Consider the following 48,665-nt stretch of genomic DNA (forward strand, 5'->3'; position numbering starts at 1 on the left):
AGCGCGAACAATGCAGCGAGCGCGTTTTGCGCCAGCAGTTTCGTAGCCAGACCGGGATGACCATCAACCAGTATCTCCGCCAGGTGCGGGTCTGCCATGCTCAATATCTGCTCAAGCATAGCCGGTTAATGATTAGTGAGATTTCCATGCGCTGTGGCTTTGAGGATAGTAACTACTTTTCGGTAGTGTTTACGCGGGAAACCGGGATGACGCCGAGCCAGTGGCGTCATCTCAGTACCCAGCATGCTTAGCTGGCCATTCCCAGACCAACAATGTTTGCCGCGACGATAATCACCACGCAGCCGAGGCTCAGTACGCTGACCGGACGGCGACCCGCATTTTTCCATTCTTTCAATACCAGACCAACAATTCCGCCGCACAGGACATAAAAACTCATGTGCAGCATCCAGCTTACATAGTCATACTGTGCCGGAATACGTGCGTGGCCCCAGGCGTAGAAGAAAAATTGCAGATACCACATCAAGCCACCGAGCGCGGAGAGCAGCACGTTGCTGATGATCAGCGGTTTAGCTAGCGAGAAGTCGGCTTTTATCGACAAGTTCTTCACTTTTGCCAGACGAATGAAGCAAAAACCCAGGTTGACGAGTGCACCACCGCCCATGATAACCACATAGCTGGGCAGGGCGACATACAGCGGATCCACACCCAATGCGGCGGCGGCATCGTGCATCGGTTTCGCGGCGTTCATCGCAAATGACATCCCTGCGGAGAAAATGCCGCACATGACCGCCAGAACTAACCCTTTTTTCAGATTAAACTCTTCGGCTTTGATGCCCATTTTGCGTTCTTTTAATTGACCCGCACGGGTAACAATGCCCACGCCAATCAGTGCGACCAGTACGCCAAGCAGCGTCATGCGTCCGCCGGAGGTGTTGATCAGCACATCAAAGTTGCCGTTGATAATCGGGGTCATCAGTGTGCCGACAATCAGCGTAATACCTATCGCAATGCCGATACCCATCGACATACCGAGATAACGCATAGTCAGGCCATAGTTAATGTTGCCAATCCCCCACATCGCCCCGAAAAGAAATACCGGGGCCAGTGTGGAAAGGCTGAAGGAGCTGAAATAGGCCCAGAAATTGGGAAGTAACATAGCGCTGATAGTCCACGGAAGGATAAGCCAGGAGACGATCCCGCCCACCGACCACATCGTTTCCCATGACCAATGTTTGACCTGCTTGAACGGGGCATAGAAACAGGCGGCACTGGCTGCGCCTATCAAATGCCAAAAGATACCCATCGTAATCGCGTTACTCATGACTTAATCCTCGTTATTTTTTATCGTCGGTAATGACCCCTCCGACCTAACGAGTTTAAAAATTACGCAAGGTGTTAACCTTTTAACGCTTGCCGCCATTTTGCGCATGTTGGCAATCATCACGTTAAGTGGGTGATTCGGTTCACAACTTTTGCAATAGACTGAACGATTAAAACCTTGTAAAAAGTACGGCATTGATAATCATTTTCAATATCATTTAATTAACTATAATGACCCAACTGCTTACGCGGCGTTAACACTGGCCGCCCGACAACACTGGAGATGATTATGAGTTATACACTGCCATCCCTGCCGTACGCTTATGATGCCCTTGAACCGCACTTCGATAAGCAGACGATGGAAATTCACCATACCAAACACCACCAGACTTACGTAAACAACGCCAACGCTGCGCTGGAAAGTCTGCCTGAATTCGCCAGCCTGTCGGCTGAAGAGCTGATCACCAAACTGGATCAACTGCCAGCGGACAAGAAAACCGTACTGCGCAACAACGCAGGCGGCCACGCTAACCACAGCCTGTTCTGGAAAGGCCTGAAAACCGGCACTACGCTGCAGGGCGATCTGAAAGCGGCTATCGAACGCGACTTCGGCTCTGTTGACAACTTCAAAGCTGAATTCGAAAAAGCAGCGGCCACCCGCTTCGGCTCCGGCTGGGCGTGGCTGGTACTGCAAGGTGACAAACTGGCTGTCGTTTCCACCGCTAACCAGGATTCCCCGCTGATGGGTGAAGCAATTTCTGGCGCTTCCGGCTTCCCGATCGTCGGTCTGGACGTGTGGGAACACGCTTACTACCTGAAATTCCAGAACCGCCGTCCGGACTACATTAAAGAGTTCTGGAACGTGGTGAACTGGGACGAAGCTGCAGCGCGTTTCGCCGCTAAAAAATAAGTTCTACGCTTAAATAATGCCCCTGCAAGCGCTGCTTGTGGGGGCTTTTTTGTGATCAAAATCAACATAGGAACATTGATCCATTTAAATTGAAACAATGTTTTATTGTGCGGGTGAGATCACTTTTATAATTCCTCTGAATGTCTATCTTCTGTTCATCAAGACGGGCGCATCTCAAAAGCAAGATGCAATCGCCCATAAAAATTGCCCCATTTTTATGTCTACAGGTGATGGAAATGCAGATCAAACGTACGATAGAGAGAATCCCTGGCGGGATGATGCTGGTGCCGCTTTTCCTCGGCGCGTTATGTCACACCTTTTCACCCGGCGCCGGGAAATATTTCGGCTCATTTACCAACGGTATGATCACCGGTACGGTGCCTATTCTGGCGGTCTGGTTCTTTTGTATGGGCGCATCGATTAAGCTAAGTGCAACCGGCACTGTGCTGCGTAAATCAGGCACGTTAGTCATCACCAAAATTCTGGTGGCGTGGGTGGTGGCGGCAATTGCCTCACGCATCCTGCCGGAACACGGTGTGGAAGTCGGGTTCTTCGCCGGGTTGTCCACGTTGGCGCTGGTGGCCGCCATGGATATGACCAACGGTGGGCTGTACGCCTCGATTATGCAGCAGTATGGCACCAAAGAAGAGGCCGGGGCATTTGTCCTGATGTCTCTGGAATCAGGCCCGCTGATGACCATGGTGATTCTGGGTACCGCGGGGATTGCTTCGTTTGAACCACACGTGTTTGTGGGGGCCGTATTACCCTTCCTGATTGGTTTTGCGCTGGGTAATCTGGACCCTGAACTGCGGGAGTTCTTCAGCAAAGCTGTGCAGACTCTGATCCCGTTCTTCGCCTTCGCGCTGGGTAACACCATTGATTTGAGCGTGATTGCGCAGACCGGCGTGCTGGGGATTCTGTTGGGCGTGGCGGTGATTATCATCACCGGGATCCCATTGATTATCGCCGATAAACTGATTGGCGGCGGCGATGGAACAGCGGGGATTGCCGCTTCCAGCTCAGCGGGTGCGGCGGTTGCCACGCCGGTACTGATTGCTGAAATGGTTCCGGCATTTAAACCGATGGCGCCAGCGGCAACCTCTCTGGTGGCGACCTCGGTGATTGTGACCTCCATTCTGGTACCGATTATCACGTCCATCTGGTCGAAAAAGGTCAAAGCCAGGGCGGAGGAAATTGATCTTCGTGGTACCGTGAAGTAAGCCTCTTTTGCCGGATGGTCTGCGCCATCCGGCTTAGTCAGTTAACCTTTGACGACGAACACCTCATCAATAGTCCGACATTCCCCCTCATTCAACTCTCCGCCAGCATTACGTGACACACCGGTGCAGTAGCCAAACTTACGCGATACCACGGTTTTGATGGTGGTGACAAAATCTTCGCCAATGGCGTAGATGGACATATAGGTGCCAATCTGGTCCTGAATATCGCGAAGCGTCGCCAGATCGCCCTGCTTAAACGCCTCCCGCGCACTGACAAACAGTTCCGGCATAACGTTGTTCAACCCTGAAATAATCCCCGCCCCGCCTGCCAGCAGGTTAGGAATGTAGTATTCGTCATAACCGGACAGTACGGCAAAATCTTCCCGCACGGCGCGCGTTGTCTGAATCATGCTGCGGGTATGTGACTGACAGTCGACGGTATCTTTGATGCCGGCGAAATTTGGGAACTCGGCAGCGAGAGTGGCAACCAGCTCCGGCGTTAAATCACAGCCGGTACGCGCCGGGAAATTATAGGCAAACCATTTACCGCTGAGTTTCTGTCCCAACTGGCGGAAGTAGCTCAGCAACTGTTTCGCCGTTTGTCCGTAGTAGTAAGGCGGCAGGATCATCACGGCATCATAACCTGCGCGATATGCTTCCTGCGCCATCAACAGAACATCCTTCTGGCAGGTGGATGAGACGTTGGCGACCATCTTCAGCGAGCTCATGGCCCGGGCTTCACGGATCAGCAGCAGACGTTCTTCGAGCGTAAAGGAAGCAAACTCCCCGATGCTGCCCATCAGCAAAATCACGTCGATTTTGGCCTCGGTTAAACGTTTGAGATGCTGGCTCAGACCGTTGAGATCGATCTTGCCGTCATTATCCATTGGCGTAATGGAAGGGCACCAGACGCCAGCAAATTGCGATTGACCAGTCACGTAGTCGACTCCTTATTTGAAATGATGTTTCAAAACCAGCTTACATTGATAGCATGTGTCCCTAAGCTTCATGTGAACCGTGCTCTCATTTTGAGCGACTGGGATAAAATAAATATGGTGTAATGGGGGAAATTTATCGGGAGAGGGAACAGATGCGATATCCGGTCGATGTTTTTACAGGCAAGATTCGGGACTACACGGGAAGCCGTCCCAGCGCGATTGCTAAAGTTCAGGTCGATGGTGAGCTGATGCTGACCGAACTGGGCCTGACGGGGGATGAACAGGCGGAAACGAAAATTCACGGCGGGCCGGATCGCGCGCTGTGCCACTATCCGCGTGAACACTATCAGCACTGGAGACAAGAGTTTCCGGAGCAGGCGGAGTTATTTGTTGCCCCCGCTTTTGGCGAAAACCTCTCCACTGAGGGGCTGACAGAAGAGAATGTGTATATTGGCGACATTTTCCAGTGGGGAGACGCGCTGATTCAGGTCACACAGCCGCGCTCGCCGTGCTTTAAGCTGAATTTCCATTTTGGCATCAGCGATATGGCCAGCCAGATGCAGGATGCGGGCAAGACGGGCTGGCTGTGTAGCGTCATCGCTCCCGGTCAGGTGTCGGCAGACGCGCCGTTGATCCTGGCGTCACGCGTGAGCGATGTCAGCGTGCGCGAGGCGATTGCCATTGCCTGGCATATGCCGTTTGATGACTCGCAGTATCACCGTTTACTGTCGGCTGCCGGGTTATCGAAGAGCTGGACCAGAACGATGCAAAAGCGCCGTTTAAGCGGCAAGATCGAAGATAATTCCCGCCGTTTGTGGGGGAAATAACTCTCACCTTTAGCTTGCCATTAAATCAGGTGGCGACACCTGATTTATCTTCCTCATGGTTCATCTCCTCACGTACTAAAACCTGCCTGTCGCGCCATGTGTCCAGGCCATTCTTGATACCTGGCCCACAAAAAGAAACGCTGCGTTGAAAAAAAACTTGAGTATTTCGTGCACTCAAATATCTTAGCTTCAAATTGGTTTAAACCAGATTGAGTGAGATGAAAAAGAAAAACAATGTTGATGTGCTCAGAGAGCGCTTTGAAAGCTGGTTAAACGAGAATAATTTGCCAGCGGGCTCCAAATTGCCTTCGGAGAGAGAGCTATGTGAGCTGCTGGATGCAAAGCGCATGACCTTACGTCAGGTTCTGATCGAGCTGGAGATTGATGCACGTATTTTCCGCAAGAACCGTAGCGGGTGGTTTATTTCATCGAAGCGATTCATTTATAACCCGAAATCACTTTCCAGCTTCAATGCCGAGGCCTGTGCCCAAGGGCGTAAACCTTTTTGGGATTATTTGACCAAGGAAACGATTGAGACGGTTCCGCACCATGTTGATGATGTTTTTCTCTCCTCCGGCGATCGTTATTTAGTTACCGGCTGGTGTGGTCTTGATTCACATAAAGTGTTTTACCATGAATCCTATATTGATGCCGATGTTGCACCGGGATTTATAAATAAACTTGGCAATCAGTCTTTTGCCAGCGTCTGGGAAGATGCGTTCGGTCATGTTTTAAATATCAAAGAGATGATTTTTAAACCGGTCAATATGCCGGAAGTGGCCTGCAAAGAACTGGGCGTTGCGCCAAATACTTATGGAATTTTAGTAGAAAAACATCGGGCAACCCGAGACAAAAAAGTGGTTCAGGTTGATTTTGAATACTGGCGACTTGAATCAGTGGAACTTGTTATTCGTGATGAATGAGAAAACTATGGGAAAATATAACCAGGAACTTCTCGCTGAACGCGCGAGAAATATACCGCTGTACCTACATGCTTATGCCTTTCATCTGAATATGCGCTATGAGAGAGTCCTCCCTGGCGATCTTCTGGATATTGCATATCAGCAAAAATTAAAAGGTGTAAAAATACATGTTGAGGATGGCGAGTCCCAGTCACTGCAGAAACTAAACGATCGGCAGTTACACGATTTTAAAGAAAAGGCCAAAAAATATAATTTGGATGTGCATATTGAAACCAGCGCATCGGACCAGGCGACATTGACGGATGCGATCCGTATTGCCATGGCAACTGGCGCAACGTCAGTTCGTTTCTACCCGCGCTATGAAGGGCATCTCAACGATGTTATGGCGAAGATCGCTAATGATATTGCGTGGTTGTCTCAGCATGATGACTGCGGCCTAAGCTTTACCATCGAACAGCATGAAGATCTGCAAGGTCATGAACTGGTGACGCTGGTTAAGAATAGTGGGATGAAGAATCTCTCTATTCTGTTTGATTTTGGCAACATGATTAACGCTAATGAGCAGCCGCTTTCTGCGTTAGAGGTCATGTCTCCTTGGATCACTCAGGTACATATTAAAGACGCTAAAATTATTAAAGAAGGTAAAGGCTGGGGGCATGAGGCTTGTCGTTCAGGATACGGCGACTTACCCATGGAGGAGATGCTCAAGGCATTATTACTCTTAGGTGAAGATAAACCACAAGTACATGCTTTTGGTCTGGAAGAAGAAGTTGAATATTATGCTCCGGCATTTCGTTTCGATGATGAAGGTGATAATCCCTGGATCCCATGGCGCGATGCAAGTTATACGCCGCTACCCGACGCTGACATGATTGATGCGCGACTGGCGCAGGAAAAAGAACATGCTCTGGCTCAAATAAAATATATTCGTGACTTGTGTAATAAATTTATAGGTAATCAATAACTTTTTAAAATCTTACTAAATGCGAACAGGGTTATGAAAATAACTCTACAATTTTATTAATTATATAAATTAATCTAAATATTTCTCTCAACAAGCAATGAGGGTTTACTCATGTTCATGAATAAATGGGCAAGGCTTTGTTTTTTGATTTTAGGCGGCGGCACAATATTCAAACTTTCAAGTATGAAAGATGTTTTCTATGTGCCAATGCAAAATGACTGGGGTTTAACCAATACGCAGATTGGCTTGAGTTTTACGGTTTATACGATTGTTCAGACAACCGGCCTGTTTCTTTCGCTCTATATTGCAGACCGTTATTCTAAGAAAATATTATTACCCTTTGGTCTGATCGGCGTTGGGCTTTGCGGTTTATATCTGGCAACGCTACCGTCATTTACCGGTTATCTCATTTGCTTTGCCGCAATGGCGTTTTTTGCCGATGTGGTGTATTGGCCGGTATTGCTGAAAGCCGTACGTCTGCTGGGTACGAAAGAAGAACAAGGCCGCATGTTTGGCTTTTTAGAAGCCGGACGTGGCGTGGTGGATGTCATCGTCGCTTCTGGCGCTCTGTTTGTCTTCGTTCAGTTTGGTGAAGGCAAAGCGGGAATGCAGGCGGGTCTGTTGTTTTATACGGTCATTACGCTTGCGGCAGGTATTGTGACGTACTTTATTGTCGATGACGACAAAGTGAAAGGCGGCGAGAATACCAGTGCCAATATGGAAGTGTTAAAGGGGATTAAACATGTTTTGTCCTGTCCTAACGTCTGGTTGGCTTCTTTAGGGATTTTCTTCGTTTACGCCGCATATTGTGGGCTGACTTACTTTATCCCCTTCTTAAAAGACATCTACATGTTGCCGGTAGCACTGGTCGGCGCGTACGGCATCATTAACCAATATGCGTTAAAAATGGTAGGAGGGCCGATTGGTGGGCTGCTGGCGGATAAGGTTGCTAAATCGCCTACGGTGTACCTGAAATGGACCTTTCTGATCTCTGCCGTTGCGATGCTGGTTTTCATGCAGTTGCCGCATCAAACAATGAACGTGTATATCGGTATGGCCGCGACATTAGGATTTGGGGCGATTATCTTCTCACAGCGTGCGATTTTCTTCGCGCCGATGGATGAGATTGGTACGCCACGTGAGTATGCCGGTTCGGCAATGGCGTTTGGTTGCATCATCGGTTATATGCCCGCCATGTTTGCGTACACGTTATACGGATATTTGCTGGACACCAATAGCGGCATCACAGGCTACAACTATGTTTTTAGCGTGATGATTGCGTTCAGCTTAATGGGCTTTATCTGTTCGACAATTCTGGTGAAGCGGATCAAAAAGCAAAAGCTAGCGGCTGCGACCGCAACTGCATGATGTGAGTGCTTCCCCGGCGATACGTGACCGGGGAAGCCTGTTAAGCGCGTTTATACAGCGGTAACCAAATCACCAGCCGTAAACCACCCAGCGGGCTGTCTTCGGCCTTCACCCAGCCACGATGCTGCTGGATCGCGGTTTCCACAATCGCCAGACCCAGACCCGTTCCGCCAGACTCGCGATCGCGCGCCTCATCGGTACGATAGAACGGACGGAAAATCTGCTCCCGGTCCTCAGGGCTGACGCCCGGACCATCGTCGTCAACGGTGATGGTGATCCCGTCTTTATCCACCGCGAAGCCCACTTCAATCTGCGTGTGTGAATAGCGTAGGGCGTTGCGCACAATGTTTTCCAGCGCGCTTTCCAGCGCATTTGGGTTGCCGTACAGCGGCCACGGACCCGGCGGGAAATTCACCGTGAGCGATTTACCCATCTGCTCGGCTTCAAAGGCGGCGTTATCCAGTACTTCGCCCCATAGCTGATTGGCTTTCACCGTTTCACTGACCAGCGCGTTTTTCTGCTGATTACGTGACATCACCAGCAGGTCGTTGATCATGCTGTCCAGCCGATGCGCTTCTGTTTCAATGCGCTCCAGCTCTTTGCTCTCACCGCTACGACGGCGCAGCAGAGCGGTACCCAGTTGCAGACGTGTCAACGGCGTTCTCAACTCGTGAGAGATGTCCGACAGCAGGCGCTGCTGCGTGGTCATCATCCGCTCCAGCGCCGTCACCATCTGGTTAAAGCTGGCGCCCGCCGCCAGAAACTCCTGCGGACCGGCTTCCAGTTCCGGATGCTGACGCAGGTTGCCCTGGGCCACTTCATCCGCTGCATTTTTCAACTTACGCGCCGGTTTCGCCAGGCTCCAGGCAAGCCAGAGCAATAACGGAGAGCTGACTAACATGGTGACGATCAGCAACAACAGCGGTCGGTCGAACAGCAGGTTGATAAAGTCAGATTGCGAGCTGCTGGCAGGTCGAATGAGATACAGCTGGTAGTTATCTTCACCGTCTCTGACGGAAAAAGGCCCGACCATCTCCACGCGACCGTATTTTTTCTTTTGCGGATGGTCGGCGTTATCGGCCTGACCAATAAAGTTACGAATGATCTGCATTTCATTGCGTTCTGCGCCGATCACGCGTCCTTCCGTGGTAACAAGCAATAACCGCTGTCCTGGCGGCGCCCACTTGTCTATCGCCCGAAACAAGCGACGCCACCACATTAAATCGTTGGGTGGATCGTTCGCCAGTTCAGCTTCAACGTGTTGCTCAATCATCAACCCCTGGCGCTGCTCGCTGTCCAGTAGCTCGGTCATCTGACGTGAGTCGAGCTTGGGTAGCATCAGTACCAACATCAACACCAGTGCCAGCGTCAACCAGAAGATGGCAAAGATGCGTGCGGTTAAACTCCCTATCATGAAGCGGAGACCATCAGGTAGCCGCGACCACGTAGCGTTTTAAACCACGGATGCCCATCTTTACGCTCTGGCAGCTTACGACGCAGGTTTGAGATATGCATGTCGATCGCGCGATCGAAAGGCGTCAGGCGTTTGCCCAGCACTTCCTGGCTCAGATGTTCACGCGAAACCACCTGGCCGAGATGCTGCGCCAGCAAATAGAGCAGGGTGAATTCGGTGCCGGTTAGCTCCAGCGTTTGCCCGTCGAAGCTGGCTTCCTGGCGACCCGGGTTGAGGCTTAACGCATCCACTTCCAGAGTCGGTGAGCCGTTGTCGCTGCTCTGCTGCTGTTCGCTCCAGTGCGAGCGACGCAGAATAGCGCGGATGCGCGCGACCAGTTCGCGGTCGTTAAACGGTTTAGGTAAATAGTCGTCCGCGCCCAGTTCAAGGCCGAGAACGCGATCCAATTCGCTGCCGCGAGCGGTCAGCATGATTACGGGGGTCTGGTGTGTCTGGCGAAGCGCTTTCAGTGTATCGATGCCGTTTTTCTTTGGCATCATGACGTCGAGCAAAAGTAAATCGATGCTGTCATCCAGAAGCTCGAGCGCCTGTTCCCCATCATGGGCAACCAGCACATCGAAACCTTCCATTTCGAGCAACTCCTTTAACAGGGAAGTCAGCTCTCGGTCATCATCAACTAACAGGATTTTATTCATTGTTTACGTACCTCCGAGGCAGAAATTACGTCATCAGGCGTCGCTAATCTATGACTTTACGTTGTTTTACACCCCCTGACGCATGTTTGCAGCCCGAATCGTAAACTGTCTCTCGTTGAATCGCGACAGAAAAGATTTTGGGAGCAAGTGATGGGCAAAGTAACCGCTGCCGTCATGGCCTCAACGCTGGCACTCAGTACTTTAAGCCATGCAGCTGAAGTCGTCACAGGCGATCACTGGCACCTGGGTGAAGTCTCCTCGCAACGCAGCGTACAGAGCCACATGTTTGACGGTATCAGTTTAACCGAACATCAACGTCAACAGATGCGAGATTTAATGCAGCAGGCAAGACACGAACAGCCTCCTGTTAATGTTAGCGAAATGGAGACAATGCATCGCCTTGTCACCGCAGAGAAATTTGATGAAAGCGCTGTGCGCGCTCAGGCAGAAAGAATGGCGCAGGAACAGGTTGCCCGCCAGGTTGAAATAGCCAAGGTTCGCAACCAGATGTATCGCCTGTTAACGCCCGAGCAGCAAGCGGTTTTAAATGAGAAACATGAACAACGAATGGAGCAACTGCGCGACGTCGCGCACTGGCAAAAAAGCTCATCGTTGAATTTATTGAGTAGTAGCAACTCACGTTCCCAGTAGTAACCCTGTTTTCCTTGCCATAGACACCATCCCTGTCTTCCCCCACATGATGTGGGGGTTTTTTTTGCCCAAAATTTGTCACTCGGTAATTGCCTGACTGTTTTACTTCATCCGTTATACTAGCGGCATATCCTGGCAGGAGTGTTTATGAATCAAACCTATGGGCGGCTGGTTAGCCGGGCGGCAATCGCGGCGACCGTGATGGCATCGCTGTTACTTTTGATCAAAATTTTTGCGTGGTGGTACACCGGATCGGTCAGTATTCTGGCTGCACTGGTGGATTCTTTGGTGGATATCGCGGCGTCGTTAACCAACCTGTTGGTGGTGCGTTATTCATTGCAACCGGCCGATGATGAACACACGTTTGGACACGGTAAAGCGGAATCATTGGCGGCGTTGGCGCAAAGTATGTTTATTTCCGGCTCAGCGCTGTTTTTATTCCTGACCGGGATTCAGCATCTTATCCAACCCACGCCGATGAAAGATCCCGGCGTCGGGGTGATTGTCACCATCATTGCGTTAGTGTGCACCATCATACTGGTCTCGTTTCAGCGCTGGGTGGTGAAGCGTACGCAAAGTCAGGCCGTTAGGGCGGATATGCTTCATTATCAGTCTGATGTTATGATGAACGGTGCGATTCTCATTGCGCTTGGGCTGGCATGGTATGGCTGGCATCGCGCAGATGCCTTGTTTGCACTCGGAATTGGCATCTATATTTTATATAGCGCATTACGCATGGGGTATGAGGCGGTGCAGTCATTGCTGGATCGCGCTTTACCCGATGAAGAACGTCAGGAAATTATTGATATCGTGACGTCATGGCCGGGAGTCAGCGGCGCTCACGATCTTCGCACGCGGCAGTCAGGGCCGACCCGCTTTATTCAGATTCATTTGGAAATGGAAGATAATCTGCCGCTCGTTCAGGCGCATGTAGTGGCTGAGCAGGTCGAGCAGGCAATTTTGCGACGTTTCCCGGGATCGGATGTCATTATTCATCAGGATCCCTGTTCCGTCGTACCCAAGGAAGGCAAGATGTTTGAGCTTTCATAATTCGTTGTAAAAAAAGTGAACCAGGCCAGCATTTTGTGTATAAATTACCACCATTTGGCCTGACCTGAATCAATTCAGCAGGAAGTGATTGTTATACTATCTGCATATTCGTTGGATCGTTTCGATATGCGGAATCGACTTCCGGCAGCAGATTTCATTTTGCATTCCAAAGTTCAGAGGTAGTCATGATTAAGAAAATCGGTGTGTTGACAAGCGGCGGTGATGCGCCGGGCATGAACGCAGCAATCCGTGGTGTTGTACGTGCAGCGTTGACGGAAGGGCTGGAAGTCATGGGGATCCATGATGGCTACCTGGGTTTGTATGAAGACCGTATGGTCCAGCTCGACCGCTATAGCGTGTCCGACATGATCAACCGTGGCGGTACCTTCCTCGGTTCTGCCCGCTTCCCGGAATTCCGCGACGAAAACGTGCGTGCGGTGGCTATCGAAAACCTGAAGAAACGTGGCATCGACGCCCTGGTTGTTATCGGCGGTGACGGTTCTTACATGGGTGCGAAACGCCTGACTGAAATGGGCTTCCCGTGCATCGGTCTGCCGGGCACTATCGACAACGATATCAAGGGCACCGACTACACCATCGGTTATTTCACCGCGCTGGGTACTGTAGTCGAAGCGATTGACCGTCTGCGTGATACCTCTTCTTCTCACCAGCGTATTTCCATCGTTGAAGTGATGGGCCGCTACTGTGGTGATCTGACTCTGGCGGCAGCGATTGCCGGCGGTTGTGAGTTCGTGGTGGTTCCGGAAGTAGAATTCAGCCGTGACGATCTGGTTGCTGAAATCAAAGCCGGTATCGCGAAAGGTAAAAAACACGCGATTGTAGCGATCACTGAACACATGTGTGACGTTGACGAACTGGCGCATTACATCGAGAAAGAAACGGGCCGTGAAACGCGTTCAACCGTACTGGGTCACATCCAGCGTGGTGGTTCTCCGGTTCCTTATGACCGTATTCTGGCGTCCCGTATGGGCGCGTATGCCATTGAACTGCTGCTCGAAGGTCACGGTGGCCGTTGCGTAGGTATTCAGAACGAAAAACTGGTTCACCATGACATCATCGACGCTATCGAAAACATGAAGCGTCCTTTCAAAGGTGACTGGCTGGACTGCGCGAAAAAACTGTACTGATTGTTTTTTGCGCGCCTGATGGCGCTACGCTTATCAGGCCTACAGGTTGCAGAAACGTGTAGGCCGGATTAGGCGCTAGCCGCCATCCGGCAATCCCTCAGATTTATTCCTCGCAGTTATAGCAAATCTTTTTTTATTCTTTAATGTTTGGATCGCTTTCTGGCACGCTTTGCTCATCACAACACCACATAAGAGAGCTGGGCGATGAACAAATGGGGCGTAGGGTTAACATTATTGCTGGCATCGACCAGCGTTCTGGCAAAGGATATTCAGTTACTTAACGTATCGTACGATCCAACGCGTGAGCTGTACGAGCAGTACAACAAAGCTTTTAGCGCGCACTGGAAGCAGGAAACCGGCGACAACGTCGTGATCCGCCAATCGCACGGCGGTTCGGGTAAACAGGCGACTTCCGTCATTAACGGCATTGAAGCCGATGTCGTGACGCTGGCGCTGGCTTACGATGTGGACGCTATTGCTGAACGTGGTCGTATCGATAAAAACTGGATCAAGCGTCTGCCGGATAACTCAGCACCTTACACTTCCACCATCGTTTTCCTGGTCCGCAAGGGCAATCCAAAACAAATTCATGACTGGAACGATCTTGTCAAACCGGGTGTGTCTGTCATTACGCCAAACCCGAAAAGCTCAGGCGGCGCACGCTGGAACTATCTGGCAGCATGGGGCTACGCCCTGCACCACAACAATAACGATCAGGCCAAAGCCCAGGACTTCGTCAAAGCCCTGTTTAAAAACGTTGAAGTGCTGGACTCCGGTGCGCGTGGCTCAACCAATACCTTCGTTGAACGCGGTATCGGTGATGTGCTGATTGCCTGGGAAAACGAAGCGCTACTGGCGACGAACGAACTGGGTAAAGATAAATTCGAGATAGTCACCCCGAGTGAATCTATTCTCGCGGAGCCGACCGTTTCCGTGGTCGACAAAGTGGTGGAAAAGAAAGACACCAAAGCGGTAGCGGAAGCCTACCTGAAGTATCTCTACTCGCCGGAAGGTCAGGAGATAGCAGCGAAAAACTTCTACCGTCCGCGTGATGCTGAAGTGGCGAAGAAATACGAAAATGCCTTTCCGAAGCTGAAGCTGTTCACCATTGACGAAGAGTTTGGCGGCTGGACGAAAGCACAGAAAGAGCACTTCTCTAACGGCGGTACGTTCGACCAGATCAGCAAGCGTTAAATAAATCTGTGAGTTACCAACCCGGTGGCATAACGCGACCGGGTTTTTTATTTGTCATGGTTTTGCGTTACTCTTGCCCCTCAATAGGATACAGGGAACGCGTAATGAAAAAAGCAGGCTATCTTTTACTGGCGGTGATTGTGGTGGCTGCCGCTGCTGGCATTGGTTACTGGAAATTCACCGGCAACCCGGACGCGTTACGCCAGATTGTTCTTCAGCAATGCTTGCCGCACCAGTTGCAGCAGCAGGATCCCGCACCGTGCGCGGAAGTGAAACCAGACGCCGGATATGTGGTGTACAAAGATCGTAACGGTCCGCTGCAATATCTGTTGATGCCTGGTTACCGTATCAATGGTACGGAAAGCCCGTTGCTGTTGGAATCAGGCACGCCGAACTTTTTCTGGCTGGCCTGGCAGGCGCGTAGCTTTATGAGCCAAAAATACGGTCAGGAGATCCCTGACAAAGCGGTATCGCTGACCATTAACTCGCGTAGCGGGCGTACGCAAAATCACCTGCACATTCATATCTCCTGCCTGCGAACCGATGTCAGAAAGCAGCTGGATGACAACATGGCGAAAATCAGCACCCGCTGGTTGCCTTTGCCGGGTGGATTACGCGGGCATGAATATCTGGCGCGTCGCGTCACGGAAAACGAACTGGCGCAACGCAGCCCGTTTATTATGCTGGCGGAAGAAGTACCGGATGCGCGAGAACATATGGGCCGCTATGCGCTGGCGATGGTGCGCCAAAGCGATGAGTCTTTTGTCCTGCTGGCGACTCAGCGTAACTTGCTTTCGCTGAATCTCGCCTCTGCTGAGGAAATTCAGGATCATCAATGTGATATTCTGCGCTAACCCTACCTAATCTGGCGTTTACTCCGCATGCCTGCCCCCGTATTCTTGTTGAAAAAAACAACAGGAGACAGGCATGTCGCTCTGGCTTTCACACCCTCTGTTTATTCCTTCTCTGGTGGTTGGCATCACCATTATTCTCTGGGCGACGTCGCTACTACCGGAATTTATAACGGCGCTGCTGTTCTTTGCCGTGGCGATGGTGGCCAAAATAGCGCCACCGGATGTGATTTTTGGCGGCTTTGCGTCATCGGCATTCTGGCTGGTCTTCAGTGGCTTCGTGCTGGGTATCGCGATTCGTAAAACGGGATTGGCGGACAGGGCGGCGAGGGCGCTGTCATCGCGATTGACCGACTCCTGGCCGTTAATGGTAGCGAGTGTGGTACTGCTAAGTTATGCGCTGGCGTTTGTAATGCCGTCCAATATGGGGCGCATTGCGCTGCTGATGCCGATTGTCGCGGCGATGGCGAAACGGGCGGGAATTAACGACGGCACGCGAGCCTGGTATGGTCTGGCGCTAGCCGTCGGGTTTGGGACGTTCCAGCTTTCCGCGACGATTTTACCCGCTAACGTGCCGAATCTGGTGATGAGCGGCGCAGCGGAAGGTTCTTACGGTATCCACCTGAATTATCTGCCCTATTTACTGTTACATACGCCGGTTCTGGGCTGGCTCAAGGGCGCGGTACTCATCGTACTTATCTGCTGGCTGTTTCCTGGTAAGCCCCATGCACCGCGCGATCTGACGCCGCCTGAGCCGATGAGCCGGGATGAAAAACGTCTGGCATGGATGTTAGCGGTGGTGTTGTTTTTGTGGGTAAGCGAAAGCTGGCACGGCATTGGTCCAGCGTGGACCGGACTGGCGGCGGCGGTTATCACGCTGCTACCTCGGGTTGGCTTTATTAATGGCGAGGAGTTTTCCAGTGGGGTCAATATCCGTACCTGTATCTATGTGGCGGGTATTCTGGGGCTGGCGATCACCGTCACGCAGACCGGTATTGGCAGTGCGGTGGGCGAGGCGCTGTTACAGGTGATGCCGCTGGACGCGGAAAAACCGTTTACCAGCTTCCTCGCGCTGACTGGCATTACCACCGCACTCAATTTTATTATGACGGCAAACGGCGTTCCGGCGCTATATACCACGCTGGCGCAAAGCTTTGCCGATGCGACGGGATTCCCGCTGCTGTCGGTGATTATGATTCAGGTACTGGGATATTCCACACCGCTACTTCCGTATCAGGCTTCACCCATTGTTGTGGCGATGGCGCTTGGGAAAGTGCCTGCGAGGGCGGGGATGCTGCTGTGTATTGCGCTGGCGGCGGCAACGTATCTGGTGCTTCTGCCGTTGGATTACCTCTGGTTCAGTATGCTGGGTAAATTATAACTGTATCTAAATGTTAATTTTTTGTTTTGTGAGATGATGAATTGTTTTATTTGGGCTGATGGCGGTTAATACCGGGGCGCAGATTTGTGCACTGGAAACTCAAGGATTGATTCATGGACAGTTTGACCCCTATCCGCTGTTGGCCTGCCATCATTTCGCTCGCGATCACGCTGACCATCTGGTTTGTTATCCCGTGTCCGCCTGATGTCACTCCGCAAGCGTGGCATCTGCTGGCGTTGTTCATAGGTACGATCGCAGCGATTATCGGTAAAGCCATGCCCATTGGCGCCATTGCGGTTGTGGCGATTATGCTGGTGGCGATGACCGGCGTCACTAACCCCGGTAAACCCTCGGCCGCACTGAACGATGCGTTGAGTGGCTTTTCTAACCAGTTAATCTGGCTGATTGGTTTATCCATTATGCTGTCGCAAAGTCTGTTAAAGACCGGCCTGGGGGCGCGAATTGGCTACGGGTTTATTGCGCTGTTTGGTAAAAGAACGCTGGGTATTGCGTGGGCATTAACCCTTGCGGAAACGCTGATTGCGCCGGTTACGCCCAGCAACACGGCGCGTGGCGGTGGTATTATCCACCCAGTAATGCGGGCGATTGCGGAAAGCCTCGGATCGCAACCGGGAAACAACGAGAATGGTTCAACGGGTCGCTATCTGGCGCTGGTGAATTACAACATTAACCCCATCAGCTCGGCAATGTTCATCACCGCGACCGCACCTAACCCCTTAATCGTTAGCTTTTTAACGAAGGGGACGGATGGCGTGCTGAACATGACCTGGGGAATGTGGGCTATTGCGGCGCTGCTTCCCGCTGTGGTCTCGCTGGTCGTCATGCCGATTGTAATCTGGTGGCTCTATCCGCCAGCTATCACGCGCACGCCAAATGCGCCGCAGTTCGCACGACAAAAACTGGAGGCGCTAGGTCCGCTTTCACTGGCAGAGAAAATTACCCTGGCCGTCTTCATTTTGCTGCTCTGCCTGTGGGCGGGAGTGCCCGCGATGTTGATGGGCAGCGCCTGGAGCGTAAACCCCACAAGCGCCGCGTTAATTGGTTTGTCGATTCTGTTGATGGCGGGAGTATTAAGCTGGGAAGACATTCTTAAATGCCGTGGAGCGTGGGATACCATAGTCTGGTTCGCGGCGCTGGTAATGATGGCGGATTTTCTCAGCAAGCTTGGGTTGGTTGGTTGGCTGGCGACCAGCGTGGGTAGTGCAATCGACCATCTGGGTGTGCACTGGAGCATTGCGACGCTGTTGTTGATTCTGCTTTACGTCTATTCGCACTACTTTTTCGCCAGTACAACTGCGCATATTACGGCGATGTTCGCTGCGTTCTTCGCTGCAGGTTTAGGCCTCGGCGCGCCGCCAGCGCTGCTTGGTTTAATGCTCGGTTTCTCCTCCTCCTTGATGATGTCGCTCACGCACTATGGCACGGGTACTGCGCCTATTATCTTTGGTTCGGGCTATGTCACGCTGGCGGAGTGGTGGAAAACGGGGCTGGTAATGAGTGTGGTCAACCTGACCATTTGGGGTGTGACCGGCGCCTTCTGGTGGCACTGGCTGGGATACTGGTAAACCTGATGCGACGGGAGGAGTGCTCCTCCCGCCATACAACTTAAGCCTGTTTAGCGGCTTCTGCTGCTTTAACGATGACTGCGAAAGCGTCTGCTTTCAGAGAAGCACCGCCAACCAGCGCGCCGTCGATGTCCGGCTGAGCGAACAGTTCTGCCGCGTTGCCCGCATTTACGGAACCGCCGTACTGGATAATAACCTGTTCAGCGATTTTCGCGTCAGCTTTAGCAATGTGGTCACGGATGAATTTGTGAACAGCCTGAGCCTGAGCCGGAGTTGCAGATTTACCGGTACCGATAGCCCATACTGGTTCGTAAGCGATGACTACGCCTTCGAATGCCGCAGCGCCCTGAGTTTTCAGAACGGCGTCGATCTGACGTGCGCAGACTTCTTCAGTTTTGCCCGCTTCGTTTTCTGCTTCGGTTTCACCGATGCACAGAACTGGAGTCAGACCCTGCTCTTTCAGCACAGCGAATTTCTTCGCGATCAGCTCGTCAGACTCTTTGTGATAAGTACGACGCTCAGAGTGACCGATAATGATGTACTGTGCGCCGATATCTTTCAGCATTTCAGCGCTTGTTTCACCGGTGAATGCGCCAGACAGGTTCAGGTCAACGTTCTGCGCGCCCAGGATGATGTGGCTACCGGCAGCGGCGTGTTTCGCCAGGTCGATATACATTTCCGGCGGAGCAATCGCTACTGCACAGCCAGCAACGCCAGCCAGTTCTTTACGCAGATTAGCAACCAGTTCGTTTACCATATGGCGGCTGCCGTTCAGTTTCCAGTTACCCATCACTAAAGGATGTCGCATTTCATTTCTCCACGCTTGTCAGCGAATTAAGGAATATGGCCGCCCGTCAGGGCAGCATGGTCTGTGAAACAGTATAGAGATTCATCCCCAGAAAGGCTTTGCTTTTTGTCACTTATTCGACCCTTCGAGGTTTTCAGATAGAGCCAGCTTAATCGGTTCAACAGCGAAGGTCAGCCCCTTTTCACCGTTATCTGCTATGACATAGCGAATAGCGCCTTCTGTTTCGGCGTAATAGTGCTTACCTTTGCCTGCGGCGAGCAATTTTTGCAGCTTTTTCTGGCTCTGTTCTTTCGTCAGCAGCGGCGCGACGGTGCGGATGACGGCGCTCATATATTCCAGCGCTTTCGCTTTCGCCGCCTTTTGTTCTGGCCCCTGAATCGGCAGCCAGGTGATCTGCATACTTTTGATTTTCAATGTACCGCGCTCAAGGGCTGAGGACGCATACAGGTTTTCGTTGATTTTGCTGGCGGCACGGGTGAGATTCGCCCGATCGCGACTGCTGTCGATGGCACGGAATTCATTGAGGATAAGCTTCGGATTCTGTGTATTAAAGTTTTCACGAAACTGGCTAATCGATAGATCAAAAGTTGGCGCGCCCGCCAACAAATAGGGGGCCGTGATTGCCGTCGATGGCTCTTCCGCCTGCGCCGTAGTGCTTACGGTTAAGGCTGAAAACAGTAATAAAAACAGTGTAAATCCTTGCTTCATCAATTGTACCTTTCATTCTCACTGCTCACGATTAAAACGGTAACCGTCCGGCTTGTCAAAAGGGTAAACTGTCCTGGAAGGTAATAATAAAGGAACCTACATGACCATACAGCAGTGGTTATTCTCATTTAAAGGGCGTATTGGACGCCGTGATTTCTGGATTTGGATCGGTCTGTGGCTCGTCAGTATGCTGGCGTTGTTCTCACTGGCGAGTAAGCAATTACTCGATATTCAAACCGCGGCATTTTGTCTGGTGTGTCTGCTATGGCCGACGGCGGCGGTGACGGTAAAGCGTCTGCATGACCGAGGGCGTTCAGGGGCGTGGGCGTTGCTGATGATTCTGGCGTGGATGCTGCTGGCCGGAAACTGGGCGATGTTACCTGGCGTCTGGCAATGGGCGGTAGGCCGTTTTCTTCCGACGCTGATTCTGGTCGGCATGCTTATCGATCTGGGCGCGTTTGTCGGCACCCAGGACGAAAATAAATATGGTAAAGATACGCAGGACGTAAAGTACAGAGCTGACTCGTAGGGCGGATAAGGCGCGTTAGCGTCGCCATCCGGCAAGCCCTTACCAGTAGTGTTCAGCGGTCATATGGCCTGGTCGACGGCGCAGGTGTTTGGTCATCTGCCGGGTCTCTTTCAACAGTTGCTGCGTGTCGCGTACCATTTGTGGATTTCCACATAGCATTACGTGGCTGGTTTCTTTATCCATTGGCAGACCTACCGCTTTTTCCAGCTCACCGCTTTCAATCAGCGCCGGCACTCGCCCGGTCAACGAATTTGCCGCAGTTTCACGGCTAACAACGGTCTGGATACGTAATTTACCTTCGTAGCGCTTTTCCAGCGCCTGCATCAATGGCAGGTAGCTTAAATCGGCGGCATAGCGCGCGGCGTGGACCAGCACCAGATTTTTAAAGCGATCCAGATCTTTGCCTAACTGCAAAATCGACAAATACGGGCCGATAGCCGTGCCGGTCGCCAGCATCCATAGCGTGTCGCAATCGGGGACCTCATCCAGCACGAAGAAGCCAGCGGCTTCACTGACCACCTGAACGTCATCGCCAGGTTTCAGCGCGGCCAAACGAGGGCTGAGTTTGCCGTCGGGAACCGTCACCAGATAAAACTCTAAATCGGGATTGTCGGGCGCATTGACGTAGGAATAGGCGCGCTGGACGCGCTCGCCGTCGATTTCCAGGCCAAGCTTGGTAAACTGGCCAGCAGTAAAAGGAAGAACTGGAGCTCGCACGGTCAAACTAAATAAGGCATCGGTCCAGTTCTGCACCTTTGTGACTTTGCCTGTTACCCAATCTGCCATGGTTTTCTCCTGTCTGCTTTGATTGCCTTATCTTCGTTCGTTGGACGAAAGATTTCCAGCCCGGATGGGCTGGAAGGCTCTATTGATCAAATCAATTACAGGATGTGCGCCTGCACATCGGGATCTTTGCGATCGAGATAGTGAATCGACTGAATGCGGCGGATTGTGCGTGATTTGCCGCGGATCAGCAGCGTTTCGGTGGTCGCGATATTACCTTTGCGGCTAATGCCTTCCAGCAGATCGCCTTTGGTGATGCCGGTGGCAGAGAAAATAACGTTGTCGCTGCGCGCCATTTCGTCCAGACGCAGCGCTTTGCCCGCCTCAATGCCCATCGCAGTGCAGCGGGCCAGTTCCTGTTCGCCAATGCGGCGGTTTTCTTCGCTGTCGCCTTTGACGTCATGACGCGCCAACAGACGGCCCTGCATATCGCCATCCAGCGCGCGGATAACGGCGGCGGAGACCACGCCTTCCGGTGCGCCGCCAATGCCGTACAGCACGTCAACTTCACTGTCAGGCATGCAGGTCAGAATTGAGGCCGCGACGTCGCCGTCGGGAATAGCGAATACGCGCACGCCCAGTTTCGTCATCTCTGCAATAACGTCATCATGGCGAGGTTTCGCCAGAATAGTGACGGTCAGGTCACTCAGGGGTTTGTTCAGCGCGGCGGCAATGTTACGCAGGTTAGCTTCCAGCGACAGGTTCAGGTCAATGGACCCTTTTGCGCCTGGGCCGACAATCAGCTTTTCCATATACATGTCCGGCGCGTTCAGGAAGCAGCCTTTGTCGCCCACGGCCAGTACCGCCAGCGCATTTGCCTGGCCCATTGCCGTCATACGCGTGCCTTCGATAGGATCGACGGCGATGTCTACCGCATCACCAAGACCCGTACCGACTTTCTCACCGATAAACAGCATCGGCGCTTCATCGATTTCACCTTCGCCAATCACGATGGTGCCGTCGATGTTGACCTGGTTGAGCATAATACGCATGGCGTTCACCGCCGCGCCGTCAGCGGTATTTTTATCGCCGCGGCCCAGCCATTTGTAGCCAGCCAGCGCGGCCGCTTCGGTCACGCGTGAAAATTCAATGGCAAGTTCTCGTCTCATTGCAAACTCGTAGCTGAAAGGAATGGCGCGAAGTGTAGCACAGGGGAGGGGGCGAGATTATTGATGTGTGTGCGGGGTTGTCCCCGCACGAAGATATTGCCGGATAAGACACCTTAGCGTCGCCATCCGGCAATGACGTATTACTCGTCGTGATCTTCCCACGCCATGGCGCGTTTGACTGCTTTTTTCCAGCCGCTGTAACGGAAGTTACGTTCGGTGGTTTCGATGCCAGGACGGAATTCACGCTCGATGACCGCTTTTTCCTGCAGCTCATCCAGGTTTTGCCAGAAGCCGACCGCCAGACCGGCCAGGTACGCCGCACCCAGCGCAGTGACTTCGCGGACTTCCGGACGCTCAACGCGCGTGCCGAGAATATCCGACTGGAACTGCATCAGGAAGTTGTTGGCGACCGCACCGCCATCGACGCGCAGGGCGTGCAGACGAATGCCGGAGTCAGCCTGCATCGCTTCCAGTACGTCACGGGTCTGGTAAGCGATAGACTCAAGCGTTGCGCGGATGATGTGGTTGGAGTTTACGCCACGGGTCAGACCGAAGATGGCGCCACGCGCATACGGGTCCCAGTACGGTGCGCCCAGACCGGTGAATGCCGGAACGACGTACACGCCGTTGGTGTCTTTCACTTTGGTGGCGAAATACTCAGAGTCGAATGCATCGCTGATGAGTTTCATTTCATCACGCAGCCACTGGATAGAGGCACCCGCCATAAACACCGCGCCTTCCAGGGCGTAGTTCACTTCCCCGGTCGGTCCGCAGGCGATGGTGGTCAGCAGCCCGTTTTCGGACTTAACGGCTTTATCGCCGGTGTTCATCAGCATGAAGCAGCCGGTACCGTAGGTGTTTTTCGCCATCCCTTCTTTCACGCACAGCTGGCCGAACAGCGCCGCCTGCTGGTCACCGGCGATACCGGAGATAGGAATACGAATGCCGCCCTTACCACCGATGTTGGTCTGACCGTACACTTCAGAAGAACGACGCACTTCCGGCAGCATGGCGCGCGGAATATCCAGCGCATCCAGCATCTTGTCGTCCCAGTCCAGGGAGTGAATGTTGAACAGCATGGTACGTGAGGCGTTGGTGTAATCGGTGACGTGTACACGCCCCTGCGTCATTTTCCAGATAAGCCAGGTGTCTACGGTACCAAACAGCAGTTCACCGCGACGAGCGCGCTCACGCGAGCCTTCTACGTGGTCGAGGATCCACTTCACTTTGGTACCGGAGAAGTACGGGTCAATCACCAGGCCGGTGTTGCTACGAATGTACTCTTCCATACCGTCGCGCTTGAGCTTCTCGCAGATATCCGCGGTACGACGACACTGCCACACAATGGCGTTATAGATAGGTTTACCGGTCTCACGTTCCCAGACGATGGTGGTTTCACGCTGGTTGGTAATACCGATCGCGGCAATTTCATCGGAACTGATATCGGCTTTCGCCAGCACTTCTACCAGCGTGGAGCTTTGGGTCGCCCAAATTTCCATTGGGTCGTGTTCTACCCAACCTGCTTTCGGGTAGATTTGCTCGAATTCGCGCTGTGAAACGGCAACGATATTCGCATCGTGGTCCATTACGACCGCGCGGGAGCTGGTGGTGCCCTGGTCGAGCGCAACGATATATTTTTTTTCAGTCATAATTTTTTGTCCCGTAGTCACATTACTGCGAAGCTTTTTGTTGAGTGTTGGCCGCAACGTCTTTCTCTTCAATCGCGCAGACATCGCACGGTAAATGACGACCAATCAGTTTGCGATAGGCCCATGCGCCCAAAATTGCGCCAGTAATTGGGCCAAACACTGGTACCAGGAAGTAAGGGATATCACGACCACCCGTGAAGGCAATCTCACCCCATCCGGCCAGTCCGGCGAACAGTTTCGGTCCGAAGTCACGCGCCGGGTTCATCGCAAAACCGGTTAGCGGCCCCATGGAAGCACCAATAACGGCAATCAGTAAGCCGATCAGCAGTGGTGCCAGCGGACCACGAGGTACACCGTTACCATCGTCGGTCAGGGCCAGAATCAGCCCCATTAGAATAGCGGTAATGACCATTTCAACCGCGAAGGCCTGCACAAAATTGATATGCGGGTTCGGATAGGTGGAGAAAGTACCCGCCAGACCCAGGCTTTCCGTACTGCCACGCACGATATGGTTGGTTTGTTCGAAATCGAGGAAAAGATTGTAATAAAGCCCGTAAACCAGTGCCGCTGCGCAAAAGGCGCCGGCAATTTGCGAAATAATAAAAGGGACGACTTTGCGTTTATCAAAACAGGCAAACAGCCAGAGTGCGATGGTGACCGCTGGATTCAGGTGTGCACCAGAAACGCCTGCGGTCAGATAGATAGCCATTGCTACCCCCAGACCCCAGATGATGCTGATTTCCCACTGACCAAAAGTTGCCCCGGCCACTTTGAGTGCAGCGACACAGCCCACACCGAAGAAAATCAACAACCCGGTACCGAGGAATTCAGCAATGCACTGGCCTTTTAAGGTTGATGTTTGACTCATAATCGGATCCTGAAGAGAGTTTAATGTTTATTGTGTGCGAGAAGGTCACTGACATCCCCGGAGCCGGTAGGCACACTGTTAATTTATCGTTAACGCTCAAAAACGAGAAATATCGAAATTAAAATGTGTGTACTGCATCAACAAAATGAGCGTTTTCGCGCCATTGCGCGGTATTTGTTATACAAAAATAGTGTGAGCTGAATCATTTCACCGATCAATCTCTTAACACTTAAGCGTTATGACAGTCATGTCACCAGGAGAAAGACTAAAAGTGTTGCAAACCGCAATCTGCGCGGGATGCCGCTGGACAGGGATGACGCGGCTTCATACAATCGGTGTTAAGTAGAGTGCGCTCGTTTTTATTAAGGCGTCGCCGGTTATCGGGACGAGGATTTTTATCCATCAACGCCTTGCAATTCAGGAGAGGTATGACGATGTCATTAGAAGTGTTTGAGAAACTGGAAGCAAAAGTACAGCAGGCGATTGATACCATCACGCTGTTGCAGATGGAAATCGAAGAGCTGAAAGAAAAGAACAACTCACTGTCGCAGGAAGTTCAGTCTGCACAGCAGCAGCGTGAAGAACTGGAGCGTGAGAACAACAACCTGAAAGAACAGCAGAACGGCTGGCAGGATCGTCTGCATGCCCTTTTAGGCCGTATGGAAGAAGTCTAATTACGCTTTATCTTTCGCGTAATCGCCCCTGTTTGTAGGCCGGATAAGGCGTGAGCCGACATCCGGCAATCAGCGACAACGCATAAAAAAAGGCACCTTGCGGTGCCTTTTTGATCACTCGATATCGAGCGGGTCTTCGGAGAGGATTATCCCGGTGTTGTCGGCGTACAGGTGGTCGCCGGAGAAGAAGGTCACGCCGCCAAAGTTGACGCGCACATCGCTTTCCCCAATGCCTTCACCGGAAGCGCCTACCGGAATTGCGGCAATTGCCTGAATGCCAATATCCAGTTCTTCCAGATCGTCTACCTGGCGTACTGAGCCGTAGATGACCAGACCTTCCCATTCATTCTGTACGGCCAGTCTTGCCAGTTCGGCATCGACCAGCGCGCGACGGACAGAACCGCCGCCATCGACCAGCAGAATGCGACCACGGCCGTTTTGTTCGAGCAGATCGTACAGCAACCCGTTGTCCTCGAAACATTTTACCGTGATGATTTGTCCGCCAAACGACGACCGTCCCCCAAAGTTAGAGAACAGCGGTTCCACGACGTTGACATCTTCCTGATAGATGTCACAAAGCTCGGATGTATCGTATTTCATAGGCTTAACGTTTAGTTGCTGCGAGAATTTTTAGTATATCGCGCTATGTGTACTGTTGGCAAAATCATCAATTGTTAATTGATATTTGTCAGTTAAAGAGACCACTGACTTAAGAAAATCCCAACGACAAACAGCAGGTTAGTTAATAGTGCCGCTTTTACGGTGCGTTCCAGCATCGGGCGCATTGCCTCAGGGTTCATCTCACGCATCACGTAACGCGCCTGTTTGAAAAGCAACGGAGCGGCGAGAATAAACAGCCATCCCCACAGGCTTTGCAGCGAGAACAGGTTAAACAGCGCCAGGCAGACCAGCGTACCCATCAGCAGGCAGGCATGGTAGCGGCGGGCATTGACGGCGCCTAAACGCACGACCAGCGTGTTCTTGCCGTTCTCTCTGTCGCTGTTGATATCGCGCAGGTTGTTGACGTTGAGCACGGCGGTTGCCAGCAGACCGCAGGCGGTGGCAGGCAGAATCAGCGCCGGAATCAGCGTATGTGCCTGCAAATACCAGCTTCCCATCACGCTGAGCCAGCCGAAGAATACCAGCACGGAAATATCGCCCAGACCGATGTACCCGTAAGGGCGATTACCCACGGTGTAAGTGATTGCGGCGATAATCGACAGCCCCCCGAGCACCAGGAAACCGACAAAATCTGCCAGCGTGTGACAGGCCACAGCAACCAGGGCCAGACCAGACAGACAGATCAACACCACGGTGACGATCAGCGCGCGCTTCATCTGCTGTTGGGTGATAACCCCTTTTTGCATACCGCGCAGTGGTCCAATGCGGTCGGGCTTGTCGCTGCCTTTGACGGCATCGCCATAGTCGTTAGCGAGATTGGACAGAATTTGCAGCAGTCCCGCCGTAATTAATGCCAGCAGAGCAACCAGCGGATCGAAGTATCCTTGCCACCATGCTAATGCCGTACCGACGATGATCGCCGCGAAGGCGAGCGGTAAGGTCTTAGGTCGTAAACTTTCCAGCCAGGCTTGTGAGCGGCTAATTTGTTGTTGTTCAGTCATATTTAGCGCCAATAAAAATGGGGCTTTATCAGCCCCATCAACAGTGATGAAAATGCATTGAACGCGATTATAGGATAAAACGGCTCAGATCTTCATCTGCGACCAGCGCATCCAGATGTTTGCTCACATATTCGGCATCAATTGTGATGCTTTGGCCGTTCAAATCGCTCGCATCATAGGAAATATCTTCCATCAGACGCTCGAGAACGGTGTGCAGACGACGCGCACCGATGTTTTCGGTGGTCTCGTTAACCTGCCAGGCCGCTTCAGCAATGCGTTTAATGCCCGATTCGGTGAAGTTAATGTCCACACCCTCGGTCGCCATCAGCGCTTTGTACTGAACGGTGATGGAGGCATTCGGTTCGGTCAGGATACGCTCAAAATCGCTGGTGGTCAGCGCCTGGAGTTCAACGCGAATCGGCAGACGACCCTGCAGTTCCGGGATCAGGTCAGACGGTTTCGCGACCTGGAATGCGCCAGAAGCGATAAACAGAATGTGATCGGTTTTCACCATGCCGTGCTTGGTGGAGACCGTGCAGCCTTCAACCAGCGGCAGCAGGTCGCGCTGTACACCTTCACGGGACACGTCCGGACCAGAGGATTCGCCGCGCTTACAGATTTTGTCGATTTCGTCGATAAACACGATCCCGTGCTGCTCAACGGCGTCGATAGCTTCCTGTTTCAGCTCTTCCGGGTTCACCAGCTTGGCCGCTTCTTCTTCAATCAGCAGCTTCATCGCGTCTTTGATTTTCAGCTTACGCGGTTTTTGCTTCTGACCGCCCAGGTTCTGGAACATGGACTGCAGTTGGCTGGTCATCTCTTCCATGCCCGGAGGCGCCATGATTTCAACGCCCATCGGTGCGGCGGCGAGATCGATTTCGATCTCTTTATCGTCGAGCTGGCCTTCGCGCAGTTTTTTACGGAACGCCTGACGCGCAGCAGAAGGTTCCTGCGGTTGTTCAGACTGCCCCCAGTTATTTTTAGCTGGTGGGATCAGCACGTCGAGAATGCGCTCTTCCGCCATCTCTTCAGCGCGGAAGCGGTTTTTCTCAATTGCCTGAACGCGAACCATCTTAATGGCAGCGTCGGTCAGATCGCGGATGATGGAGTCAACTTCTTTACCAACATAGCCAACTTCGGTGAATTTGGTTGCTTCAACTTTGATGAACGGCGCGTTGGCCAGTTTTGCCAGGCGACGGGCGATTTCGGTTTTACCGACGCCGGTCGGGCCAATCATCAGAATATTTTTCGGCGTCACTTCATGGCGCAGCTCTTCGTTGAGCTGCATACGGCGCCAGCGGTTACGCAGGGCAATCGCCACGGAACGCTTAGCGTTATCCTGGCCGATGATGTGTTTGTTCAGTTCGCTGACAATTTCGCGTGGGGTCATTTCAGACATGGGGGATCCTTACGCTTTGGAGTTCAATTCTTCGATGGTATGGAAGTGGTTGGTATAAATGCAGATATCCCCTGCAATATCCAACGCTTTCTCAGCAATCTCGCGCGCGCCAAGCTCGGTGTTTTCCAGCAGAGCCCGTGCAGCAGCCTGGGCGTAGGGACCGCCGGAGCCGATGGCAATCAGATCGTTTTCTGGCTGGATGACGTCGCCGTTACCAGTGATGATGAGTGATGCCGTTTCATCTGCGACGGCCAGCAGCGCTTCGAGTTTGCGCAGCATACGGTCGGTACGCCAGTCTTTTGCCAGTTCAACGGCCGCTTTCACCAGGTGACCCTGGTGCATTTCCAGCTTGCGTTCGAACAGTTCGAACAGCGTGAATGCATCCGCAGTACCGCCTGCAAAGCCCGCAATGACTTTGTCGTTATACAGACGGCGGACTTTCTTCACGTTGCCTTTCATTACGGTGTTACCCAGTGTGGCCTGACCATCACCGGCGATTACCACATGGCCGTTACGGCGTACGCTTACTATTGTTGTCACGAGCAGACCCCTTGGTTACAAATGCAGAATACAGGCCCCGCACAGGATGCGGGGCGTAATGCAAGTATAGATGGGGGGGATTTTGGGGGTTTCAACCCCCAGTGGCGAGTCGAATGCAGTTTGTGTGACCAGCAACCTTCAGGCGGCTGATGGTGTTGTCGGCATTCTCTTTGCCTTTGACCGGACCAATGACCACGCGATTCCAGCCGTTATTGGTGGTAATACGCGAGTTGAACCCTTCAAAGGCCAGCTGCGCGCGCACGGTTTCTGCCTGCTCAGCGCCTTTAAATGACCCGCACTGAACCATCCAGCGGCGTTCATCTTTTTTCTCCGCCGTCTGTTTTGGCGGTTGCGTTTCATTCGTTATTGGCGCGGCCGGTTGCGTTTTCGGCTGAGCGGCGGTGGTATGCGCAGGCGTTTGCAGCAGATCCTGATAAGGCTGTTGCGCCGCCGGTTTTGGCTGCGGTTTCGGCTGTTGTACCGGTGCGGTTTGCGCCGTACGCGTTTGCGGCTGCTGGTAAGGCTGTTCCGTTGCCCGTTGGCGTGGCTGTTGAGCCTGCTGCTGCGTAGTGTTCCACTGCTGCTGTTGCACCTGACGTTGACGCTGCAGCGTTTGCTGGCGTTGCTCAGGCGTTTGTTCGTTCCACGGGACTTCGTTGAGCTGCGTTGGCTGTTGACGCATGTCAGCCTGCATCTGCGCCAATAACTGGCGTTGCTCATTGGTTAACTGGTCGGCGTTCAGCACCTCGCCGCCGGCGGACGGTTCGGTAGGAGCGCGTACGCCAGGCTGACGGCTTTCCAGCTCTTTGATGTATCGCCAGCGCTCTTCCGGTTTTGGTGGAATGCCATTGCCGGTGACTTTCTGGTTTTGCAGCGTTTCGGACTCTTCTTTCTTGTGATGCGTAATGAAGTACAGACCACCGATAAAGGTCACGAGTACGGCTGCAGCAATAGCAACCATAGCGGGCGATACCGCAGGCGTATTGCGTTGTTTTTTCCGTGATGTGCTCTTTTTGCGCCGCGAAGGTGCCGGTTGGCCGCGACGTACATAATCTCGTTGTGCCACTATCGTTTCGCTGTATTTATTCGTTCGTCAGCCCGCCATGTTACTTAAGCGGCGGGCCTTTGACCAGACAGGGGAGTCCGAAAGCACTTTACTTTACGTCAGTGCCCGGGTTGTACCCCGAATAATAAGCTCGCAGTCCAGTAAACGTGAGCCACTGCTGACGTTCTGGCCTTGTAATTGATCGAGCAGTAACAGCATAGCTTCACGTCCGATATCGAAACGCGGCTGTGCGACGGTTGTCAGGGGTGGATCACAAAATTCCGCGAGCGAAATGTTATCAAAGCCAATGATCGATAAATCGTCGGGCACCTTCAGGCCCTGACGTTTGGCGTAAGAGAGGGCGCCAAGGGCCATGACATCGCTGTGGCAAAAGACCGCAGTAGGCGGCTGTGGTAGCGCCAGGAGCTGTTTAAGCGCATTGGCTCCCGCTTCATAGGTAAAATCCCCGCGCGCGATGAAATGCGGATCGACCGTAATTCCGTTGCGGCGCAGTGCCTGAACGTAACCTTGCAGACGGTAATGGCACAGCGGCATATCCTCTGGTCCGGCGATACAGCCAATGCGTTTATGTCCCAGTTCCAGCAGATAGTTCATCGCGTTAAAGGCGGCGGTGAGGTTATCAATGTGCACGGTGGGAAGTTCCAGCTCTGGCGCGAACTCGTTGGACATAACCATCGGCGGTAAATTACGCTGCTCTTCCACGCTGGCATCAAACGGCAGGCGCGAGCTGAGCAGCACCATACCATCGATCTGCTTGGTGATAATGAGGTTAAGAAAGGTCTTTTCCTGCTGATTCTGGTGCGCGCAATCGCCGATAAGCACCAGATATCCCTGTTCTGCGGCGGTGACTTCTATGCCACGAATGACTTCGCTAAAAAACGGATCGCAGATATCGGGCACAATCACCAGAATGGTACGTGACTCATTACGCTTTACGTTGCGTCCCATCGATTGAGGTAGATATCCCACTTCCAGAGCAGCCTGCTCAACCTTGTTACGGGTTGACTGCGAAACTTTGTCTGGGTTCATTAATGCGCGGGATACGGTTGCCGTTGAGACTTTCGCCTTCAGAGCAACATCTTTCATCGTAGCGGCGGCAACCTGCTTATTCGGTTTCACTCTTTCTCCTCGCCAGGGCGGCTGGCACAGACTCGTCCCTGGATAACCTTCATCTGAAACATTTTTATCAGATAGTGAATGGAAGCGGTTACAGAATTTTCATAAAAAGTGTGATGGATATTTAATTTTACGATCCGCCTCGCATCGTGAGGGATTATCCCTCGATGGGATCGACATCCAGCACCCATTTAACCTTACGTGCATCGGGTAATGTATTAATCAGCGCCAGCGTGCCGCTGACGATATGCTGCAGGCGAATTCGCGACGGGTGCTGCAACAAAATTTGCCAGCGATAGCGACCGCCACGTTTGGGTGCCAGGGCAGGAACCGGGCCTAACACCCACAGTTTTTCATCGGCCAGCGGACTGGCCTGAATCAGATTTCGTAACTGCTGTAAGAACATCGGCGCATGCTGGTTGTTGTGATCTTCTGCCCGCACGATGACATGGCTGGTCCATGGGGGAAGCTGGAGCGTTTGTCGCTCGGCCAGCGCCTGTTCGGCAAAGGCGTCATAACCTTTATACAGCAAGGTTTGCAGCAGCGGATGTTCAGGGTGGTGCGTTTGTAGTACCACTTCGCCCTGCTTCCCGGCGCGACCGGCACGACCGGAAACCTGCGTGTAGAGCTGGGCGAAGCGTTCTGCCGACCGGAAATCTGCGGAGAACAGCGCGCCGTCAACGTCCAGCAGAGCCACCAGGGTGACGTCCGGGAAATGGTGGCCTTTTGCCAGCATTTGCGTGCCGATCAGGATCCGCGCGCCGCCGCGGTGTACTTCCGCCAGATGCTGCTCCAGCGAGCCTTTACGGCTGGTCGTGTCGCGATCGATGCGTGAGATTGGCACGCCGGGGAAAAAAGGCGCCAGAGCCTGCTCAAGCTGTTCGGTGCCGAGTCCTACCGGAACCATATGCGTTGAGCCGCAGGAAGGGCACTGACGCGGTATCGGACGCTGACTGTCGCAGTGGTGGCAGCGCAGATGGTGCTGCGCCTGATGCAGCGTGTAGTAGTGATCGCAGCGCGGGCATTCAGCAATCCAGCCACAATCGTGACACAGCAGGGCAGGAGCAAAGCCCCGGCGATTCAAAAACAGGATCACCTGATTATCCGCCTGCAGGTGCTGACGCATACGGGCGATAAGCGCAGGGGCGAGTCCGGCCTGCACCTGCTGACCTTTCAGATCCAGCACGTGCTGAGTGGCTGGGCGGGCATTCCCGGCGCGGCGCGTCAGGCGCAGCATGCGGTATTTTTTCTGCCGCACGTTGCACAGCGTTTCCAGTGCTGGGGTGGCTGAGCCGAGAATGATGGGAATTTGTTCGCTATGGGCGCGATAAACCGCGAGGTCGCGCGCATGATAGCGCCAGCCTTCCTGCTGTTTATAAGAGCTGTCGTGCTCTTCGTCGATGACAATCACGCCCAGATTTTTAAACGGCGTAAACAGCGACGAGCGAGTGCCGATAACAATCGCCGCTTCGCCATTTTTCGCCTTCAGCCATGCCGAAAGACGTTCACTGTCATTTAAACCCGAGTGCAGGACTTCGACCGGCGCATTGAAGCGCTCGCGAAAACGGGCAATAGTTTGCGGCGTCAGGCCAATCTCCGGCACCATTACCAGTGCTTGTTTGCCCTGGGCGAGCACATTTTCCAGTACGCTTAAATAGACCTCTGTTTTACCCGATCCCGTCACGCCCGCTAATAGCCAGGCGCTAAAACTGTCAGAAGCGCTGTGGATCGCCCCGACGGCGGTAGCCTGTTCGGTATTCAGCCGCAGACGCTCACCGGAAACCGCGTAGTGTGTACGCCAGTCGCTAAATCCTGGCGTTTCGCTTGCCAGATCGCACAGGCCTTTTTTACGCAGCGCCTGCAAGGCGGCGTCATTAAATTCCAGCTCTGCCACCTGGTCGCGCCAGATTTTTCCCTGGCGTAATGCTGCCAGCGCCTGCTGCTGCTTGGGAGAACGCTTCAGGCCGTTGAGATCAATAACCTGGCCCTCTTCAGTGGCAAACCAGTACCACATGGGCGTGTTGGTAGCCGGGCGTCCCTGGCGTAGCAGAATCGGCAGGGCATGAAACAGCACGTCGCCAATAGGATGATGATAATAGTCAGCTGCCCACAACAGCAGACGCCAGACGGAGGTCGAATAGACCGGTTCGCTGTCCAGCACTTCGAGAACGGCTTTTAATTCGTTGAGAGGTAGTTCGCTGTGCTCGCTAACGGAAAGGACGATGCCCACGCGCTCCTGCTGCTTGCCAAAAGGCACGCGTACACGACACCCGGCTTTGGCGCTCATGCCTTCCGGCAGGAGGTAGTCAAAGGTGCGAGGTAGTGGAACGGGTAAGGCAACGTGCGCAACGGGCATTGAATCATCCTGACTTGAAATCTGGCGGGTTAGTATACACATTAGTGAGGGGTAGAATGCGGATCAGTTTGCATGAGCAGGTTAATTTCTGTATGATTCGCCGCCTTTGATGCAAATTGATTGCGTCAAACAATGACCATTACCCGAGAATTTCAAGCTGTTGATGCAGTGTGAAAGGTGACGGGGAATAATTAACATCGCGTGGTGTCTGGCGTTAGGGCTGGAAGAGCGACGCGGCCTTAAACCGAGGTTTTCCCATGAAAAAAGATATTCACCCGAAATACGAAGAAATTACTGCAAACTGCTCTTGCGGTAACGTCATTAAAATCCGCTCTACTGTCGGTCACGATCTGAACCTCGACGTGTGCAGCAAGTGCCACCCGTTCTATACTGGCAAGCAGCGTGATGTTGCTACCGGTGGCCGTGTTGATCGCTTCAACAAGCGTTTCAGCATCCCAGGCAGCAAGTAAGTTTCAGCTGTCAGAAAAAAGCGCCTTACGGCGCTTTTTTTGTATCTGCGCCTGAAGACTGAAATTTATATTGATGTGTTGAATAGTGTCTTTTATTTAATAAATAAAACAGTGTTTTTATTTTTTAGGTAAAATGTTTCTACTGGTGATCTGCGTCCTTTTTATCTTCTGGTTTTTGCCACTCATGCTAATTGTTGGTAAAATACCAAAGGTTTCTGCTTTCTTTCTAAAATACACTTTTGTCGAAATATAAAATTATTCTTAATCCTTCATCGTTTCCCATTAATGGACGGAACGAGATGGGTAATTTCCTTGATTTAGTGTGAAGAGGGATGGTCATGAAATTTAAATCTGCGTTATTACTGATTCCATTATTTTCTGTGGCCGCGCAAGCGGGTTATGTTGATTATCGTCATGAATATTATGACGATGGGCGTAATTACGATCGTGTTTATATGTCTCATCGTTTTGCGACTGGTTTTGGTGTGGCCGTTGAAGCCATTTCACGTTCCGAAGATACGCAATCTAATGATGCGTGGAATAATATGGAAAGTAATGGCAACGAGTATACGGCAAGCTACCAATTTACCTGGCGGGATCTTATCTGGCAGCCGGGTATTGCGATTGAAACGGGCGATAACATCACGATTTATAAACCTTATATCCGTGTACAGTACAATATCAATGACAACTGGTGGACTGCGTTCCGCTATCGTCAGGAGTACATGCGCAGAAACACTGACGGCAAGGATGACCGCATGGTCTATCGTCCGGAAGCATGGCTCGGTTATAACATTCATGACTGGATGTTTGAGCTTAACGGTATTTATAAAATTGCCGATAGCGAAGATTTATATAACAACCGCAAAGACGATTATGAATATAACTTCCGTGTGGCTTATAAAATAGGTTCCTGGATTCCATTTGTTGAGGTGGGTAACGTTTCCTCCGGTTATAACACCACCACCACAGACGATCGCCAGACTCGTTATCGTGTCGGTCTCGGTTATAACTTCTGACCATTAATACTCTTCATTGCGGTTTATTACGCTGAGCATCGGTATATACATATAGTTTGCGTGAATAATGAGTCTAAGGAGTTGACATCATGTCTAATGATGGAACTATAATCGGAAGTAATCAAAGTATTGCTGTCAGGCCTTTCGGATTAAGAGATAAATTTGGTTATTTGTGTGGTGACCTCGGAACCTGTTTTATTCTTGGGTTGGTGAACAGTTTTCTAATGATTTATTACACTAACGTACTCGGTATTTCCGGCGTTATTGTTGGCTCGCTCTATTTTGTGACCAAACTCTTTGATGCGTTTGTCGATGTTGGCGTAGGGCGTTTATGTGATACCTCTAAACTAACGGTGCATGGACGGTTTAACCCGTGGGTGCGCCGTATGAAGTATCCTTTCTGCATCATTGCGGTCGTCCTGTTCCTGCCATTTGTGAATGATTTCTCTTATACGGCGAAAATTATCTACATCTGCTGCTCCTATTTTATCTACGGTTCGTTGTTATCGACGGTCAGTATCCCGTATGGTGCCATGTCTGCGGCGATCAGCTCGAACCCGGAAGATCGTGTTTCGCTCTCAACCTGGCGCAGCGTTGGGTCTGCCATCGGCGGCGGGGCAACCGGCTTTTTTATTCCAATTCTGATGTACACCACCCTGGTGGACGGAAGCCAGGTGATTTCCGGGCAGCATTTCTTTTGGATTGCCATTGGTTGCGCAGTGCTGGGCTTTATCTTTTTAACCCTAACCTGTCAGCTAACGACGGAACGCGTGCGTGTGGAGAGAAAAGAGAGCATGCCCGTGTCGGTGTTACTGAAGGGGTTGTTACGCAACAAGGCACTGATTGTTCTGGTTGTGGTGGATCTGCTGATTGTGATTAATCAGGGGTTGTCCGGGACCAATATGACCTACCTGTTTAATGACTATTTCCATAACAAAGAGGCCATGTCCGTTGCATTGCTGTTTACCTTTGGCTCTCTGGTTTTGCTGGCGCCATCGGCATCCTGGCTCACGAAGCGGTTTGGTAAAAAAGAAGCAAGTGTAGGCGCGTTGCTCTTTGCGGTAGCGATGTATCTGATTATGTACTTCGTCCACATTACCGACGCGAAAGTCTATTTGGTTTTCCTGTTTCTGGCGACGCTGGGTGCGGGGTTATTCAACCTGATGATATGGGCGTTTATGACTGATGTTTGTGATTATCACCAGTATGTCACTGGCGATCGTGAGGATGGTACCGTTTATGGCGTGAACTTCTTCGCCCGCAAGGTTGGTCAGGCGTGCGCCGGGGCTATTGGCGGCTTTATGCTGGCCATCATTGGTTATCAATCTTCCTCAACGGGTGGGGCTGTGCAAACCAGCATCGTGCAGGAAAATATTTATACGATGGCGAATCTCCTGCCGGCTTTGTGCCTGTTTTTGGCGGCGGTCATTCTGATTTATTGCTATCCATTGAACCGTAAAGAAACGCTCAAAATGGAAGAAACATTGAATAAACTCAATGGAATTAGTAAGTAGCGTTGTGAAAGATGGCGGGAGCAATCCCGCCTTCTTTCATCTTTCTTCAACAATTAGTATTCCCACGTTTCCGGGTTGATACCCAGTTCACGCATGATTACCTTTGCTTCTTCCGGGATTTCATCACTGCGCTCTTTACGCAGGTCGTCATCGTTGGGTAGTGGTTGCCCGGTAAAAGCATGCAGAAACGCTTCACACAGCAGTTCGCTATTGGTGGCGTGGCGCAGGTTGTTCACCTGACGACGCGTGCGTTCATCGGTAAGGATTTTTAACACCTTCAGAGGAATGGAAACCGTAATTTTTTTTACTTGCTCACTCTTCTTACCGTGCTCAGCGTATGGGCTGATATATTCGCCGCTCCATTCAGCCATGAGATACCTAATCCTCTTCGTCATTAATATTGAGGCCAGAACCTGAGCCCGGACCATAATTGCGCGTAGTTTATCGTAGTGGCGCGGCCCTGACACGAAGTAAGCCGACGCGGATGTACGCTAATGCATATAATTTTAACGGCTATTTGCGGTTTGCTCAATCTATACGCAAAGAAGTTTAGATGTCCAGATGTATTGACGTCTATTGTAACTATGATTAATCTGGTGCCTGACTTTTCACCGACTCAGCCAGGATCTCCTCAATATGACGCGTAAACAGGCCACCATCGCAGTGCGTAGCGGATTAAATGACGACGAACAGTACGGTTGCGTTGTCCCGCCGATTCACCTCTCCAGTACCTATAACTTTACCGGTTTTAATGAACCTCGCGCCCATGACTATTCACGCCGCGGTAACCCGACGCGCGATGTGGTTCAGCGCGCGTTGGCAGAACTGGAAGGTGGCGCGGGCGCGGTACTAACCAATACCGGTATGTCGGCGATTCATCTGGTGACGACGGTATTCCTGAAACCTGGCGATCTGCTGGTCGCGCCGCACGACTGTTACGGTGGCAGCTATCGCCTGTTTGACAGTCTGGCAAAGCGTGGCTGTTATCGCGTACTGTTTGTCGATCAAGGCGATGAGCGGGCATTGCAGGCGGCGCTGGCGGAAAAACCGAAGCTGGTGCTGGTAGAAAGCCCCAGCAACCCGCTACTACGCGTGGTGGATATTGCGAAAATCTGTCAATTGGCGCGTGAAGCTGGTGCAGTCAGCGTGGTAGACAACACTTTTTTAAGCCCGGCACTGCAAAATCCACTGGCATTGGGCGCCGATCTGGTGTTGCATTCATGCACGAAATATTTAAACGGTCACTCAGACGTGGTGGCTGGCGTGGTGATAGCGAAAGATCCGGAAACGGTCACTGAACTGGCGTGGTGGGCGAACAATATTGGCGTGACCGGCGGCGCGTTTGATAGTTATCTGCTGCTGCGCGGCCTACGTACTCTGTCACCGCGTATGGAGGTGGCGCAACGTAATGCTCAGGCGATTGTTGATTATCTGCAAACGCAGCCGCTGGTGAAAAAATTGTATCACCCGTCATTGCCGGATAATCAGGGGCATGAGATTGCCGCGCGTCAGCAAAAAGGCTTTGGCGCGATGCTGAGTTTTGAACTGGATGGCGATGAGCAAACGCTGCGTCGCTTCCTTGGCGGGCTGTCATTGTTTACGCTGGCGGAATCGTTAGGAGGCGTTGAAAGTCTGATCTCCCACGCTGCAACCATGACACACGCGGGAATGGCACCAGAAGCGCGCGCGGCAGCAGGGATTTCGGAAACGCTGCTGCGTATCTCCACCGGTATTGAAGATGGCGAAGATTTAATTGCCGACCTGGAAAATGGCTTCCGGGCTGCAAACAAGGGGTAAACATGAGTGTGATTGCGCAGGCAGGGGCGAAGGGTCGTCAACTGCACAAATTTGGTGGTAGTAGTCTGGCTGATGTGAAATGTTATCTGCGTGTCGCAGGCATTATGGCGGAGTACTCGCAGCCTGATGACATGATGGTTGTTTCAGCCGCAGGCAGCACCACTAACCAGTTGATTAGCTGGCTGAAGTTAAGCCAGACCGATCGTCTTTCTGCGCATCAGGTTCAGCAGACGTTACGTCGCTATCAGAGCGAGCTGATTAGCGGTTTGTTACCACCAGAAGTGGCCGACGGCCTGATCGGTGCGTTTATTCACGACCTGGAGCGTCTGGCCGGATTACTCGACAGCGGCGTGAACGATGCCGTTTATGCTGAAGTTGTCGGACACGGTGAGGTATGGTCGGCGCGTTTGATGTCCGCCGTCCTTAACCAACAAGGTATGGAATCGGCCTGGCTGGATGCGCGCGATTTTTTACGTGCGGAGCGTAGCGCTCAGCCGCAGGTGGATGAAGGTCTCTCTTACCCATTGCTGCAGCAACTGCTGGCGCAACATCCGGGTAAACGCCTGGTCGTTACCGGCTTTATTAGCCGTAGCAACGCCGGTGAAACGGTACTGCTGGGGCGTAATGGTTCTGACTACTCGGCGACGCAGGTTGGCGCGCTGGCCGGGGTTTCCCGCGTAACTATCTGGAGCGATGTCGCCGGGGTTTACAGCGCGGATCCGCGTAAAGTGAAAGATGCCTGTCTGCTACCGCTGCTGCGTCTGGATGAAGCCAGCGAACTGGCGCGTCTGGCGGCTCCGGTCCTCCATGCCCGTACCTTACAGCCGGTTTCCGGCAGTGATATTGATCTCCAGTTGCGTTGTAGCTATACGCCGGAGCAAGGTTCAACGCGTATTGAACGCGTGCTGGCTTCCGGGACCGGGGCGCGTATCGTGACCAGTCATGACGACGTCTGCCTGATTGAGTTTCAGGTTCCCACCGGTCAGGACTTTAAGCTGGCCCACAAAGAGGTCGACCAGATTTTAAAACGCACCCAGGTGCGTCCGCTGGCGGTGGGTGTGCATCCCGATCGCCAACTGCTGCAATTTTGCTATACCTCCGAAGTCGCTGACGGCGCGTTGAGAATTCTTGATGAGGCCGGATTGCCGGGAGAGCTGCGTCTGCGTCAAGGGCTGGCGCTGGTGGCGATGGTCGGGGCGGGCGTCACCCGTAACCCGCTGCACTGCCACCGCTTCTGGCAGCAACTGAAAGGACAACCGGTCGAATTCACCTGGCAGTCGGAGGAGGGCATCAGCCTGGTCGCCGTACTGCGTACTGGACCGACGGAGAGCCTGATCCAAGGTCTGCATCAGTCAATTTTCCGCGCGGAAAAACGTATTGGCCTGGTGTTGTTCGGGAAGGGGAATATTGGATCACGTTGGCTGGAGCTATTCGCCCGTGAGCAAAGTACGCTCTCGGCGCGTACCGGATTAGAGTTCGTGCTGGCAGGCGTGGTTGATAGCCGCCGTAGCTTGCTGAATTATGAAGGGCTGGATGCCAGCCGCGCGTTGGCTTTCTTTGATGATGAGGCAGTGGAACAGGATGAAGAGTCGTTGTTCCTGTGGATGCGCGCCCACCCGTATGATGATTTAGTGGTGCTGGACGTAACCGCCAGCGAGCAGTTGGCGGATCAATATCTGGATTTCGCCAGTCACGGTTTCCATGTTATCAGCGCCAACAAACTGGCAGGTGCGAGCAGCAGTAATAAGTATCGCCAAATTCATGATGCGTTTGAAAAAACCGGTCGTCACTGGCTGTACAACGCCACTGTGGGCGCAGGTTTGCCGATCAACCATACCGTGCGCGATCTGATTGATAGCGGAGATACCATTCTGTCGATCAGCGGGATCTTCTCTGGCACGTTGTCGTGGCTGTTCCTGCAATTTGATGGCACGGTGCCTTTCACCGACCTGGTGGATCAGGCGTGGCAGCAGGGGCTGACCGAACCAGACCCGCGCGTGGATCTTTCCGGCAAGGATGTGATGCGTAAGCTGGTGATTCTGGCGCGTGAAGCGGGTTACGACATCGAGCCGGATCAGGTTCGCGTGGAGTCGCTGGTGCCTGCGCATTGTGAAGAAGGCTCTATTGACCATTTCTTTGAAAATGGCGATGAACTGAACGAGCAGATGGTGCAGCGTCTGGAAGCGGCGCGTGAAATGGGGCTGGTGCTGCGCTATGTGGCGCGTTTTGACGCTAACGGTAAAGCACGTGTGGGTGTTGAAGCGGTACGTTCTGAGCACCCGCTGGCGGCATTGTTGCCGTGCGATAATGTTTTCGCCATTGAAAGCCGCTGGTATCGCGATAACCCGCTAGTGATTCGTGGGCCGGGTGCGGGTCGTGATGTGACTGCCGGAGCCATTCAGTCCGACATCAACCGCCTGGCGCAGTTGCTGTAGTTTGCGATGCCGGATGGCGTTTACGCTTATCCGGCCTGGCTATGACACCAACCGTAGGCCCGGGAAGCGGCAGCGCCACCGGGCAAATCGCTCTGGGTGATTAGGGTGTTGTATTTCTCCGTCAGCGTCCTTATCGTCTGAAACACCGAATGGGCCGAGTAACGGGCGCTATCCCGAAATTCCGGCTGTTGCTGTAGCCAGGCGATAAAATGATGACTTGCCCTCAGGGTTATCGAGGCCCCTTTTTCAACCTGTCCCTCCGTTAACAAACACACCATTTTACGCCTGTTGCTCTGTTGCCAAATCTGCCACTGGTTTTGCCACCATCCCTGATAACTTTTGCCCAGTAATTGCCAGGACCTGGTGTGTTGATCGTCACCCATTTCTTCATCCACAAACCAAAGCGAGGTGTGATGTTCGCGAAACTGTTCCGACCATGCGGTAATCACAGCGCCGCGCAGAAAGCATTCGTGGGCGATGATGTGCATTTTAATCGTTGGCCAGAGATGGCTCAGGACGCGGAAATGCCCATGCGCGGTAATGACCGGGCGTAAAATCTCACCGCTGGCGTTACGTTTGAGCATCGCGCTGCCGTACTGAATTTCGTCAAACTGGCTACGGCGTAAAAACTGCGTTTCTCGCTGATTTACACGCTGGATAACATCGTCATGATTCGCTGTGGCCTCGACCGTCCCGCGCCAGCGGTAAACTAATGACTCGCCAACAGAATGAGGGGAGAAGTTGCTGGAAATATGCAAAATATTGCCGCGAATAGCATCAAAACTGAGTAATACATAAAGTTTCTGATCTGCACTTGCGCCCTGAAAAGGGACGATAAGCGGCACCGTCACTATTTGTTCTGGCGGATCAATAGTCGTCGATGGCGGTTGTCTGGGGGTCCAGACTTTTCTACAGCTCCGGCACTGTACGCGCTGGGTTCCCTGTGGGTTATGTCCATAACGGATTGGTTCCCGCTGGTAGCAATTTGGGCAAAAAAGACCGCTGTTAATTGCAAAATGTGTAAAACAGGCGGCCAACCACTCGCGGAAATGTTCAGCGTTAAACAGCGGGGGATAACTTCCGCATGCCCGGCAGTGCAGGGCGGCGTAGCCCAGCCGGTAATCGGGCCAGCTGTAATCAACTGAGTTTGCCAGCCCCAGATTTTTGCAGCCAAAAGACTTGCAGCAGTTGATGGTGAACAGAGAAGTCATCGCATTACCAACGATTTTCAATGGTCGTTGATTTTGCCCTGCAACTATTACCGATGGGTGTGAGTCTTCTCACATAAAAAAACCTTTCAGAACGTAACGTAGCGATTCTTTATATGACTGAAAGGGATTGATTATGAAGTTAAAAATGCTTGCTGTCGGTGTTCTGGTATCGCTGCCGTTATGGGCGTCAGCGAAAGACGTCACGATTATCTATACCAACGATCTCCATGCCCACGTCGAACCTTATAAAGTCCCGTGGATTGCTAATGGCACACGCGATATTGGCGGTTGGGCCAATATCACGACGATGGTGAAGCAGGAAAAAGCGAAAAATAGCGCGACCTGGTTCTTTGACGCGGGTGATTACTTCACCGGGCCGTACATCAGCAGCCTGACAAAGGGCAAGGCGATTATCGATATCATGAATACGATGAACTTCGATGCCGTCACTATGGGTAATCATGAGTTCGATCACGGATGGGATAATACGTTGTTGCAACTGAGTCAGGCGAAATTCCCCATTGTGCAGGGCAATATCTTTTACCAGAACAGCAGCAAAATGTTCTGGGATAAGCCCTGGACCATCATTGAAAAAGATGGCGTGAAGATTGGCGTTATTGGCCTGCACGGCGTGTTTGCTTTTGATGATACGGTTTCTGCTTCGACGCGCGTGGGCATTGAGGCGCGAGATGAGGTGAAGTGGCTGCAACGCTATATCGATGAACTGAAAGGCAAAGTGGATCTGACGGTGGCGTTGATCCACGAAGGTACACCGGCGCGTCAGTCCAGCCAGGGAAGTACAGATGTGCGTCGTGCGCTGGATAAAGATATCCAGACTGCAGGTCAGGTGCATGGCCTGGATATCCTGATCACCGGCCATGCGCATGTGGGCACGCCAGAGCCGATTAAAGTCGGTAATACCTTAATTCTCTCCACCGACAGCGGCGGTATTGATGTCGGTAAACTGGTGTTGGATTACCAGCAAAAACCGCATCAATTTACCGTGAAGAATTTCGAGCTAAAGACTATCTACGCCGATGAGTGGAAACCCGATCCGCAGACGAAACAGGTGATTGATGGCTGGAATAAAAAGCTTGATGAAGTGGTGCAACAGACGGTTGCCAACTCGCCGGTTGAGCTGACGCGTGCTTACGGGGAATCCTCCTCGTTAGGGAATCTGGCGGCGGATGCATTACTGGCTGCGGCGGGTAAAGATACCCAGTTAGCGCTTACCAACTCAGGCGGCATTCGTAATGAAATCCCGTCAGGTGCTATTACGATGGGCGCAGTTATTAGTACCTTCCCGTTCCCGAACGAGCTGTCTACGATGGATCTTACCGGTAAGCAACTGCGTAGTTTGATGGAGCACGGCGCGGGTTTAAGCAACGGCGTACTGCAGGTATCCAAAGGGTTTGAGATGAAGTACGACAGCAGCAAACCGGTTGGCCAACGGGTCACCGTATTGACGCTGAACGGTAAGCCAATTGAGGACGCTGTGATTTATCACATTGCCACCAATAGCTTCCTGGCAGACGGCGGTGATGGTTTTACGGCATTCACCGAAGGCACCGCGCGTAATACATCCGGCGGTTACTATGTCTCTAATGCCGTGGTTGATTATTTCAAAGCGGGAAATACGCTGACGGATGAGCAACTGAAAGGCATGCGTGTGGAAGATGTGAAAAAGTAACACGTTCAGGCCAGCAGACAATCCGCTGGCCTGTTGTTTTAGCCTCTGTGGGAGGCAAACACCTCTTTTGCGGCGAACAAGCCGTTGAGTGCCGCGGGGAAGCCAGCGTATACGGCCATCTGCATAATCACTTCGACGATCTCATCCTGCGTTAAGCCTACGTGTAATGCTGCGCCAATATGCACCTTCAATTGCGGGGCGGCATTACCCAGCGCCGTTAACGCCGCGACGGTAGCAATCTCTCTACTGCGTAAATCCAGACCCGGTCTTGAATAGATGTCGCCAAAAGGAAATTCGAGCAGGTAGCGGGCGAAGTCTGGCGCAATATCTTGCAGACTTTCGACGACCGCATCGCCCCCTTTACCATCCACTTTTTGCAGCATCTTCTGACCGGTAATAAAGCGTTCTGAATGCATAATCTCTTCCTCATTTGTCTGGTATATGGTCTGAGGATAAAGCGTGCAGAATGATTGGGATAATACCGTTTCCGTGATACCTTTTCGGTATGACAACATCGCCTTTGCACACTCTGGATATTCGCCTGCTGCGTTACTTTTCCGTAGTGGCGGAAGAGAACAATATGAGCCGAGCGGCGCAGCGTTTATTTATGTCGCAGCCGCCGCTGAGTCGCCATATTCGCCAGCTTGAAGAACGTCTGGGGATGACGCTTTTTGTCCGTCATACCCGTGGTTTGACGCTGACGGAAGATGGTCTGCGCGTACTGGAAATAGTGCGTCCGCTGCTGACGATGTACGAAGAAACCTGCGCGACGTTGAGTCAGTTAGCGCAAGCTGGGGAGCACTCTTTGCGCCTGGGGCTAAGTACGGCGTTTGAACAAGGTGTTTTTGCTTCGCTTGAATCGCAGCTACACGGGTGTACGGAGAAACTACATATTGTTCGTCATGGTTCGCCTGAGCTGGTGCGGCAGGTTCGTCGGGGAAAACTGGATGCAGCGCTGGTGGCGTTACCGCTTGAGACTCCTGGGCTTACCGCTATGCAACTTGGCTGGCAAGAGCCGATGATTGCCGCATTACCCGCGATCTGGCCAGAGGCGAGCCTGCCGTCACTCTCATTAACGACGCTGAACCACCGGCCACTGTTCTGGTTTAAACGCGAACGGAACCCAGCCTTTTTTGATTACACCCGACATATTTTTCGTCGCGCCGGTTACTCTCCCGCCTGTATTGAAGAGCCGCTGGAACATGACGTGCTGCTGGCGCGGATCGCCCATGGCGACGGTCTGAGTTTACTCCCGGCCTCCTTTTCCGCTATCCAGCGTCAGGGCGTGATATTCCTGCCGCTTACCGATTCCGCATTACGTATCCACGTGGGATTGGTAATGCTGCCTGAGAGCGAAGCAACGTTGCAGTGGTTGCAGACGGTTGCGAACCAATCTCTCGGTCTTTCAGGTTGATGTGAATTTTTTTCACGTTGACTGAGTATTCCTCACCTTTAACGATGATTTTTGTGTTGACGCCAGCGTGCTTTTCCGTCATTTTTACATCTAGACGTCTAAACGTATAGCAGTTCACAACACAACATATAACGACAAAAGATTGATGAGGTAAGGTATGAGCTTTTTTCACGCCAACCAGCGGGAAGCGCTGAATCAGAGTCTGGCCGAAGTACAGGGGCAGATTAACGTTTCTTTCGAATTTTTCCCGCCGCGCACCAGTGAAATGGAGCAAACCCTGTGGAACTCTATCGATCGCCTGAGCAGCCTGAAGCCGAAATTTGTTTCAGTCACTTACGGTGCAAACTCTGGTGAGCGCGACCGCACGCATAGCATTATTAAAGGGATTAAGGATCGCACCGGACTTGAAGCGGCACCGCACCTGACCTGTATTGATGCGACCCGCGATGAGCTGCGCACTATTGCTCAGGACTACTGGAATAACGGTATTCGTCATATTGTTGCCCTGCGCGGTGACTTGCCGCCAGGAAGCGGTAAACCGGATATGTATGCCTCTGACCTGGTGACTCTGCTGAAAGACGTTGCGGACTTTGATATCTCCGTTGCGGCTTACCCGGAAGTGCACCCGGAAGCGAAGAGCGCTCAGGCCGATCTGCTGAACCTGAAGCGTAAGGTTGATGCCGGTGCGAACCGCGCGATCACCCAATTTTTCTTCGATGTAGAAAGCTATCTGCGTTTTCGCGATCGCTGCGTGTCAGCGGGTATCGATGTGGAAATTATTCCGGGCATCCTGCCGGTATCTAACTTTAAACAGGCGAAAAAATTTGCCGACATGACCAACGTCCGCATTCCGGCATGGATGTCGACCATGTTTGCTGGCCTGGATGACGATGCGGAAACCCGCAAGCTGGTGGGCGCAAACATTGCCATGGATATGGTGAAAATTCTCAGCCGCGAAGGGGTGAAAGATTTCCATTTCTATACTCTCAATCGTGCCGAAATGAGCTACGCAATTTGTCACACGCTGGGAGTAAGACCGGCATAATTAGTACGTCAGCCCTCTGCGGAGGGTTTTTTATTGATCATTTTGATCTACATCTCTGTAACTAAAAATATAAAAGGATCTGGCTATCGAATCTGTGGGTTATTTCGACTATATCTAATCTTTGGTGGTGTATATCGTAGTCATAACACTGTAAAGGGAGCATATAGATGAGCATGTCCGACGATAGCCAGAACGCATCAACTGCCGGTAAGTGTCCTTTCCATCAGGGCGGGCCGGATCACAGCGCGGGAGCAGGAAGAAGTAACCGCGACTGGTGGCCTAATCAACTCCGCGTTGATCTTTTGAACCAACATTCCAATCGTTCGAACCCGCTGGGTGAGGACTTCGACTACCGCAAAGAATTTAGCAAACTTGACTACTCTGCCCTGAAAGGGGATCTCAGAGCCCTTCTGTCCGAATCTCAACCGTGGTGGCCTGCTGACTGGGGCTCTTATGCCGGTTTGTTTATCCGTATGGCATGGCACGGGGCAGGGACCTATCGTTCCATCGATGGACGCGGTGGCGCGGGTCGCGGACAACAGCGTTTTGCACCACTGAACTCCTGGCCGGACAACGTCAGCCTGGATAAAGCGCGTCGTCTGCTGTGGCCAATCAAGCAGAAATATGGCCAGAAAATCTCCTGGGCCGACCTGTTTATCCTCGCGGGCAACGTGGCGCTGGAAAACTCCGGCTTCCGTACCTTCGGTTTTGGCGCGGGTCGTGAAGATGTCTGGGAACCGGATCTCGACGTAAACTGGGGTGATGAAAAAGCCTGGCTGACCCACCGTCACCCGGAAGAACTGGCAAAAGCGCCGCTGGGCGCAACCGAAATGGGTCTTATCTATGTGAACCCGGAAGGGCCGGATCATAGCGGCGAACCGCTTTCTGCGGCCGCGGCGATTCGCGCGACCTTCGGTAACATGGGAATGAACGACGAAGAAACCGTGGCGCTGATTGGCGGCGGTCATACGTTAGGTAAAACCCACGGCGCAGCAGCAGCTTCCCATGTTGGGGCCGATCCTGAATCCGCGCCGATTGAAGCGCAAGGCTTAGGCTGGGCCAGCAGCTATGGTAGTGGCGCGGGTGCAGACGCGATTACTTCCGGCCTGGAAGTGGTCTGGACGCAAACGCCGACCCAGTGGAGCAACTATTTCTTCGAGAACCTGTTCAAATATGAGTGGGTCCAGACTCGCAGTCCGGCTGGTGCTATCCAGTTCGAAGCGGTGGATGCGCCGGAGATTATCCCCGATCCGTTTGATCCTGAGAAAAAACGCAAGCCGACGATGCTGGTCACCGACCTGACGCTACGTTTCGATCCTGAGTTCGAGAAGATCTCTCGTCGTTTCCTCAATGATCCGCAGGCGTTCAACGAAGCCTTTGCCCGTGCGTGGTTTAAACTGACGCACCGCGATATGGGGCCGAAAGCGCGTTACATCGGACCGGAAGTGCCAAAAGAAGATCTGATTTGGCAGGATCCGTTGCCGCATGCGTTCTTCAACCCAAGCGAAGAAGATATTCTTAACCTGAAGGCGACCATTGCGGCTTCCGGGTTGTCCGTGGGCGAACTGGTATCGGTAGCGTGGGCTTCGGCATCAACCTTCCGCGGTGGGGATAAACGTGGCGGCGCGAATGGCGCTCGTCTGGCGCTCGACCCACAGCGTGGTTGGGATGTGAATGCTACCGCAGCACGCGTACTGCCCGTGTTAGAGGGCATCTATAAATCAGCCCATACCGCGTCGTTGGCCGATATTATCGTGCTGGCCGGTGTCGTAGGCGTGGAGCAGGCTGCAAGCGCTGCGGGTGTCAGCATCAATGTTCCTTTTGCGCCGGGCCGCGTAGATGCGCGTCAGGATCAAACGGATATTGAGATGTTTGAACTGCTCAAGCCAATTGCGGACGGGTTCCGTAACTATCGTTCTCGCCCTGACGTATCAACCACTGAGTCACTGCTGATCGATAAAGCACAGCAGCTGACGCTGACCGCACCGGAAATGACTGTGCTGGTGGGCGGTATGCGCGTACTGGGCACCAACTTCGATGGTAGTCAGCACGGCGTCTTTACCGATCGTCCTGGCGTACTCAGCACTGACTTCTTCGTCAATTTGCTGGATATGCGTTACGAATGGAAAGCGGTTGATGAGTCACAAGAGCTGTTTGAAGGTCGTGACCGTCTGAGTGGCGAAGTAAAATACACCGCAACTCGCGCCGATCTGGTGTTTGGTTCTAACTCTGTACTGCGTGCAGTGGCTGAAGTTTATGCCTGCAGCGATGCGCACGAGAAGTTCGTGAAGGACTTTGTGGCGGCATGGGTGAAAGTGATGAACCTGGATCGTTTCGATCTGCTGTAAACAAAAACGCCGGATGGCGCTTGCGCGTATCCGGCATGGTATGAATAAAAAATCCCCGTGATTGCGTAACACCGATCGGTTAAGCAAAATGATC

General features: G+C 52.5%; 45 protein-coding genes (1 of these 45 only partly in view). 25 read left to right on the forward strand and 20 right to left on the reverse strand.

Features of this window, described 5'->3' with window-relative positions; all coding sequences use genetic code 11:
- Positions 1-251, forward strand: partial view of an HTH-type transcriptional activator RhaR gene (gene rhaR, locus FDX04_RS21995; protein WP_042313444.1) — the 3' end only. Its footprint begins 598 nt before the window's first position; 251 of the gene's 849 nt are visible here — the last part of the coding sequence; the start codon falls outside the window, past its left edge; its stop codon occupies positions 249-251.
- Here rhaR and rhaT read toward each other — a convergent pair.
- Positions 248-1,282, reverse strand: coding sequence for an L-rhamnose/proton symporter RhaT (rhaT, locus tag FDX04_RS22000; protein ID WP_042313441.1), 1,035 nt, complete (start codon positions 1,280-1,282; stop codon positions 248-250). The genes rhaR and rhaT overlap by 4 nt on opposite strands.
- Before the next feature lie 288 nt (positions 1,283-1,570).
- Between rhaT and sodA the strand changes: the two genes are divergently transcribed.
- Both sodA and kdgT read left to right on the forward strand, forming a co-directional pair.
- Complete coding sequence (gene sodA / locus FDX04_RS22005; RefSeq protein WP_038635943.1) at positions 1,571-2,191, forward strand: superoxide dismutase [Mn]; 621 nt, start codon at positions 1,571-1,573, stop codon at positions 2,189-2,191.
- 236 nt (positions 2,192-2,427) lie between these two features.
- The gene (gene kdgT, locus FDX04_RS22010) at positions 2,428-3,411 is read left to right on the forward strand and encodes a 2-keto-3-deoxygluconate transporter (protein ID WP_079225712.1); all 984 of its coding nucleotides are present in this window, start codon (positions 2,428-2,430) and stop codon (positions 3,409-3,411) included.
- 41 nt (positions 3,412-3,452) lie between these two features.
- Here the strand turns inward: kdgT and FDX04_RS22015 are convergent, their stop codons facing one another.
- The gene (locus FDX04_RS22015; protein WP_121529789.1) at positions 3,453-4,349 is read right to left on the reverse strand and encodes a dihydrodipicolinate synthase family protein; all 897 of its coding nucleotides are present in this window, start codon (positions 4,347-4,349) and stop codon (positions 3,453-3,455) included.
- Between the two features lie 152 nt (positions 4,350-4,501).
- On the opposite strand from FDX04_RS22015, the gene yiiM reads away from it, so the two are divergent.
- The 4 genes from yiiM to FDX04_RS22035 all read left to right on the forward strand — a co-directional run bounded on the left by yiiM (position 4,502) and on the right by FDX04_RS22035 (position 8,431).
- Positions 4,502-5,176 carry a 6-hydroxyaminopurine reductase gene (yiiM, locus tag FDX04_RS22020; RefSeq protein ID WP_042313432.1) on the forward strand — a complete coding sequence of 225 codons (675 nt, stop codon included), beginning with the start codon at positions 4,502-4,504 and terminating at the stop codon, positions 5,174-5,176.
- A gap of 218 nt (positions 5,177-5,394) precedes the next feature.
- Positions 5,395-6,099 carry a GntR family transcriptional regulator gene (locus FDX04_RS22025; RefSeq protein ID WP_042313430.1) on the forward strand — a complete coding sequence of 235 codons (705 nt, stop codon included), beginning with the start codon at positions 5,395-5,397 and terminating at the stop codon, positions 6,097-6,099.
- Between the two features lie 7 nt (positions 6,100-6,106).
- Complete coding sequence (locus FDX04_RS22030) at positions 6,107-7,063, forward strand: sugar phosphate isomerase/epimerase (protein ID WP_042313589.1); 957 nt, start codon at positions 6,107-6,109, stop codon at positions 7,061-7,063.
- Positions 7,064-7,180: 117 nt separating this feature from the next.
- Positions 7,181-8,431, forward strand: a complete 1,251-nt coding sequence (locus FDX04_RS22035) for an MFS transporter (RefSeq protein WP_087856673.1) — start codon at positions 7,181-7,183, stop codon at positions 8,429-8,431.
- Positions 8,432-8,471: 40 nt separating this feature from the next.
- Here FDX04_RS22035 and cpxA read toward each other — a convergent pair whose 3' ends face one another.
- Entirely contained in the window at positions 8,472-9,845 is a 1,374-nt protein-coding gene (cpxA, locus tag FDX04_RS22040; protein WP_042313425.1) for an envelope stress sensor histidine kinase CpxA, read from the reverse strand.
- Positions 9,842-10,540, reverse strand: coding sequence for an envelope stress response regulator transcription factor CpxR (cpxR, locus tag FDX04_RS22045; protein ID WP_038635960.1), 699 nt, complete (start codon positions 10,538-10,540; stop codon positions 9,842-9,844). Before cpxR ends, cpxA begins: the two co-directional genes overlap by 4 nt.
- Before the next feature lie 150 nt (positions 10,541-10,690).
- Between cpxR and cpxP the strand changes: the two genes are divergently transcribed.
- The 7 genes from cpxP to FDX04_RS22080 all read left to right on the forward strand — a co-directional run bounded on the left by cpxP (position 10,691) and on the right by FDX04_RS22080 (position 18,401).
- Complete coding sequence (cpxP, locus tag FDX04_RS22050; RefSeq protein ID WP_137371476.1) at positions 10,691-11,191, forward strand: cell-envelope stress modulator CpxP; 501 nt, start codon at positions 10,691-10,693, stop codon at positions 11,189-11,191.
- A 147-nt stretch (positions 11,192-11,338) separates the two neighbouring features.
- Positions 11,339-12,241, forward strand: a complete 903-nt coding sequence (gene fieF, locus FDX04_RS22055) for a CDF family cation-efflux transporter FieF (protein WP_038635968.1) — start codon at positions 11,339-11,341, stop codon at positions 12,239-12,241.
- A gap of 185 nt (positions 12,242-12,426) precedes the next feature.
- On the forward strand, positions 12,427-13,389 hold the full coding sequence (pfkA, locus tag FDX04_RS22060) for a 6-phosphofructokinase (protein WP_006686196.1): 963 nt from the start codon (positions 12,427-12,429) through the stop codon (positions 13,387-13,389).
- A gap of 204 nt (positions 13,390-13,593) precedes the next feature.
- A complete protein-coding gene (gene sbp / locus FDX04_RS22065; RefSeq protein WP_042313417.1) occupies positions 13,594-14,583 on the forward strand; it encodes a sulfate/thiosulfate ABC transporter substrate-binding protein Sbp in 990 nt (329 codons plus the stop codon).
- Between the two features lie 104 nt (positions 14,584-14,687).
- Positions 14,688-15,437 (forward strand): CDP-diacylglycerol diphosphatase, encoded by a 750-nt coding sequence (locus FDX04_RS22070; RefSeq protein WP_137359872.1) that lies wholly within the window; start codon positions 14,688-14,690, stop codon positions 15,435-15,437.
- A 73-nt stretch (positions 15,438-15,510) separates the two neighbouring features.
- Positions 15,511-16,815 (forward strand): SLC13 family permease, encoded by a 1,305-nt coding sequence (locus FDX04_RS22075; RefSeq protein ID WP_061382571.1) that lies wholly within the window; start codon positions 15,511-15,513, stop codon positions 16,813-16,815.
- Between the two features lie 113 nt (positions 16,816-16,928).
- Positions 16,929-18,401 carry a DASS family sodium-coupled anion symporter gene (locus FDX04_RS22080; RefSeq protein WP_042313410.1) on the forward strand — a complete coding sequence of 491 codons (1,473 nt, stop codon included), beginning with the start codon at positions 16,929-16,931 and terminating at the stop codon, positions 18,399-18,401.
- 40 nt (positions 18,402-18,441) lie between these two features.
- Here FDX04_RS22080 and tpiA read toward each other — a convergent pair whose 3' ends face one another.
- Both tpiA and FDX04_RS22090 read right to left on the reverse strand, forming a co-directional pair.
- Entirely contained in the window at positions 18,442-19,209 is a 768-nt protein-coding gene (gene tpiA, locus FDX04_RS22085) for a triose-phosphate isomerase (RefSeq protein WP_038635981.1), read from the reverse strand.
- A gap of 108 nt (positions 19,210-19,317) precedes the next feature.
- On the reverse strand, positions 19,318-19,917 hold the full coding sequence (locus FDX04_RS22090) for a YiiQ family protein (protein ID WP_042313405.1): 600 nt from the start codon (positions 19,915-19,917) through the stop codon (positions 19,318-19,320).
- A 100-nt stretch (positions 19,918-20,017) separates the two neighbouring features.
- On the opposite strand from FDX04_RS22090, the gene FDX04_RS22095 reads away from it, so the two are divergent.
- Entirely contained in the window at positions 20,018-20,446 is a 429-nt protein-coding gene (locus tag FDX04_RS22095) for a DUF805 domain-containing protein (RefSeq protein ID WP_042313402.1), read from the forward strand.
- A gap of 39 nt (positions 20,447-20,485) precedes the next feature.
- Here the strand turns inward: FDX04_RS22095 and fpr are convergent, their stop codons facing one another.
- The 4 genes from fpr to FDX04_RS22115 all read right to left on the reverse strand — a co-directional run bounded on the left by fpr (position 20,486) and on the right by FDX04_RS22115 (position 24,855).
- Positions 20,486-21,232, reverse strand: coding sequence for a ferredoxin--NADP(+) reductase (fpr, locus tag FDX04_RS22100; RefSeq protein ID WP_038635988.1), 747 nt, complete (start codon positions 21,230-21,232; stop codon positions 20,486-20,488).
- 95 nt (positions 21,233-21,327) lie between these two features.
- Positions 21,328-22,338, reverse strand: a complete 1,011-nt coding sequence (gene glpX / locus FDX04_RS22105; RefSeq protein ID WP_038635990.1) for a class II fructose-bisphosphatase — start codon at positions 22,336-22,338, stop codon at positions 21,328-21,330.
- Positions 22,339-22,478: 140 nt separating this feature from the next.
- Positions 22,479-23,987, reverse strand: a complete 1,509-nt coding sequence (gene glpK / locus FDX04_RS22110; RefSeq protein ID WP_079225709.1) for a glycerol kinase GlpK — start codon at positions 23,985-23,987, stop codon at positions 22,479-22,481.
- Positions 23,988-24,009: 22 nt separating this feature from the next.
- The gene (locus FDX04_RS22115) at positions 24,010-24,855 is read right to left on the reverse strand and encodes an MIP/aquaporin family protein (protein WP_038635996.1); all 846 of its coding nucleotides are present in this window, start codon (positions 24,853-24,855) and stop codon (positions 24,010-24,012) included.
- A 428-nt stretch (positions 24,856-25,283) separates the two neighbouring features.
- Between FDX04_RS22115 and zapB the strand changes: the two genes are divergently transcribed.
- Positions 25,284-25,529 carry a septal ring assembly protein ZapB gene (zapB, locus tag FDX04_RS22120; RefSeq protein ID WP_019077914.1) on the forward strand — a complete coding sequence of 82 codons (246 nt, stop codon included), beginning with the start codon at positions 25,284-25,286 and terminating at the stop codon, positions 25,527-25,529.
- 114 nt (positions 25,530-25,643) lie between these two features.
- Here zapB and rraA read toward each other — a convergent pair whose 3' ends face one another.
- The 7 genes from rraA to priA form a co-directional block, all read right to left on the reverse strand.
- Positions 25,644-26,129 (reverse strand): ribonuclease E activity regulator RraA, encoded by a 486-nt coding sequence (gene rraA / locus FDX04_RS22125; protein ID WP_008787034.1) that lies wholly within the window; start codon positions 26,127-26,129, stop codon positions 25,644-25,646.
- 92 nt (positions 26,130-26,221) lie between these two features.
- Entirely contained in the window at positions 26,222-27,151 is a 930-nt protein-coding gene (gene menA, locus FDX04_RS22130) for a 1,4-dihydroxy-2-naphthoate polyprenyltransferase (protein ID WP_047025891.1), read from the reverse strand.
- A 67-nt stretch (positions 27,152-27,218) separates the two neighbouring features.
- The gene (gene hslU / locus FDX04_RS22135; RefSeq protein WP_003028803.1) at positions 27,219-28,550 is read right to left on the reverse strand and encodes an HslU--HslV peptidase ATPase subunit; all 1,332 of its coding nucleotides are present in this window, start codon (positions 28,548-28,550) and stop codon (positions 27,219-27,221) included.
- Positions 28,551-28,559: 9 nt separating this feature from the next.
- Entirely contained in the window at positions 28,560-29,090 is a 531-nt protein-coding gene (gene hslV / locus FDX04_RS22140; RefSeq protein WP_003028805.1) for an ATP-dependent protease subunit HslV, read from the reverse strand.
- A gap of 91 nt (positions 29,091-29,181) precedes the next feature.
- Positions 29,182-30,156, reverse strand: coding sequence for a cell division protein FtsN (ftsN, locus tag FDX04_RS22145; protein WP_072055793.1), 975 nt, complete (start codon positions 30,154-30,156; stop codon positions 29,182-29,184).
- 93 nt (positions 30,157-30,249) lie between these two features.
- Positions 30,250-31,275 carry a DNA-binding transcriptional regulator CytR gene (cytR, locus tag FDX04_RS22150; RefSeq protein ID WP_042313387.1) on the reverse strand — a complete coding sequence of 342 codons (1,026 nt, stop codon included), beginning with the start codon at positions 31,273-31,275 and terminating at the stop codon, positions 30,250-30,252.
- A 154-nt stretch (positions 31,276-31,429) separates the two neighbouring features.
- Positions 31,430-33,628, reverse strand: a complete 2,199-nt coding sequence (gene priA, locus FDX04_RS22160) for a primosomal protein N' (RefSeq protein WP_079225707.1) — start codon at positions 33,626-33,628, stop codon at positions 31,430-31,432.
- A gap of 257 nt (positions 33,629-33,885) precedes the next feature.
- Between priA and rpmE the strand changes: the two genes are divergently transcribed.
- The 3 genes from rpmE to FDX04_RS22175 all read left to right on the forward strand — a co-directional run bounded on the left by rpmE (position 33,886) and on the right by FDX04_RS22175 (position 36,631).
- The gene (gene rpmE / locus FDX04_RS22165; RefSeq protein WP_003028810.1) at positions 33,886-34,098 is read left to right on the forward strand and encodes a 50S ribosomal protein L31; all 213 of its coding nucleotides are present in this window, start codon (positions 33,886-33,888) and stop codon (positions 34,096-34,098) included.
- Positions 34,099-34,436: 338 nt separating this feature from the next.
- On the forward strand, positions 34,437-35,117 hold the full coding sequence (locus FDX04_RS22170; protein ID WP_110496307.1) for an oligogalacturonate-specific porin KdgM family protein: 681 nt from the start codon (positions 34,437-34,439) through the stop codon (positions 35,115-35,117).
- Between the two features lie 89 nt (positions 35,118-35,206).
- On the forward strand, positions 35,207-36,631 hold the full coding sequence (locus FDX04_RS22175; protein WP_137359876.1) for an MFS transporter: 1,425 nt from the start codon (positions 35,207-35,209) through the stop codon (positions 36,629-36,631).
- Between the two features lie 53 nt (positions 36,632-36,684).
- Here FDX04_RS22175 and metJ read toward each other — a convergent pair whose 3' ends face one another.
- Entirely contained in the window at positions 36,685-37,002 is a 318-nt protein-coding gene (metJ, locus tag FDX04_RS22180) for a met regulon transcriptional regulator MetJ (protein WP_003825168.1), read from the reverse strand.
- Positions 37,003-37,267: 265 nt separating this feature from the next.
- On the opposite strand from metJ, the gene metB reads away from it, so the two are divergent.
- Entirely contained in the window at positions 37,268-38,428 is a 1,161-nt protein-coding gene (gene metB / locus FDX04_RS22185) for a cystathionine gamma-synthase (RefSeq protein ID WP_042313378.1), read from the forward strand.
- A gap of 2 nt (positions 38,429-38,430) precedes the next feature.
- A complete protein-coding gene (gene metL / locus FDX04_RS22190) occupies positions 38,431-40,863 on the forward strand; it encodes a bifunctional aspartate kinase/homoserine dehydrogenase II (RefSeq protein WP_042313376.1) in 2,433 nt (810 codons plus the stop codon).
- Between the two features lie 26 nt (positions 40,864-40,889).
- On the opposite strand, the gene FDX04_RS22195 is transcribed toward metL, so the two are convergent.
- Complete coding sequence (locus tag FDX04_RS22195) at positions 40,890-42,074, reverse strand: cytoplasmic protein (protein WP_137359877.1); 1,185 nt, start codon at positions 42,072-42,074, stop codon at positions 40,890-40,892.
- Between the two features lie 133 nt (positions 42,075-42,207).
- Between FDX04_RS22195 and FDX04_RS22200 the strand changes: the two genes are divergently transcribed.
- Entirely contained in the window at positions 42,208-43,764 is a 1,557-nt protein-coding gene (locus tag FDX04_RS22200) for a bifunctional UDP-sugar hydrolase/5'-nucleotidase (RefSeq protein ID WP_137359878.1), read from the forward strand.
- Positions 43,765-43,802: 38 nt separating this feature from the next.
- Here FDX04_RS22200 and FDX04_RS22205 read toward each other — a convergent pair whose 3' ends face one another.
- Positions 43,803-44,180, reverse strand: a complete 378-nt coding sequence (locus FDX04_RS22205; protein ID WP_087856665.1) for a carboxymuconolactone decarboxylase family protein — start codon at positions 44,178-44,180, stop codon at positions 43,803-43,805.
- Between the two features lie 89 nt (positions 44,181-44,269).
- Here FDX04_RS22205 and FDX04_RS22210 point away from each other — a divergent pair, with 89 nt between their 5' ends.
- The 3 genes from FDX04_RS22210 (at position 44,270) to katG (ending at position 48,571) form a co-directional block, all read left to right on the forward strand.
- The gene (locus tag FDX04_RS22210) at positions 44,270-45,178 is read left to right on the forward strand and encodes a LysR family transcriptional regulator (RefSeq protein WP_042313366.1); all 909 of its coding nucleotides are present in this window, start codon (positions 44,270-44,272) and stop codon (positions 45,176-45,178) included.
- 157 nt (positions 45,179-45,335) lie between these two features.
- On the forward strand, positions 45,336-46,223 hold the full coding sequence (gene metF / locus FDX04_RS22215; protein WP_038636049.1) for a methylenetetrahydrofolate reductase: 888 nt from the start codon (positions 45,336-45,338) through the stop codon (positions 46,221-46,223).
- A 167-nt stretch (positions 46,224-46,390) separates the two neighbouring features.
- On the forward strand, positions 46,391-48,571 hold the full coding sequence (katG, locus tag FDX04_RS22220) for a catalase/peroxidase HPI (RefSeq protein WP_042313364.1): 2,181 nt from the start codon (positions 46,391-46,393) through the stop codon (positions 48,569-48,571).
- Positions 48,572-48,665: the final 94 nt, after the last annotated feature.

The organism is Citrobacter sp. wls615 (assembly GCF_005281355.1).
Lineage (GTDB): Bacteria > Pseudomonadota > Gammaproteobacteria > Enterobacterales > Enterobacteriaceae > Citrobacter > Citrobacter werkmanii.

What these genes read in the sequence shown, in the direction of transcription:
- rhaT (WP_042313441.1), bottom strand. Translation starts at nt 1,282, where the DNA reads ATGAGTAACGCGATTACGATGGGTATCTTTTGGCATTTGATAGGCGCA.
- sodA (WP_038635943.1), top strand. Translation starts at nt 1,571, where the DNA reads ATGAGTTATACACTGCCATCCCTGCCGTACGCTTATGATGCCCTTGAA.
- kdgT (WP_079225712.1), top strand. Translation starts at nt 2,428, where the DNA reads ATGCAGATCAAACGTACGATAGAGAGAATCCCTGGCGGGATGATGCTG.
- yiiM (WP_042313432.1), top strand. Translation starts at nt 4,502, where the DNA reads ATGCGATATCCGGTCGATGTTTTTACAGGCAAGATTCGGGACTACACG.
- FDX04_RS22025 (WP_042313430.1), top strand. Translation starts at nt 5,395, where the DNA reads ATGAAAAAGAAAAACAATGTTGATGTGCTCAGAGAGCGCTTTGAAAGC.
- FDX04_RS22030 (WP_042313589.1), top strand. Translation starts at nt 6,107, where the DNA reads ATGGGAAAATATAACCAGGAACTTCTCGCTGAACGCGCGAGAAATATA.
- FDX04_RS22035 (WP_087856673.1), top strand. Translation starts at nt 7,181, where the DNA reads ATGAATAAATGGGCAAGGCTTTGTTTTTTGATTTTAGGCGGCGGCACA.
- cpxA (WP_042313425.1), bottom strand. Translation starts at nt 9,845, where the DNA reads ATGATAGGGAGTTTAACCGCACGCATCTTTGCCATCTTCTGGTTGACG.
- cpxR (WP_038635960.1), bottom strand. Translation starts at nt 10,540, where the DNA reads ATGAATAAAATCCTGTTAGTTGATGATGACCGAGAGCTGACTTCCCTG.
- cpxP (WP_137371476.1), top strand. Translation starts at nt 10,691, where the DNA reads ATGGGCAAAGTAACCGCTGCCGTCATGGCCTCAACGCTGGCACTCAGT.
- fieF (WP_038635968.1), top strand. Translation starts at nt 11,339, where the DNA reads ATGAATCAAACCTATGGGCGGCTGGTTAGCCGGGCGGCAATCGCGGCG.
- pfkA (WP_006686196.1), top strand. Translation starts at nt 12,427, where the DNA reads ATGATTAAGAAAATCGGTGTGTTGACAAGCGGCGGTGATGCGCCGGGC.
- sbp (WP_042313417.1), top strand. Translation starts at nt 13,594, where the DNA reads ATGAACAAATGGGGCGTAGGGTTAACATTATTGCTGGCATCGACCAGC.
- FDX04_RS22070 (WP_137359872.1), top strand. Translation starts at nt 14,688, where the DNA reads ATGAAAAAAGCAGGCTATCTTTTACTGGCGGTGATTGTGGTGGCTGCC.
- FDX04_RS22075 (WP_061382571.1), top strand. Translation starts at nt 15,511, where the DNA reads ATGTCGCTCTGGCTTTCACACCCTCTGTTTATTCCTTCTCTGGTGGTT.
- FDX04_RS22080 (WP_042313410.1), top strand. Translation starts at nt 16,929, where the DNA reads ATGGACAGTTTGACCCCTATCCGCTGTTGGCCTGCCATCATTTCGCTC.
- tpiA (WP_038635981.1), bottom strand. Translation starts at nt 19,209, where the DNA reads ATGCGACATCCTTTAGTGATGGGTAACTGGAAACTGAACGGCAGCCGC.
- FDX04_RS22090 (WP_042313405.1), bottom strand. Translation starts at nt 19,917, where the DNA reads ATGAAGCAAGGATTTACACTGTTTTTATTACTGTTTTCAGCCTTAACC.
- FDX04_RS22095 (WP_042313402.1), top strand. Translation starts at nt 20,018, where the DNA reads ATGACCATACAGCAGTGGTTATTCTCATTTAAAGGGCGTATTGGACGC.
- fpr (WP_038635988.1), bottom strand. Translation starts at nt 21,232, where the DNA reads ATGGCAGATTGGGTAACAGGCAAAGTCACAAAGGTGCAGAACTGGACC.
- glpX (WP_038635990.1), bottom strand. Translation starts at nt 22,338, where the DNA reads ATGAGACGAGAACTTGCCATTGAATTTTCACGCGTGACCGAAGCGGCC.
- glpK (WP_079225709.1), bottom strand. Translation starts at nt 23,987, where the DNA reads ATGACTGAAAAAAAATATATCGTTGCGCTCGACCAGGGCACCACCAGC.
- FDX04_RS22115 (WP_038635996.1), bottom strand. Translation starts at nt 24,855, where the DNA reads ATGAGTCAAACATCAACCTTAAAAGGCCAGTGCATTGCTGAATTCCTC.
- zapB (WP_019077914.1), top strand. Translation starts at nt 25,284, where the DNA reads ATGACGATGTCATTAGAAGTGTTTGAGAAACTGGAAGCAAAAGTACAG.
- rraA (WP_008787034.1), bottom strand. Translation starts at nt 26,129, where the DNA reads ATGAAATACGATACATCCGAGCTTTGTGACATCTATCAGGAAGATGTC.
- menA (WP_047025891.1), bottom strand. Translation starts at nt 27,151, where the DNA reads ATGACTGAACAACAACAAATTAGCCGCTCACAAGCCTGGCTGGAAAGT.
- hslU (WP_003028803.1), bottom strand. Translation starts at nt 28,550, where the DNA reads ATGTCTGAAATGACCCCACGCGAAATTGTCAGCGAACTGAACAAACAC.
- priA (WP_079225707.1), bottom strand. Translation starts at nt 33,628, where the DNA reads ATGCCCGTTGCGCACGTTGCCTTACCCGTTCCACTACCTCGCACCTTT.
- rpmE (WP_003028810.1), top strand. Translation starts at nt 33,886, where the DNA reads ATGAAAAAAGATATTCACCCGAAATACGAAGAAATTACTGCAAACTGC.
- FDX04_RS22170 (WP_110496307.1), top strand. Translation starts at nt 34,437, where the DNA reads ATGAAATTTAAATCTGCGTTATTACTGATTCCATTATTTTCTGTGGCC.
- FDX04_RS22175 (WP_137359876.1), top strand. Translation starts at nt 35,207, where the DNA reads ATGTCTAATGATGGAACTATAATCGGAAGTAATCAAAGTATTGCTGTC.
- metJ (WP_003825168.1), bottom strand. Translation starts at nt 37,002, where the DNA reads ATGGCTGAATGGAGCGGCGAATATATCAGCCCATACGCTGAGCACGGT.
- metB (WP_042313378.1), top strand. Translation starts at nt 37,268, where the DNA reads ATGACGCGTAAACAGGCCACCATCGCAGTGCGTAGCGGATTAAATGAC.
- metL (WP_042313376.1), top strand. Translation starts at nt 38,431, where the DNA reads ATGAGTGTGATTGCGCAGGCAGGGGCGAAGGGTCGTCAACTGCACAAA.
- FDX04_RS22195 (WP_137359877.1), bottom strand. Translation starts at nt 42,074, where the DNA reads ATGACTTCTCTGTTCACCATCAACTGCTGCAAGTCTTTTGGCTGCAAA.
- FDX04_RS22200 (WP_137359878.1), top strand. Translation starts at nt 42,208, where the DNA reads ATGAAGTTAAAAATGCTTGCTGTCGGTGTTCTGGTATCGCTGCCGTTA.
- FDX04_RS22205 (WP_087856665.1), bottom strand. Translation starts at nt 44,180, where the DNA reads ATGCATTCAGAACGCTTTATTACCGGTCAGAAGATGCTGCAAAAAGTG.
- FDX04_RS22210 (WP_042313366.1), top strand. Translation starts at nt 44,270, where the DNA reads ATGACAACATCGCCTTTGCACACTCTGGATATTCGCCTGCTGCGTTAC.
- metF (WP_038636049.1), top strand. Translation starts at nt 45,336, where the DNA reads ATGAGCTTTTTTCACGCCAACCAGCGGGAAGCGCTGAATCAGAGTCTG.
- katG (WP_042313364.1), top strand. Translation starts at nt 46,391, where the DNA reads ATGAGCATGTCCGACGATAGCCAGAACGCATCAACTGCCGGTAAGTGT.